We start from the raw sequence: 52,416 nt of genomic DNA on the forward strand, positions 1-52,416 counted from the left end.
GGGAAGGTGTGGGGAGGGCGTGATCGTAACTTGCCATCCCACATCGTGGGCCATCTGTTCATGTACTGGACACATGCGGCCGTCGCGACCCGCCGTCGACTAGCGTCGGGGCATGACCAGCGAGACCAGTGAGACCAACGAGAGCCGCGAGACCAGCCCGAGCGGCGGTGTCTCCCCGTCCTCCCGTTCGGCCTTCTCCGCCGCCCTGTCCTCGGGCGTGCCGCTCGTCCTCGACGGCGGGATGTCCAACCAGTTGGCGTCCGCCGGGCACGATCTGAGCGACGAGCTGTGGTCGGCGCGGCTGCTCGTCGAGCAGCCCGAGGCGATCGTCGACGCGCACCTCGCCTACTACGAGGCGGGCGCGGACGTCGCGATCACCTCCAGCTACCAGGCGACTTTCGCCGGCTTCGCCAAGCGGGGCATCGGCCGGGAGCGGGCCGCCGAACTGCTCGCGCTGAGCGTGGAGTTGGCCCGCGAGGCGGCGCGCCGGGCGAAGACGGAGCGGCCGTTGTGGGTGGCGGCGTCCGTCGGCCCGTACGGGGCGATGCTCGCGGACGGCTCCGAGTACCGGGGCCGGTACGGGCTGAGCGTGGCGGAGCTGGAGCGTTTCCACCGGCCTCGGGTGGAGGTGCTGGCCGCCGCCGGGCCGGACGTCCTGGCCCTGGAGACGATCCCCGATGTCGACGAGGCCGACGCCCTGCTGCGCTCGGTGCGCGGGCTCGGCGTGCCGGTCTGGCTGTCGTACAGCGTGGCCGGGGAGCACACCCGGGCCGGGCAGCCGCTGGCGGAGGCGTTCGCACTGGCCGCCGAGGCGGACGAGGTCGTCGCGGTCGGCGTGAACTGCTGTGTGCCCGAGGACGTGGAAGGCGCCGTGGAGCTGGCCGCCCGGGTGACCGGCAAGCCGGTCGTGGTCTACCCGAACAGCGGCGAGGTCTGGGACGCCGACGCCCGTGCCTGGACCGGCAGTTCGACCTTCACCACCGGCCAGGTCACGGGCTGGCGGGACGCGGGGGCACGGCTGATCGGCGGCTGCTGCCGGGTGGGGCCGGAGGCGATCACATCGATCACCGACACGCTGCGGTGACGACGTGCGTGACGGCCGTGTACGTGACGTACGCGGCGCGCCTCCCGTGGGGACCGGTTGCCGGTCAGCGTCGCGGGGCGTCTCCTGGGTGACGGAGTCGGCGTACGACCGACAGCGGTTCCGCACCCCGTAGGGGCAGCCTGGGCCGGGTGGCCGGTCCGGGGGCGGGGGCCGGGGTCGCGGAGGCCGGGTCGTCCGCCGCCCACAGGGCCAGTTCCCGGTCCCGTGGGCCTTCCACCGTGTGCGGCTCGCCGTCGCTGAAGATCCGCACCGGGTGCGAGGGGTCCCAGGGCTGCCAGCCCGGGTCGCCGTCGACCGCGAAGCGCACCCATGCCGAGTGCATGGCCCCGGCGAGTTCCTCCGGGGCGCCCTCGCCCGCCAGCTTGGCCGACTCGGGGGCCCGGTGGGTGTCGAACACGAATCCCAGTTCGAGGGCGTGGCAGGCGCCCAGGTCCGGCTTGGCGGACGGCCAGGCGAACTCGTACACATACGCGCTGCCGCCATCGCCGTCACCCTCGGCCCGGGTGTCCGCGAGCCGGTGCAGCGGTACGCGGAGCAGGTGGTCGGTGACGAGCTGGCCGACGAGATCGGCCGTGCCCGCGTCGGGGTGCAGGGCGCGGTAGCCGCGCGGGACCTCGGGGCCGCAGCGGCAGCGGGCCATGGCGCCGGCCTGGGCGACCGGACCGAGCCGGTCGACGCGCTCCAGGAGTCCGCCCGGGACCAGCCACAGCCGGTACTCGTCCCGGGTCCAGCCCAGGAGCAGGTCGACATCGGCGGCGGCTCCCTCGACGAGGGCCTCCAGGGGGTCGCGGGGTACGAGGTCGCCGTCGACGACGATGCCGAAGGCGGGCCCGCCCAGCACCGGGCTGCTCAGCCGGCCGACCTCGCCCTGGACGCGCAGCAGCAGCTCCCGGTCGACGGCGGCGAAGGCCTCGGCGGTCGCCGGGATCTTGAGCCGGGTCGCCATCCGGCGCACCATCCGCCGTACCTTGTCGCGGTCGCTCGCCTCGGGCGGCCCGCTCTGAAGCACCGCCCGCCGGAAGAGCCCCTGAGCGCGGGGAGCGGCGAGCAGCGCGCCGATGCTGATCGCGCCGGCCGACTGGCCGAAGACGGTGACCCGGTCGGGGTCGCCGCCGAAGGCCGCGATCGACGCCCGCACCCACTCCAGCGCGGCCAGCTGGTCACGGAGGCCCGGGTTCGGGGGCGCGTCCGGGAAGAGACCGTAACCCTCCACGCCCAGACGGTAGTTGACCGAGACGAGGACCACGCCGTCGCGGGCGAAGGCGCCGCCGTCGTAGACGGGCACGGCCGAGGAGCCGCGGGTCAGGGCGCCGCCGTGGAACCACACCATGACGGGGAGCCGGGCCCCGCGTCCGGGCTCCGGTGTCCAGACGTTGAGGTTGAGGCAGTCGTCGCCGGGCACCACCGGGTCGGACAGCAGCCGGGCGAAGACCTCGGAGTACGGCGGTTTCGGCGCGGTGGGACCGAAGCGGTCCGCGTCGCGGACCCCGTCCCAGGGGGTGGGCGGCACGGGCGGACGGAAGCGGCGGGGGCCGAAGGGCGGAGCGGCATACGGAATGCCTCGGAACACGGCGATCCGGCCGCCCCCGCGCCCACCGACGTGCCCGTTGCCCTCGGGGCGCTCGTATCTGCCGCGGACGTCCCCGTAGGGCGTACGTACGACGGGTCGCGTCGACTCGTCCGTCATCTGCCCACCAGCTCTCTCGCCGCCGCTCGTGAACCGTTCAGATCAGAGCAACACATGACCTGCGGGTATTCCCGCCGACGGAGCCGTTCACAGAGCCATTCGGTGGGTGATCGGGCGGCTGCCCGGCGTACACGTGCGACGGCCGTCCTCGCGCGGACACGTCCGATTCCTTCAAGACCGGCCACCGGTGACCCGCCTAGCGTGGCCGCATGACGACTTCACCACCGACACCACGACCGACGACCCCACGTCCCACCCCGCGGTTCGACGCCATCGGGATCGTCACCGCCGATCTCGCCGCGTCCCTCGCGTTCTACCGGCGGCTCGGGCTCGACTTCCCCGAGGGGGCCGAGCAGCAGCCGCATGTCGAGGCGCAACTGCCGGGTGGGATGCGGCTGTTGTTCGACACCGAGGAGACCGTCCGGTCCTTTCACCCCGGGTGGCGTCCGCCCAGCGGCGGCGGCCGGATCGGGCTGGCCATGCTGTGCGGCTCCCCCGCCGAAGTCGACGCCCTGTACGAGCAGTTGGTGGGCGCCGGATATCGGAGCGAGCTGAAGCCGTGGGACGCCGTATGGGGCCAGCGGTACGCGTGCGTGCTCGACCCCGACGGCAACGGGGTCGACCTCTTCGCGGCGCTGGACCGGCCCCCGCCTCACCCGGCGAGTAGCCGGCCCAGCGGCATCCCCGCCAACTCCCGTACGTCACGGGAGAGGTGGGCCTGGTCGGCGTAGCCCGCGCGAGTCGCCGTATCGGCGAAGGGCACCCCCTGCCGGGCCAGGGCGAGGGCGCGCTGGAGGCGGAGGACACGGGCCAGCGTCTTGGGTCCGTAGCCGAAGGCGGCGAGGGAGCGGCGATGCAACTGGCGTGCGCTCAGGCCGAGTTCGTCGGCGGTACGGGCGACCGGGCGGCCTGCCCACAGGGCCACGACCAGGCCGGTGAGCAAGGGATCGGGCGGCGGCGCCAGAGCGGCCATACGCAGCGCCAGCTCCTCCAGCCCCGTCGCCGGGTCGGCCGCAGCGTGGACACGGGCCGCCAGGCGTCGCGCCTCGGCCGCTCCCCACAGCTCGGCCAACTCGACGCGCCGGTCCCGGAGTTCGTGCGCGGGCACGCCCAGCAGGGCCGGCGCCGTGCCCGGGTGGAAGCGGACGCCCGCCCAGTGCGCGGGGGCGCCCTCGGGGACGTACGGGCGGGTGTCGGGTCCCGCGACCAGGAGCCGGCCCTCGCTCCACAGCAGGTCCATACAGCCGTCGGGCAGGACGGGCCATGTGTCGCAGGGCCCGGCCGGGGTCTTCGTCCACACCGTCGCGCCCGGCAGCAGGGAGGGCCGTTCCTCATACACGTACGACACGCTACGCCGCCCGGCGCCCTCGTCCACCTGGGCCCGTCGTCCGGATCACGCCGCCTTCGGGCCGGGGCGGCGCATCGGGGCCGGCGAAGGGGGGTGCGGCGCGGAGGGCGGGAGACGACACCGGTCCGCCACCGGGGGCCTGCGTGCCACACCTCGCACACCTCGCACGGCCCAGGCGCGCGCTGGAGGACGGCCGTGGGCCCGGAAACGGGAGAGGATCCGGCCGACGGGCGCGGACCCGGACGACGGCAGGGTGACACCGATCCCGATCCGGGAGACTGCGTGGCGCCCCGCGCGGCCCAGGCGCGCCCTGGTGGACGTCGTCACGGCCGCGCCGGTGTCCGGGGAGCGGTATGCGGGGCGGACGTTGGAGCCGACCGGGCCTCGGCTGCCGAGCTTCCGGGAGGCGGTCGCGGAGATCGCCGCGGTGACCGGCAGCGAACTGACGTGGAGGTCTTCGAGGGGCTCCTCGACGGCCACGGCTCCCGCCTCACGGACGTCGTCCGGCAGATCCTCGGCCGTGAGCCGCGCGAGTCTCCGACTTCGTACGGGAGAACGCGGCGGCCGGCGTCTGGAAGGCGTGACACAGGACGGCGTGAGACCGGAAGGGGCGAGACCGGCAGGGGCGGGCGGACATCACCGCACCGGCCCGTTCTCCGTCACTTGTCGGAGGGCGGGCCCTCCGCTGCCTTGGGCGTGCTCTTCGCGTGGGTCCGCAGCCTGGACGTCACGTCCTCCGGGGGCAGGAAGCGCGACCAGCGTTCCGGGAACTCGGAGGGCATGTCGCAGTCGTCGGGGTCATCGTCGTCGTGCTCGTGGGCGTGGATGGCGGCCATCCTGGCGACGTACTCGGCGGCCTCCTCCTCGCGGATCCGTTCGTTGGCGGCCCGTGCGGCGGCGGTGGAGGCGGCCGGCCAGACACGGTCGATCGCCGCGTTGACGGCGGCCCCGACGAGCACCGCGAACGCGGACACCCCGACCCACAGCAGGACGGCGACAGCGGCGGCGAGCGAGCCGTAGATCGTGGCGCCCTCGATCGTCTTGGTCAGGTAGATGCGCAGCAGGAAGCTGCCGAGCACCCACATCGCGAGGGCCATCAGCGCGCCCGGCACGTCCTCGATCCACGGTGAGCGCACCGGGACCGACACATGGAACAGCGTCGTCAGGAAGGCGATGGACAGCAGGATGACGACAGGCCAGTACAGGATCTGTACGAGCGTCTCCGACCAGGGCAGGACGTTGAGTACGGCGTCCGGGCCCGCCACCATCAGCGGCAGCGCGACCGAGCCGATCAGCAGCGCCACCACGAACAGTACGAAGGCGACGAGCCGGGTCTTGACGATGCCCCGGACGCCGTCGAGGCCGTACATCACGGTGATCGTGTCGATGAAGACGTTCACCGCGCGCGAGCCGGACCAGAGGGCGAACAGGAACCCTATGGAGATGACGTCGGGCCTGCCGCCCTTCATCACGTCGTTCAGGATCGGCTGGGCGATCTCGGTGACGCCCTTGTCGGACAGGACCGTGCGGGACGCCTCCAGGAGGTTGGTCTCCAGGCTGGTGATGGTGTCGGTGCCGGTCCAGTCGTCGACGTAGCCGAGCAGCCCGATCAGGCTCAGCAGCAGGGGCGGCACGGACAGCAGCGTGAAGAAGGCCGCCTCGGCCGCCAGACCCAGGATCCGGTACTCGATGCACGAGTTGACGGTGTCCTTGAGCAACAGCCAGGCGGTCCTGCGCTTGGAGACGTTCCGGTAGAGAACGCGCGCGCGATGGAGTCGGCCGCTGGGGCTCTCGGGAAGTTCACTTGCTGCCTGCACGCCCTAACGGTATCGGGCGGGCGCCACCCCTCTCACCCTCCGGTGCCTCGCTCAGGGCGCAGCGCCCGTACGCCGCTCTCTTCCCTCTGTTCCCGTGACGGCAGAAAACGATTTTCACCACCGGCGGCGGTACGCCCCGGGCCGGCCGCGGCTCGCTCGCCGCGGTCACCGCCCGCCCGCCGGCCGTCGGCCTGACCGGACTGCTGCTGGGCTGTGCCGCCAACGCGGGCGGACTCGAAGCCGACGTCCTCCTGGCCTTCTCCGCCCTGCTGTTCCTGCTCGCCCTGCCCCCGCTGACCCTGCGGGCACGGACTCCGGCCTGCCTCGCTCTCGCCCTGGGCGTGGTCGCGCCGTTCCTCGTCCACCTGCTCCGGGGGGCGCTGCCCGAACCCGCCTTCGACGGTGCCCCGCTGTGCGGCGAGCACGACCTGGCGCCCCTGGCCTCCGGCGAAGGCGGCCCTCTCGCGGCCGGCCCGACCGCACCCGTCCGACCGGCCCGGCCTCGCCCGACCGGCGCCACGGCACGGGGTGCGGCGCGGCGGGAATCCGCCGACCGGCACCGTACCGGGGGATAGATTTCCCGTATGGCTGCCAGCACCCACACCGTGACCAACCAGGTGCCTCCCCTGGTCGGATATGACCTGTTCACCGCCGACAAGGCCCTGGTCGCGGCCGTCGAGAGGCACCTGGACCCCGGGCTTCTGGACGGAGCCCGGGACGACCTGTCCACGCTGGGCCGGTCCGCCGGATCCGCGCAGGTGCAGGAATGGGGAGCGCTCGCCAACGACAACCCCCCGAAGCTGCGGACGCACGACCGGTACGGCAACCGGATCGACGAGGTGGAGTTCCATCCGGCCTGGCACCGGCTGCTCGGCAAGGGCGTCTCGGCCGGGATGACGGCGGCCTGGACGCGGCCGGGCGGGCATGTGCGGCGGGCCGCGGCGTTCGTGGTCTGGTCCCAGGCCGAGGCGGGCCACGGCTGCCCGCTGTCGATGACCCACGCGGCGGTGCCCGCGCTGCGCACCGACCCGGCACTCGCCGCCGAGTGGGAGCCCCGGCTGACGTCCACCGTCTACGAGAAGGAGCTCTGGCCGGCGGACCGGAAGGCCGGCGCGCTCTTCGGGATGGGCATGACGGAGAAACAGGGCGGCAGCGACGTACGGACCAACACGACCGTCGCGAGGCCGCTCGCCGAGGACGGTACGTACAAGCTGACGGGCCACAAATGGTTCTGCTCGGCGCCCATGTCGGACGGCTTCCTGGTGCTGGCCCAGGCGCCCGGCGGGGTGACCTGCTTCCTGCTGCCCCGGGTCCTCGCGGACGGTACGCGCAACGAGTTCCGGATCCAGCGGCTCAAGGACAAGCTGGGCAACCGGTCCAACGCCTCCGCCGAGGTCGAGTTCGACGGGACGTGGGTGCGCCGGGTCGGGGACGAGGGGCGCGGGGTGCGCACCATCATCGAGATGGTGTCGGCGACGCGGCTCGACTGTGTGCTGGGGGCCGCCGCGCTGATGCGGCAGGCGGTCGCCCAGGCCGTGCACCACTGCACGTACCGGGAGGCGTTCGGCGGGAAGCTCGTCGACAAGCCGCTGATGCGCAACGTACTCGCCGATCTGGCCCTGGAGTCGGAGGCGGCGACGACGCTCGCGCTGCGGCTGGCCGCCGCCTACGACGACGGCGGCGAGCGGGAACGGGCGTTCCTGCGGCTCGCGTTGCCGGCCGCCAAGTACTGGGTGACCAAACGCTGCACCCCACTGGTGGTGGAGGCGTCCGAGTGCCTGGGCGGCAACGGCTACGTCGAGGAGTCGGGCATGCCCCGGCTGCTGCGCGAGTCGCCGCTCAACTCGATCTGGGAGGGCGCCGGGAACGTACAGGCGCTGGATGTGCTGCGGGCGATCCAGCGGGAGCCCGCCGCCCTCAACGCGTTCCTCCAGGAGGTCGGGCAGGCACGCGGAGCCGACCACCGGCTGGACGGCGCCATCAAGGACCTGCTGACCGAACTCGCCGACCTGGCGGGCATCGAGGGCCGGGCGCGGCGGCTGGCCGAGCGGATCGCGCTGGTGCTCCAGGGATCGCTGCTGGTCCGGTTCGCGCCCCCGGAGACCGCCGACGCGTTCTGCGCCTCCCGGCTGGGCGGCGACTGGGGCAGCGCCTTCGGCACCCTCCCGCACACCCTGGACCTGGCGTCGGTCGTGGAGCGGGCCCGGCCGGTCGCGTAGGGCCTGTTGTGTGGCGGGGGTGGTGCCGCGCCGACACGGCACCACCCCCGCCCAACTGCCCCGCATCGATCGGGAGCACGGACGCCGCGCGGCGGCGTCGCCCAAGTTTCAGCCACCGCACGGCGGTTCACCAGGGTTGCAAGGGGTTGCAACTTGCTGGCATATGTGTGCGGACTGTGGTTCTCCGCGCCTCGGGGGCGGCACCATGAGAAATCGAGTCAATACGGGTCGGGAGGACAGCGTGGCGAATCCGCCGATGGACGTCGGGCGGCTTGTCGCCCGTGACGGGGCGCAGGCGGCTCGGCTGCTCAGTGACGTGCGCGCGGCCCGCCTCACCGGACAGCGGCCGCTCCTGGCGCCCCGGCCCGTGATCGACCAGTCCTGGGACCGGATGCTGCGCGGCGGTGTCGACCCGGACCACGACTTCCGGACCGGGCTGCTGACCCGCGAGGAGCTGGAGCGCCGGCGTGCGGCCTCCCGGCTGCGGCATGTCCTGCCGGTGCTGCGGCAGGGGCTGTTGTCGGTCGCGGACATCACCCGGCACATCATGGTCGTCGCCGACGAGGACGGCCGGGTGCTGTGGCGCGAGGGCTGTTCTCCGGTGCTGCGCAAGGCCGACTCGATCGGGTTCGAGCCGGGCGCCGACTGGGCCGAGGGCGTCGTCGGGACCAACGGTGTGGGCACTCCGGTGGTCGCCCGGCGCCCCGTACAGGTCTTCGCCTCCGAGCACTTCGTACGGTCCCACGCCACCTGGACGTGCACGGGCGCCCCGATCACCGATCCGCGTGACGGCACGCTGATCGGCGTGGTGGATGTGAGCGGCCCGCTGGAGACCATGCACCCGGCCACGCTCGCCTGGGTCGACTCGGTCGCCAAGCTCGCCGAGGCCCGGCTGCGGGAGTTGCACCACCGGTCGCTGGAGCGGCTGCGTACGGCGGCGGCGCCGGTGCTGGCGCGGCTCGGCGGGCGGGCCCTTGCGGTGGACCGGGACGGCTGGACGGCAGCGGTCACCGGTCTGCCGTACACGAGCCGGGTCGCGCTGCCCAAGTCGCTGTCGCCGGGCCGGTGTTGGCTGCCTTCGCTGGGGCTGTGCGCGGTGGAGCCGCTGGCGGGCGGCTGGCTGGTCCGCGTCGCCGCCGAGCCCGAGGGACGCGGCGACTCTCGGGTCGTGCTGGATCTGCGCGGGCCGCGCCGCTGGTCGGTGGCCGTGTCGGGCCCGGCGGGCTCCTGGGCGCACGAACTGAGTCCCCGGCACGCCGAGTTGCTGTATCTCCTGACCCTGCACCCGGCCGGCCGCAGTGCGGCGGGCCTGGCCGACGACCTGTTCTCGGACCCGGCCCGCACGGTGACCGTGCGCGCGGAGATGTCGCGGATACGCCGGTATCTCGGGTCGTTCCTGGAGCACCGTCCGTACCGCTTCGGCGAGGACACGGAAGTCACCGTCCTCCTGCCGGACGATCCCCGCGATCTGCTGCCCCACTCGACGGCCCCGTCCGTGGCCCGGGAACGGGTCCCGGGGTCCGGCGGGCGGGCGGCGGACGACGCACAGTGACCCGCACGTGACACCGGGGTGAGAAAACGTGTCCGAACGGCCCCCGGGTTCAACACAGGGGCAAGGATTCCGACGTATTCGACCAGGCCCGGCGCCCCCTGACGTACCATCCTTCCCACGGCCCCCCACACTGCGACCCGGGTTCAACGTACGGAACGCGAGCCGCAGTTGGCCTGCCTCGGGAGGATGAATGACGTATCGCGGCAGACACCGCAGGCAGAAGAGGGGCAGAGCGCTGCGCGGCGTGCTCGCCGGAACCGCCCTCGCCCTGACCGCCGCCGCCACCATCGTGAGCGCCTCCCAGGCTGTGAGCAGCGACAACCCGGGGCCCCTACGGTCCGTGACGTCCGCCGCCGAGCTGAAGGACTTCCAGCTCAAGGAGCATCTGGCTTCGAGGAGTTCACTCGACCGGCTGGCAACCTCCATGGGCGGCACGGTGGGTGTGAGCACCGTCCTGGAGCACACCAACCGCACGATGCGCGGCGCGACCCAGTGCGCCGCCACCGAGACCGGTGCGTTGCCCGTCGCCCCGACGGCCACCCGCGCGTACTGCTGGGACGAGGCCGACTCTGCCAGTCAGCGCTGGCTGCCGCAGTCCGTGACCACCTCGGGCGACGCGGACGAGGACGGCCGCTGGGGCGCCAACCGGGTGATCCTGTCCGGCTGGACGCACAACGACGCCAAACCGGACGAACCCGAGGTGTCCCGTGGTCTCGCGCGGGTCGCCGTCATCGACGCGAACGACCTGGCCGACATGACGTACCGCTGGGTGCTCCTGGTCGTCCCGACCGAGGACGGCTCCGACTACCGCAAGCTGTCCTCGTCTATCTCCGGCATGGTCTGGTACCAGGACAAGCTGCTGGTCACCGCCTCGACCACGGACACCGACCGCAGATCCCTGTACGTCTACGACCTGAACCGCATCCAGCGCGCCTCGGTCGACAGTCCGGCGGTCGGCCGGGTGGCCGGCGGCTGGTCGGCGCACGGGTACGGCTATGTCATGCCCGCCGTCGCCTCGTACAGCCTGACCGGCGGCAGGTGCGATCCGTCCGCCGACGACCGCGTCCCCTGTTTCGGCTCCCTCTCGCTCGACCGCAGCTCCACGCCGGACAGTCTGGTGGCGAGCGAGTCGTTCGCGGCCGGGGCCGACCGGCGCAGCCGCCTGTGGCGCTACTCGTTCAGCACGGCGGGCGACCGCTCCGGCCTCCTCGCCGCCGACGCCCTGGGCCGGGTGAACGCGGTCGAGGCGTACTCGACGAAGGCCACCGGCATCCAGGGCGTGCTGTCCTACCGGTCGACGGGCGACGAGAAGGCGGACTGGTACGTCGGTCTCGCCAAGGGCGCCAAGGACCGCCACGGCACCCTGTGGCGCCTGGACTCCGACGGCGCGAAGGCGGCCCGCTGCGGCCCGGACGACGAGTCCCGCCGCTGCTGGGGCGAACACGCCGAGTCCCTCTCCTACTGGGAAGGCACGGGCGAACTCTGGTCCCTGACGGAGTGGGCGGCGGACGCGCGGTCGGGCTGGCACGGAACACCGGTCCCGGAACGGATCCTGTACGCGGTACCGCTGTCGTCGATCACCGGTTCGCTGAAGTAGCGAGGGATTCGGGCAGGGTGCACTGAGGTAGGTCGGAGGTGCGCGCAGCGCCTCCGACAGGGGCGCGGGACTGTATCCGATCCGCGGCTCGACAGCGCCCCGCTTTAGGGGCGCGGGGCTGTATGCGATTTGCGGCTCCGCCGCGTGGGCGCGACCAGCCCCCACCGGGCCGCACACGATGAACTACGTAGCGCTGCGCTCACTCACTTCCCGCAACTCCTGTTCCCCCGGCTCACTGGGCCGCCCCTCACGCAACAGCTCGCGCCAATGTTCCCGACTCCAGTCGGCCGGCGCACTCCCCCCGGTGAACTCCTCCACCAACGCCACGAACCGCGCCGGATCACTGTGGAACGGAAAATGCCCCGCCCCCTCAAAAATCTCCAGCCGACTCCCGGGCATCGCCTCATGCGCCCCATAGGCGTGCCGCACCGGCACCACACTGTCCCGGTCACCCCACAACAACATCGTGGGCATGCCCTCAGTGAGATAGCACCGGTCGAGCATGGTCACCACCTGCCCGCGCCAGTCGACCACCGCGCGCAGCGTACGGATGAAGGCGTTGCGCGAGGTCTCGTCGGGCAACGCGTCCACCAGAGTCAGCAACTCGGGCGCGTCCCGCCCCAGATCGGTGTCGAGAAGTTTCATCAGCCCTACGACGAGCCCCACTTGAAGCCGCATCCCTGGCAACCGCAGGGCGGACAGCACGAGATGGGCGCCCGGCAGCGACACCGCCCGCAGGACGGGGTTGACCTCACGGCCGACACCGCCCGCGCTGACGAGGATGAGCCGCTCGGTGCGCTCGGGGAACTGGTAGGCGAACTGCATGGCCACCCCGCCGCCGAGGGAGTGTCCGACGAGCGTCGCGGACTCGATGCCGAGGGTGGTGAGCAGATCGCGCACACCGTTGGCGTAGGCGGCCACCGAGTAGTCGGCGCGCGGCTTGTCGGAGGCGCCGTGGCCGAGCAGGTCGGGGGCGATCACGGTGTGGCTGCGGGCGAGGTCGGGGATCAGTTCGGCCCAGGTCGCCGAGGAGTCCCCGATCCCGTGGATCAGGACGAGGGCGGGGCCCTGGCCGGCCATCCGGAAGGCCCGGCGGTACCCGTGCACGACGCGGTACCGCAGTTCGAGTTCGCCGTCGCCGACCGGTCGCAGCCGCACGGCCCGTGCCGGTCCGCGCCGCGGGACGTCCGTCACGCGCCCACCTCCCCGCTTCCTGTGCCCCGGTTCGTTGCCGAAAGCCCTTTCCCACCCAGCGTAGAAACCCCGTTCCCACAAGGCGTTTCGAGGAGGTTTCACGTCCGCTAACCGGGCGAACCGAGGTGTGCGGAAGCGGGATTGTCAGTGGCGGGCGGCAAGCTGGGGGACGCAGGGATGAGCAGATGAGCAGAACTGACGCCGACATGGGGAGAGCCGTCCGATGCCGACCGCCGTACTGACCGACCGTGAGCGCACCGCCGTACAGGCCTACTTGCGGCTGCTGCACACCGTCCGCGCGGCCTTCGACATGCCGCCGGGCAGCCACCGGCCGCCCGTCGTACCGCCGGCCGTCCTCGCGGAGGCCGAGGCGGCCCTGGAGCGGGCGGGTCTGACGGGCAACGAGGAGCGGTTCTTCCGGTTGCTCAGACAGGCTGGTGCGGCACGCTGACCGCCGTCGCCAGCAGCCCGTGCCGCACGGTCCAGCGCCCGTCGAAGTGCCCGACCTCCCGGCCGTCGACGACCGGTCCGGGCACCAGCAGACGGGCCCGGAAGGTGCCGTACGGGTGCGGGCCCGGGCCGGTCGCCGTGAACGCTATGTCGGCCTCACTGAAGTCCAGCCACTTGCCGGTGAGCGGGAACCACGCCTTGTAGACCGCTTCCTTGGCGCTGAACAGCAGCCTGTCCCAGTGCACGGCGGGTCCGCCCGCGCCGGGGCCGGCGGCCGTCAGCGCGCGCAGGTGCGCCAGTTCGGTGGGCAGGGCCACCGAGTCGAGGACGCCCTCGGGCAGCGGCTGGTGGGGTTCGGCGTCGATGCCGATGGAGGCGAGGTCGGTGGCGCGGACCAGGGTGGCGGCGCAGTAGCCCTCGCAGTGGGTCATGCTGCCGACCAGTCCGGCCGGCCACTGCGGGGCGCCCCGCTCACCGGGGAGCACGGGCTGCGGCGGCACGCCGAGCTTCTCCATGGCCCGGCGGGCACAGGCGCGGACGAGGGTGAACTCGCGCACGCGCTTGGCCACCGCCCGGCTCACGAGCGCCTCTTCCTCGGGGTACAGCGTCATGTCCCCGAGCCCGCCGGCGCCGTACGCCGCGTCGAGCGTCTCGTCACCGTACGCTTCCACGGCCACCGCCGTGGCCGGAAGCAGCTCCTCGATCACCGGGTCCCGACCTCCATCGGCAGTATGCGGCGCAGCCTTCCCGGGTCTCCGGGGCGCTTCTGCCATTCGCGGGGATAGCCCACGGACACTTCTTCGAAGCGGACGCCCTCGTGCCAGGTGGTGCGAGGGATGTGCAGATGGCCGTAGACCATGGTCTTGACCCGGAACCGGCGGTGCCAGTCGGCGGTCAGCGTGGTGCCGCACCACATGGCGAACTCGGGGTGCCACAGCACGTCCATGGGGTGCCGGTCGAGCGGATAGTGGTTGACGAGCACCGTCGGCAGGTCCTCGGGCAGCTCGGCGAGCCGCCGCTCCGTCTCGGCCACCCGGGCGCGGCACCAGGCCTCGCGCGTCGGGTAGGGGTCGGGGTGCAGAAGGTACTCGTCGGTGCAGACGATGCCCGTGCTCTCCGCGTACGCGAGACCCTCCGCCTTGGTGGCGCAGCCCTTCGGCAGGAAGGAGTAGTCGTACAGGAGGAAGAGCGGCGCGACGGCCACGGGGCCACCGGGGCCCTCCCACACGGGGTACGGGTCCTCGGGCGTCGTCACACCCAGCTCACGGCACAGGTCGACCAGGTGTTCGTAGCGGGCGACGCCGCGCAGGGTGACCGGGTCCGAGGGGTGGGTCCACAGCTCGTGGTTGCCGGGCGCCCAGATCACCTTGCGGAACCGTCCGGCGAGGGTTTCCAGGACCCAGCGGATGTCGGCCACGTTCTCCGACACGTCGCCGGCGACCAGGAGCCAGTCGTCGTCCGTCTCCGGGCGCATCTGTTCGACCAAAGCACGGTTCTCGGAGTAGCCGATGTGCAGATCACTGATCGCCAGGAGCTGTCCGGCACCGCCGGCCGTCGTCTCCACTCCAGCCCCTTTCGTATCCGAACTCGACTTCCGCGAGCGCAGGTTCGGATCAACAAGAACACATCCCCGACAGCCCGACAAGTGTGAGCTTCCGCTCGTCGGAGGCCCTCTCCTCGCAGCTCACCGGCCGGGCCGAAGATCATTACAGGTGGGCACCGGGAGCACACAAGGCAACACACGGGGTACTGCTGTCAATTCCGTAACACGCGCGTAGCAGGAACAGGGCCTTCGGAGCCTTATGATCGCCTCAACACTTCCGCCAAGAACCCGGTTCGCACCCGGCGGCTTGTCGTGTTCCCAACTCTCCCCTGGCCGGGCTCGGCCCTTGCTTCGCCGTGCCCGTGAACCTTGAAAGGTGGCCCTGCATGGTCTCTCGCGTACGCGTCTGGCTGAACCGCACGTACGCGGAGAACGTGTTCTTCATGGAACAGCTGAGGAGAAATCCCAGCGACCGCGCGGTCGAGATTCACGCCACCCACGGGGACGCCGACTCCCCCGTCCTGGCCGCCGCCGACACCGCCGCCATGGAGCCCGAGGGCCTGTCCCCCGCCGCGTACGTGGAGTACGCGCTCGACCAGTGCGACCGCCGCGAGATCGACGTGTTCGTGCCCCGGCTGCACCAGGACGCGATCGTCGAGCACCGCGCGGACTTCGAGGCGGTCGGCACCAAGCTGCTCGCGCCGACGCCGGAGGCGGTGGCCGTCTTCCAGGACAAGGCGACCGCGTACCAGGCCGTCGAGGCCGTCGGAGTGCCGGTGCCGCCGTGGTGGCGGGTCCGCAGCGCCGACGAACTCCTCGCCGCTGTCGAGGAGTTGGAGGCCGGCGGCCACAAGGCGTGCTTCAAGCCGGCCGCGGGCGCGGGCGGGGTGGGCTTCCGGGTGATCACCCGCGCCCCCTTCTCGATGTCGCACCTCAACGGGTTCCCCTCCCCCTACGTCCAGTTGGACATGGTGCTCGACGTCCTGCGGAACACGGACGAGGACGTGGACTGGCTGGTGATGCCCCGTCTGGAGCAGCCGGAGGTGTCCGTCGACTGCCTCACCGGCCCCGACTCGCGCATCCGGATGGCGATCGGCCGCACCAAGAACGGCCGGCGGCGCGGCTTCACGCTCGACGAGGCCTGGCTGGAGCCCGCGCGGCTCATCGCCGAGGGCTTCGGGCTGCACCACCTGAGCAACATCCAGTTCCGGATGTACGAGGACCGGCCGGTGCTGATGGACGTCAACACGCGTCCCGCCGGCGGTCTGCACCAGCTCTCGCTGTGCGGCATCAACGCCCCCTGGGCGGCAGTGCAGTTGGCGCTCGGCGAGGACCCGGGCGACCTGGTGCCGCCGTTCCTCGGCCAGGACTACGCGGTGATCTCCGCGCCGCGCCCGGTACGCACGGTGTCGGCGCCCGCGGACGAGGTCCCGGCGCCCACGGTGTCCGCAGTACCGGCGCGTGCTACCGAGCAGCTGGTGTCGGAGACCGTCGAGACGTCCTCCACCGAAGCGGCGGCCGGAGCGGCTGCGGGAGCGTCGGCCTAGTCTTCTTCTGAGGCCTGGGCCAGGACCGACCGACAGGTCCTGGCCCAGGCCTTCCACGTCGGCCTGCGTGTACGGCGGATCCGTCGCCGGTCCGCCGTCGCGCTCGGCCAAATGGGTCGCGTGGCGTTCTCCCCCATCCGAGGATGGCGGTCATGCAGCGCATCGAGTTCGTGCACTTTCCCGTCAGCGACGATCCGTCGGCCCCGCTCCGGTGGGGCATGCGTGTCGGCGGCACGGATCTGCGTGTGCTTGTCGCCAAGGCCACCCGCCACCTCTGGCGCAAGGAGCACCAGAAGTGGACCGAGGCCAAGCAGGAGCGCTTTCTGCTCACCCAGCACATCGGCCTCTACGTCGAGGAGGTCGGCGACCCCTTACGCCACTTCCTCGGTGACCCCTCGCCCAGGTTCACCGATTCCTGTGCCGGCGCCACCCCGCTCCTCGGCTGCGTCTGCGGCGACTGGGCCTGCTGGCCGCTGCTGGCGCTCGTCACCGCCACCTCCGAGACCGTCACCTGGTCGTCCTTCCGCCAGCCCCACCGCGAACAGTGGGGCGAGCTGGACATGGGCCCGTACGTCTTCGACCGCACCGCCTACGAAGCCGCACTCGCGCACCCGGTCCGGCTCGACGAGGACCCGATCGGACCGGACCCGGACGAGATGCCCTGACCCGCGACCGGCCGGGCACGCGAAGGGCGGGCCGCACCGAGCGACCCGCCCCTCATCCTGCTAACGCCCTGGTGACTCCTACTTGGCCACCGTCAGGCGGAGCGTCTGCACTTCGAACGGCCGCAGCGTCACCGGCACCGAGTCGCCGTCCGTCCGGGCCTCCGCCAGGGGGCGCTCCAGCAGGTCGGTGATCTTGGCGCCCGCCAGCGGGAACCCGGTGCACAGCGCACCCTCGGCCCGGCCGCCGCGCGACTCGTAGAGGCGGACGACGACGTCGCCGGACGCGTCGTCGGCGAGCTTGACCGCCTCGATGGTCACACCGTCGCCGTCCGCCCAGACGACCGGCTCGGGCGCGCCCGCCGCGTCCGCGACACGCAGCGGCAGGTTGAGTGAGTAGCCTTCCGCGACCGCGTCCTCGATGCTCGCGCCGGGCAGCAGCGAGTACGTGAAACGGTGCCTGCCCTGGTCCGCGCCGGGGTCGGGGATGCGCGGGGCGCGCACCAGCGAGAGGCGGACCGTGGTGGTCGTACCGCCGTCCTCGCGGACCGTGCGGGAGACGTCGTGGCCGTACGTCGAGTCGTTGAGGACCGCGACGCCGTAGCCGGGCTCGGCGAGGTGCACCCAGCGGTGGCCGGAGACCTCGAAGCGGGCCGACTCCCAGGTGGTGTTGGTGTGCGTGGGCCGCTGGACGTGGCCGAACTGGATCTCGGCCGAGGAGTGCGCGGCCCTGATGTCCACCGGGAAGGCGGCCTTGAGGATCTTCTCGGCCTCGTGCCAGTCGATGTCCGTCTCGAAGTCGATCCGGGGACTGCCGGACCGTACGGTGATCGTCTGGACGATCTTCGAGCCCTTGCCGAAGTGACGCTCCACGCGGAGGGAGCCGAGGAGCGGGTCCTCGTCGGACACCGTGACGGAGGACGTCTCCAGGAGGTCCGTGTAGCGGTTCTGGTAGTGCTTGTCGATGTCCCAGGCGTCCCAGTAGTTCGGGAGGTCGGTGTGCAGGCGCAGCAAGTTGCCCTTGTCCGCGAGGACTTCGCGGTCCGCCTTCAGGTCGCGGACCGACGCCAGGGTGCCGTCCTCGGCCAACTCGACGCGTACCAGGCCGTTGTCGAGGATCCGGCCGCCGGTGATCGTCACCGGCTGCGGGGGCTCCGCGACGGCCAGCGGGGCGCTGCCGCTCGCCGGGACCTCCACGTACATGGGGACGCCCGTGGAGGTGCGGACCACCTCGGCCCGGTCGTACGGGCTGGTGTTGAAGGCGCGGGACTCGCCGCCGCCGAGCGCGGCGATCGCCTCGGCGGTGATCGCCTCCAACTCCTCGGCCACGCGGGCGTATTCGGCCTCCGCCTCGCGGTGCACCCAGGCGATGGACGAGCCCGGCAGGATGTCGTGGAACTGGTGGAGGAGCACCGTCTTCCAGAGGCGGTCGAGGTGCTCGTACGGGTACGCGTAGCCCGGCGCGTGCAGTGCGGCCGTCGTGGCCCACAACTCGGCCTCGCGGAGCTTGTGTTCGCTGCGCCGGTTGCCCTGCTTGGTGCGGGCCTGGGAGGTGTAGGTGGCCCTGTGCAGTTCCAGGTACAGCTCGCCGACCCAGACCGGGGCGTCGGGGTACTCCTCGCGGGCCTTGGCGAAGAACTCGTCGGGGTGCTCGATCTCGACGGTCGCCGAGCCCTCCAAGTCCGCGAGCCTGCGGGCGCGTTCCATGATCTCGCGGGTGGGGCCGCCGCCGCCGTCGCCCCAGCCGAAGGGGGCCAGCGAGCGGTTCGCGACGCCCTTCTCCTGGTAGTTGCGCGTCGCGCGGGACATCTCCTCGCCGCTGAAGCGGGCGTTGTAGGTGTCGACCGGCGGGAAGTGCGTGAAGATGCGGGTGCCGTCGATGCCCTCCCACCAGAAGGTGTGGTGGGGGAACTTGTTGGTCTGGTTCCAGGAGATCTTCTGGGTGAGGAACCACTCGTTGCCGGCGAGCTTGGCGAGCTGCGGGTAGGCAGCGGTGTAGCCGAAGGAGTCCGGCAGCCACACGCCCTTGGTCTCGACGCCGAAGTGCTCGATGAAGAACCGCTTGCCGTGGATGAGCTGGCGGGCCATGGCCTCGCCGCCGGGCAGGTTGCCGTCGGCCTCGACCCACATACCGCCGACCGGCGCCCACTGGCCCCGCTTCACGGACTCCTGGATGCGCGCCCACACCTTGGGGTAGTTGTCGCGCACCCACTCGTACTGCTGGGCCTGCGAGCAGGCGAAGATGAAGTCCTCGTACTCGTCGGCCAGCGAGGTGACGTTGGAGAAGGTGCGGGACGTCTTGCGCTTGGTCTCGCGGATCGGCCACAGCCACGCCGAGTCGATGTGCGCGTGGCCGACACCGGAGATCTTGTGGGCGCTGGCGTTGGCCGGCTTGGCCAGGGTGGGTGCCAGGGCCGCCCGTACCGCCGCCGCCGAACCGGCCACGTCGTCCAGGTCGAGCAGGTCGAGGGCGCGGTCCAGGGCGTGCATGATCTCGTGGCGGCGCGGGTCGTGCTCGCCCAGCACCAGCATCAGCTCGCGCAGCACCTGGACGTCGAGGTCGAGGTGGAAGACCTCCTCGTCGAGGATGGCGAGGTCGGCGCGCTTGAAGGTGTAGATCGGCTTGTCGCCGGCGGTGAGGATGTCACCCATGGGGGTGATCTTGGAGAAGTTGTCGGCCAGGATGTCCGGGTTGGAGGCCGCCTCGACCAGGTAGTCGATCTCCTCGCCGCCGACGGCCGGGTTGGCGATCGCCACGTACTGGTTGAGCGGGTTGACCGCCTTCAGCGGGGTGCCGTCGGTGGTGTGGACCAGGGCCTCGGCCTGGTTGCCGGGCCAGTCGCCGGTGAAGCCGAGGTCGATGACCGCCTCGACGCGCCGGCCGGCCCACTCGGCGGGCACCCGGCCGCGCATCCGGAACCAGGTGGTGCCCCAGGGCGGGCCCCAGGGGGTGTCCATGGCGAACGGCGCGTAGGTCGCGGCCGACGCCTCCTCGAAGGAGACCGGCTCGCCCGGCGCCTGCCAGGCCTCGACCTCGAAGGGAGCGGTGGCCGCGTAGATCGCCGCCTTGATCCGCTGGTCGTGGAGTCGCTGGACGCGCTCCTCGATCCGCTGGCGTTCGTCGTGCATGAGAAGTCTCCAGACCAGATTCGGGCAAGACCGCTAACGAGTGGGGAAAGCGCTTACTTAAGGTACGCCAGACCAGGGTGGACCGCGGTGTATCCGTCGACCAGCCTGCGGGCGACGTTCACGGAGTCGACGAGCGGGTGCAGCGCGAACGCCTTGACCGCCGTCGCGCGGGAGCCGGACCCGGCGGCGGCGAGCACCTCGCGTTCGACCGCCTTGACCGAGCAGACCAGGCCGGAGGCGTGGTCGGGCAGCGGGTCGACGGCGACGGGGTGGGCGCCGTTGGCGTCGACCAGGCAGGGCACCTCGATGACGGCCTCGGCGTCCAGCACCGAGAGCGTGCCGCGGTTGCGGACGTTGAGGATCAGCGTGGTGCGCTCGTCGCGGGCGATGGCCCGCATCAGGGCGAGGGCGACCTTCTCGTAGCCCCCGGACAGGTCGTCGGCGTCGCGTTCGCCCGCGCCCGCCGTCTCACGGGCCTCGGCCATGTAGGTGGCCTCGCGCTCGGCGCGGGTGCGGTCCCAGGCGGTGAGGGCGGCGGCGTCCGGCCGCTTCATCTCCTCGTAGAAACCGGCCTGCTGGTCGCGCAGGAAGGCGCCGCGGGTCTTCTCGGCCTCGCTGTACGCCCGTACGGCCTCGCGGTTGAAGTAGTAGTAGTGCAGATACTCGTTCGGGATCGCGCCCAGCGACTGGAGCCAGTCGGTGCCGAAGAGCTTGCCCTCCTCGAAGGAGCCGAGGAGGTCGGGGTCGGCGAGCAGGCGCGGGAGTTCGTCGCGGCCGTTGATCCTGAGGCCGCGCACCCAGCCGAGGTGGTTGAGGCCGACGTAGTCGATCCACGCCTCGCCGGGATTGGCGCCGAGCACCCGGGCGATACGGCGGCCGAGGCCCACCGGGGAGTCGCAGATGCCGATGACGCGGTCACCGAGGTGGCGGGACATGGCCTCGGTGACCAGGCCGGCCGGGTTGGTGAAGTTGATGACCCAGGCGTCGGGGGCGACCCGGGCGACGCGCCGCGCGATGTCCTCGGCGACCGGGACCGTGCGCAGGCCGTAGGCGATGCCGCCGGCGCCGACCGTCTCCTGGCCGAGGACGCCCTGGTCCAGTGCCACCTTCTCGTCGTTGGCGCGGCCCTCCAGGCCGCCGACGCGGATCGCGGAGAAGACGAAGTCGGCGCCGGTGAGCGCCTCGTCGAGGTCGGTCGTGGCGCTCACCTCGGGGGCGTCGGGCACTCCCGCCGCCTGTTCGGCCAGGACCCGGGTGACCGCCGAGAGGCGGCCCGCGTCCAGGTCGTGCAGGACGACATGGGTCACCCGGCCCTCGGCGTGGTCGCCCAGGAGCGCCCCGTACACGAGCGGTACGCGGAATCCGCCGCCGCCCAGAATCGTCAGCTTCAAGGTTGCACCTTTCCTGCCGTGATGACCTGCACCCCGGCCTCCTGCAGAGAGGACTGCGTCGCCGGGTCGACCGGCGCGTTCGTCACCACCATGTCCAGGTCCTCGGGACCGCAGACCTTCGCCATTCCCGTGCCGGGGAACTTGGCCCGGTCGGCGAGCAGCGCGACCCGGTCGGCGGACTTGATCATGGCGCGCTTGACGGGCACCTCGACCACCGTGGTGTCCATCACCTGGCCGCCGGGACGGACGCCGCTGGTGCCCAGGAAGAGCCAGTCGGCGTGCAGCTGGCGCAGGTTGTCCTCGGTGAGGAAACCGACCAGGGAGCGGTACTCGCGCCGGACCATGCCGCCGAGGAGCACCAGTTCGATGCCCTCGTCGTCCAGCAGCTCCTCGAAGACCACCAGATTGCTGGTGATCACGGTGAGCCGGCGGCCGTGCAGCTGCCGGGCCAGCCGGTAGGCGGTGGTGCCGATGTCGAGCAGCACGGACTGGCCGTCCTCGACGAGCGAGGCGGCCCTCGCCGCTATCGCGTCCTTCTCGGCGACGCGCACCTCGGCGACCTCGGCGAAGGGCTGGTCGCCCTCCTCGACCACGGCGCCGCCGTGGACACGTGTGAGCAGGCCCTCCTCCTCCAGCCTGACCAGGTCACGCCGGACGGTGGCGGGGCTCACGCCCAGTTGCTCGGAGAGATCGGTCACGGCTGCGGGGCCCCCTGAACGCAGGGCCCGCAGGATGAGTTGATGTCGTCGTTCTGCCAGCACGCGCTGAACAGTACTCGTCATCTTCAATCATTTCCATGCTTGCTTCTGCTCGACTCTTGCCAAATCTTCCGAAGGCGCGCACGATTCCGGTCATCGATGACGAGTTTTGACGAGAGGAAGCCCGCGTGGACGACGAACGGCCCGATGTGCTGCTGACCGGGCTGCTCTTCTTCGACCTCGTCCTGACCGGCCTGGGCAAGCCCCCGACCCCCGGCGAGGAGATCTGGACCTCGGGGATGGGCACCAGCCCCGGCGGGATCGCGAACCTCGCGGTGGCCGCCGCGCGGTACGGACTCAAGACCTCCCTGGCCACGGTCTTCGGGGACGACGCCTACGGTACCCACTGCCGCGACGTCCTGGCCGGTCAGGAGGGCGTCGACCTCTCGCTCTCGCGCACCGCGGACGACTGGCACACCCCCGTCACCGTCTCGCTCGCCTACGCCGGCGACCGCGCCCTGATCACCCACGGGCAGCCGCCCCCGTACTCCCAGGACACCCTGCTGGGCGACCCGCCCGAGGCGCGCACCGCGCTCGTGCACATCGAGGCCGAGCCCCACCGGTGGCTGGCCAAGGCGGCGGCGAACGGCACGCTGATCTACGCGGACGTCGGCTGGGACCCCACCCAGCAGTGGTCGAAGGACCTGCTCGACCAGCTCGCCCTGTGCCACGCCTTCCTCCCCAACGAGACCGAGGCGACGGCGTACACCCGCACCGACACCGCGATCGCCGCGCTGGGCACGCTCAGCGAACTCGTCCCGGTGGCGGTCGTCACCCGTGGCGGTGACGGCGCGATCGCCGTGGACCAGGTAACGGGCGAGTTCGCTGAGGTCCCGGCCCTGCCTGTGGACGTGGTGGACTCGACCGGCGCCGGTGACGTGTTCGGCGCCAGTTTCGTCGCCGCGTCGCTCGGCGGCTGGCCGCTGGAGGAGCGGCTGCGGTTCGCCGTACTGGCCGCCTCCCTGTCCGTACGGCAGCACGGCGGGGCGCTCGCCGCGCCCGGCTGGTACCACGTGCACCGCTGGTGGCAGACGCTGCGGGATCCCGAACTGCGGCGCGCCTACGGCTTCCTGGCCGACCGGCTGCCGGCCGATCCGGGTCCGCCGGTGCGGTACGCGCCCGTCACACCCTGACCTCCCACTCCGACCTTCCACCCTGACCGTCCTCTTACATACGTATGTCCTTATGCGCTTATGTACTGAACAGATCCGAAAGGCGGTGGGAGCTGTGCGGCTCTCACGAAGGGGCCTCCTGCGCGCGGGCCTGGCCGGGTCGGCCGCCACGGCGCTCGGGGGCCTGGCGAGCGGCTGCGCCGTTCCGACCGGCTCCACCGGGCGCGACATGGTCCTGTGGTACTGGAGCGGCGGTCTGAGCGACACCGTCGTCAAGAACGCCAAGGCCCGCTACGGCGGCTCGGTGGACCTCCGGCCCATCCAGATCGGCGGCCAGTACCGCTCCAAGCTGATCACCACGATCACCGGCCAGGCCCATGTCCCCGACATCGCGGGGCTCAAGGGCGAGGACATGGCCGCCTATCTGCCGAACGCGGACCAGTTCATCGATCTGCGGACCCTGGGCGCGGAGAAGTACCGCAGCCAGTACCTGCCGTGGAAGTGGGACCAGGGCGTCGCCGACGACGGCACGATGGTCGGCTTCCCGATCGACTGCGGGCCGGTCGCGCACTTCTACCAGTACGACGTGTTCCGCAAGGCGGGCCTGCCCTACGAGCCCGACGACGTGTCGGAGGGGCTGGGCACCTGGGAGGCGTTCTTCGCCGCCGGGGAGCAGCTCGGCAGGCGCGTGCCGGGGGCCAAGCTGCTCACCGACGTCAACGGCGTCTTCGAGAACGTCGTGCAGCAGGGCGCCCAGCGGTACGTGGACAAGGACCGCCACTTCATCGGCGACCAGGAGCATGTGCGCCGGGCCTGGGCGCTCGCCGTGGAGGCGAAGAAGCGCGGGCTCGTCTCGGACCTGGTGAGCGGCACCCCGGACCAGTTGTCGGCGATCCAGGACGGCAAGCTGCCGAGCCAGCTGAACGCCTCCTGGGCCAGCTTCGACATCAAGAACGGTGTGCCGAAGACCAAGGGCAGGTGGCGGGTGGCGCAGATGCCCGTGCGGCCCGCGAACAACGGCGGCTCGTTCCTGTCGATCACGAAGGCGTGCCGGGAGCCGGAGAAGGCCTTCGAGATCATCACCTGGATCCTCGACGCGGCCAACCAGGCTCAGGGTTACGTCGACGCGGGCCTGTTCCCGTCCACGCCGGCCTCGTACGGCCTGAAGCAGATGCGGGAGCCCGACCCCTTCTTCGGCGGCCAGGTCACCACCGATGTCTTCGGGCCGGCCGCGCAGAAGATCGTGGTCGCCTACAACAGCCCGTTCGACGTCGCGCTCGGGACGCCCATCAAGGACGAGATCAAGAACGTCGGTGTCCTCGGCAAGGACCCGAAGAAGGCCTGGAGTGACGCCATGAGCAAGTGCCGCCGGATCGCGAAGCACCTGGGGGTGAGCTACTGATGGCCGTCGTCGAGCAGTCCCCGCCCGTCGTGGCGCACCGGCCCGCGCCGACCGGGCCGAGGAAGGGGTGGCGCAAGTACTGGCACCTCTACGCCGCGATCTCCCCCTTCTATCTGATCTTCCTGGCCTTCGGCCTGTTCCCGGTGGGCTTCTCGCTCTACCTGTCCTTCCACCGCTGGGACGGCCTCGGCTCGATGGAGTGGGCCGGGCTCTCGCAGTACCAGTACCTGCTGGGCGACAGCGATTTCTGGGCCTCGATCGGCAACACGGTCATCATCTGGGCGCTGGCCACCTTCCCGATGATCCTGCTGGCGATGGTCACGGCCGTGATGCTCAACTCGGCGGTCCGATTCAAGAGCGTCTACCGCATCGCGTACTTCCTGCCGAGCGTCACCTCGGTCGTCGCGGTCGCGATCGTCTTCGGTTCGATCTTCTCCACCAACAGCGGTGTGGTGAACGCCGTCCTGCACGGCCTGGGCATCGACCAGGTGGCGTGGCTGAACACGCCCTGGGGCATCAAGGTCACCATCGCGGCGTTGATGACCTGGCAGTGGACCGGCTACAACGCGATCATCTTCCTCGCCGGGCTCCAGACCGTCCCGGGCGAGCTGTACGAGGCGGCGCGCATGGACGGCGCGGGCCCCGTCCAGACCTTCTTCAAGATCACGCTGCCGCTGCTGCGGCCCACCCTGCTGTTCGTGCTCGTCGTCTCGACGGTCACAGGCTTGCAGAGCTTCTCCGAACCACAGGTACTGCTCCAGACCTCGTCCAACGACTCGACGTTCGCGGGCGGGCCCGGCCACTCGGGCCAGACGATGGTCCTCTACTTCTTCCAGCAGACCTTCGACAACAACGACTTCGGGTACGGAGCCGCGGTGGCGTGGGGCATCTTCCTCGTCGTCGTCCTCTTCTCGATCATCAACTGGCGCCTCGTGCAGCGCCGGGGCGACTAGGAAGGGCGCGCGCAAATGGCATCCATCAAGGGGTCCCGCCGCAGGGGGCTCGCGCTGCACGTCCCGCTGGTCGTCGGCACGCTGATCTCGGCCTTCCCGTTCTACTGGGCCGTGATCATGTCCACGCACAGCTCGTCGGAGATCTTCTCCTACCCGCCGAAGCTGCTGCCCGGCACACACTTCCTGGAGAACGTCCGCAACCTGTTCCACGCCATCGACTTCTTCGGGTCGATGTGGAACTCGCTGCTGGTGGCGGTGTCGGTGACCTTCCTGGTCCTGCTCTTCGACTCCCTCGCGGCGTTCGTCTTCGCCAAGTTCGAGTTCCCCGGCAAGGGCGTGCTGTTCGGGCTGCTCATGGTGATCTTCATGGTCCCGGCGCAGTTGTCGGTCATCCCGCAGTTCGTCGTCATGGCGAAGATCGGCTGGATCGGCTCGATGACGGCGCTGATCGTGCCGGCCGCCGCCAACGCCTTCGGCATCTTCTGGATGCGCCAGTACATGAAGACCGCCATCCATGACGAACTGCTCGACGCCTCCAGGCTCGACGGCGCGAACTTCCTGCGCCAGTACTGGCATGTGGCGCTGCCGGTGGTCCGCCCCGGGCTCGCCTTCCTCGGCATCTTCACCTTCATGGGCCAGTGGAACGACTTCGCCTGGCCCCTGATCTCCCTCACCAACCCCGACAACGTGACCCTCCAGGTCGCGCTGTCCCAGCTCAACGGCACCCACGGCACCACCGACTACGGCATCGTGATGACCGGCGCGCTGCTCGCCCTCGTCCCGCTGCTGATCGTGTTCGCCATCGGCGCCAAGCAGATCATCGGCGACCTCTCGAAGGGAGCTGTCCGCGGATGACGCGCGATCCTCTCCTCGATCCCCTGCTCGCCCTGCGCCCCTGGGAGTCACCCGAGGTGACCTCCTGGGGGCGCCTGCCCATGAACGCCGTCGACCGGCGTGACGGGGCGCTCTCCCTGGACGGCGACTGGCGCTTCCAGCTCCTCCCGGGGCCCACCGCCGACGTGGGCGACGACTGGTCCACGGCCCGGGTACCCGGCGCCTGGACCCTCCAGGACACCGGCGATCTGCCCTGGTACACCAACGTGACGATGCCGTGGGCCGACTTCCCGCCCGCGTCACCGGCCGCCAATCCGACGGGCGTGTACGAGCGTGAGTTCGACGTTCCGGCCGAGTGGGCGGGCCGGCGGATCGTGCTCCAGGTCGGCGCCGCCGAGAGCGTGCTGCTCGTCCACGTGGACGGGCGGCCGGTCGGCATCTCCAAGGACTCGCATCTGGCGGCCGAGTTCGACCTCTCCGGCGCCGTACGCCCCGGCGCGTCCTCGACCGTACGGCTGACGGTCGTCAAGTGGTCCGACGCCACCCATATCGAGGACCAGGACCAGTGGTGGCACGGCGGCATCACGCGCTCGGTGCTGCTGTACGCGACGGACCCGCTGTATCTGGCGGACATCACCGTGCGGGCGCCGGCCTCCGGTGAGCTGCGCGTCGACTGCCGGGTGCGGAACGCGGGCGGCGCGCTGCCCGACGGGTGGTACGTCACCGGCGAGATCGACGGTCAGCTCCTCCTCCAGGACGCCGAGTTCGACCGCACAAACACCGAGGACGACCGTGTCTCCGACTTCCTCGGCGAGCCCCGGCTGTGCGCGCACCTGTCCGACGTACGCACCTGGAACGCCGAGACGCCCGAGCTGTACGACCTGACGGTCCGGCTCCACCGCGCCGACGGAACGCTCGCCGACATCTCACGGCAGCGGATCGGTTTCCGTGACGTCGAGATCGTCGGCCGGGACCTGCTGGTCAACGGCGAGCGGATCTACATCCGGGGCGTCAACCGGCACGACTTCCACCCACTGACCGGGCGAACGGTGTCGTACGACGACATGCGCGCCGACCTCGTACTGCTGAAGCGGTTCGGGTTCAACGCGATCCGCACCGCGCACTACCCGAACGACCCGGCACTGTACGACCTCGCCGACGAGCTGGGTCTCTACGCGGTCGACGAGGCGGACATCGAGTCGCACGACCACGCCCATGAGATCGCGGACGACCCGCGCTATCTGAACGCCTTCGTGGACCGCGTCTCGCGGATGGTCCTGCGGGACAAGAACCACCCGTCGGTCATCATCTGGTCACTCGGGAACGAGTCCGACTACGGGGCCAACCACGACGCGGCGGCGGGCTGGCTGCGTCGGCACGATCCGACCCGGCCGCTCCAGTACGAGGGCGCCGCCAAGACCGGCTGGGCCGACCCCGCCGTGGCCTCCGACATCGCGTGCCCTATGTACGCGGCGCTGGAGGACTGTGTCGCGCACGCCCTGTCCGGTGAGCAGACCAAGCCGCTCATCCAGTGCGAGTACTCGCACGCCATGGGCAACAGCAACGGCACGCTGGCGGACCACTGGGCCGCCATCGAGTCAACTCCGGGACTTCAGGGCGGGTTCATCTGGGAGTTCTGGGACCACGGAATCCTTCAGTCCGTGAACAGCGGCAAACCACTCGGACGCTCGGGCACCGGGCTCTATGACAACGGTGTCGCCGCACCCGGTATGCGCTGGGCGTACGGCGGCGACTTCGGCGAGACGATCCACGACGGCGCCTTCATCGCCGACGGTGTCGTCTTCCCCGACCGCACCCCCAAGCCCGTCATGTACGAACACCGGGAGATCGCGGCCCCGGTGCGTCTGGAGGCGTTCCGGCACGAGGGGCTCGTCGTCGCCAACCACCAGAGCTTCCGGGGCCTGCACTGGCTCGCGGCCACCTGGGAACTGACGCTCGCGGACGGCCGCACGCTGACCGCGCCCGCCGAACTACCGAACCTCCGCCCCGGCGAGACGGCGGCCGTGCCGCTGCCCATAGAACTGCCGGCCGACGGCGGCGAGGCCTGGCTGACCCTGCGGGTGACGACGGCCGACGACGAGCCGTGGGCCCCGCGCGGTACGGAGATCTGCACACCCCAGCTGTTGCTGCGGGCCGCGCCCGACGTCACAGAGCCGGTGGTCGCCGGACCGCCTGTCCAGGTCGACGGCGACGGACTGCTGATCCACCCGCTGCTGACATCCGCGCCGGTGCTGTCCCTGTGGCGGGCCCCGACCGACAACGACGAGCTGGGCGGCATGGCGGCCCGCTGGCAGGACTGGGGGCTCGACACCCTCGTACGCAAGGCCGTGGACGTACGGCGCGACGGCGGACGGGTGACCGTGCTCGCCCAGTACGCGGCGAACGCGGGCGTGATCCGCCACGAGCAGGTGTTCACCCCGGTCCAGGGCGGTATCCGCGTCGAGGAGAGCGTCGAACTGCCGGACGCCTACGCCGATGTGGCCCGGGTCGGTTCCGTGTTCGAGACGGTGTCCGGGCTCGACCTGCTGGAGTGGTTCGGCCAGGGCCCCTGGGAGTCCTATCCGGACCGCGCCGCCGGAGCGCCCGTCGGGCATCACTCGGCCCCCGTGGACTCCCTGTTCACCCCCTATCTGCGACCGCAGGAGAGCGGCGGACGGCACGGTGTACGACAGTTCAGGCTGTCGGCGCCGGACGCCACCGGTCTCTCGGTCGTGCTGGACCGGCCGCGCCAGGTCTCCGTGACCCGGTTCCGCGCCGAGGATCTGGCCGCCGCCACGCACCACGACCAGCTCAGGCCACGGCCCGGCTGTGTGGTCCACATCGACGCGGCACACAGAGGGCTCGGCACGGCGTCGTGCGGGCCCGACACCTTCCCCTCCTATCTCCTCAAGCCGGGCACCCACCGCTGGGCCTGGACTCTTCGCACGCTGTAACTCCCCCCACACTCCCCCTCTCACCTCACAGAACCTCCTACGGAGTCAGTTGTGTGCACCTCGCACGAGTCCGGGCTCGACCCTGCCCTGGAAGCCCCCCAGGCGGGCGCCGGACGGCGTACGTTCCTGCGGGCGACCGCGCTGATTGGCGCGGCGGCGACCGCGTCCGCCGCCCTGCCGACGGCCGCCGCCGAGGCCCTGCCGGACAAGGCACGTTCGCATTGGCGGCCCGACACCGAGAGCCGCCGGTTCACGCTCGCCGTGATGCCCGACACCCAGTACCTCTTCGACGGGCCGAGCATCGACAAGGCGCCCGTCGAGGCCTCGCTGCGCTATCTGCTGGAGCACGGGCGGGACGAGAACATCGTGTTCCTGTCCCACCTGGGCGACCTCACGCAGAACGGCGCGGCGCCGGAGTTCGCCGCGATCGGTGACGCGTTCCGGCTGCTGGACCGGCGGGGCGTCGGCTACAGCGTCCTCGCGGGCAACCACGACGTGCGGTCCTCCACGACCGACCAGCGGGGCGACTCCGCGTACCTCGACGAGTTCGGCCCGGACCGGTTCCAGGGGAAGCGGACCTTCGGCGGAGCCTCGCCCGACGGGTACAACACCTTCCACGTCTTCAAGGCGGCCGGGCAGGAGTGGCTGGTCCTGGCGCTGGACTGGCGGCTGTCCGACAAGGGTTACGCGTGGGCGAAGAACGTCCTGGCGCAGCACCCGACGCTGCCGGTGATCCTCACGACGCACGAACTGGTCGTCGAGGACGACACCCTGTCCAGCTACGGGCAGCAGTTGTGGGACCAGTTGATCGCCGACCACGACCAGATCTTCCTCACCCTCAACGGGCACTACTGGCCGGCCGGGCGCGCGACGCGCAAGAACAAGGCCGGGCACGACGTCGAACTGCACCTCACGAACTACCAGAACCGGTACTTCGGCGGCGCGGCGATGATCCGCCTCTACCGTTTCGACCTCGACCGCGACACGATCGACGTGGAGACGGTCTCCCCGTGGATCCTCGGCCGCGCGGCGAAGGGGCTCAACGAGCTGGAGCGGCAGGAGATCGAACTCAGCGGCGAGGCCGACCGGTTCTCCGTCGACATCGACTTCGCGGAGCGCTTCGCCGGTTTCGCCCCGGTACCCGCGCGTCCCGCCCGCCCGGCGTCGAAGATGGTGATCCCGGGCACGGTTGCCTACTGGCGCTTCGACGGACAGCAGGACGGGGCCGAGCTCACCGGCACGGTCCGCGACCGGTCCGGCCGCGGCAACGACCTCACCGTGGTGTCGGTGGGCGGCGGCAAGCTGAACTGGTCCAGCGACCACCACCCCGACCAGCCCGGCCACGGCAGCCTCGACTTCCACGGCTTCAAGGCCCCGCTACAGGGCGCCTATCTGCGTACGGTCGACGGCGCGCCCCTCAACTCGGCGACCTTCAAGGCCGGTTACACCATCGAGGCGTTCTACCGGATGCCCGCCGACTGGGACCCCGCGCACCACGCCTGGGCCGGAGTGGTCAGCCGTACGGGTACGGGCGGGGCCGCGGGCAAGACGGGCGACGACCCGGACGAGCCGCTGGCCACGCTGTCCCTCTCCAACGACCGCGAGCCCCAGTGGGCCATGCGGCCCCTCAACCAGCAGGTCATCGCCACCAACTGGGGCCAGGAGACGCCCCTGGAGACCTGGTGGCACCTCGCCGTCGTCAACAACGGCAGGCACACCACGCTGTACGTGCAGGGCTGCCCGGTCGTCCGCAACCCCACCGCGCCCTCGATCGGCATCACCTCGGTCGGTCTGCCGTGGCTGCTCGGCGGCTACGAGTACGCGGGGAAGATCGACCAGATCCTGCACGCCCGACTCGGTGACGTACGGATCGTCGAACGGGCGCTGCCCGTCCACGCGTTCATGAACCACTGACCCCAAGACTCTTCAGACTCCGCGCATTTCAGACTCCACGCATTTCAGACTCCGAGGAACTCACAGACCATGACAGAGCAGCAACTGCCTGCCTGGGCCGATCCCGCCGTCTCCCCCGCCGGTCTTGACGCCCAGGGCGTCTCCCGGCGTCAACTCCTGCACCGGGCGGGCCTGTTCAGCGCCGCCTTCGCCGCCGGTTCACTGGCGACGCCCGCCTCCGCCGCGTCCGGTTCGCGACAGCACCTCGGCGGCCACGACCCGCGCCTCGCCTATCTCGTCGGCGACCATCACATCCACACCGTGTACAGCCACGACGCCAAGTACACCTTCTCCCAACTGGCCGCCGCCGGTGAGAAGTTCGGCCTCGACTGGATGGTGTTCACCGAGCACTCCAACTTCGGGCACGCCCAGTTCGGCGCCCCGCTGGAGCACGCCGAGATCCTCAAGGCGCGCAAGGAGAACCCCCGTCAGCTCATCTTCCAGGGCCTGGAGTGGTACATCCCGGGCGCCGAGCACTGCACGGTGTTCTCGCCTCCCGGCCCCAACGAGGTCGACCTGCTCACCAAGTTCGAGAGCGCCTACGACGGCAAGCTCCTCGGCTACACCGACGGTTCGGCCGGCGGCGCGAACACCGCCCGCAACGAGGCCCACGCCGTCAAGGGCATCCAGTGGCTGGCCGAGCAGCGCCGCACCGGTTACGTGGACGACGTACTGGTCCTCGCCAACCACCCGATGCGCCTGGGCATCGACTCCCCGCACGAGATGCGCAACTGGCGGGACGCGGCCCCCGAGATCATGATCGGCATGGAGGGCGCTCCCGGCGCCCAGGGCGCGGCCATCCCCGGCTGGCGCGGGCCCAACTCGATCCGCGGCGAGTACGAGAACAAGCCGTCGGCGCAGTCCTGGCAGGGCTACCCGGCGGACTCGTACCAGACGTACGGCGGTTTCGACTGGGCGACCGCGACGGTCGGCGGTCTGTGGGACTCGATGCTGGCCGAAGGCAGGCTGTTCTCGATCACCACGAACTCCGACGCGCACCGGATCGTCTTCGACACCTGGAAGAACGGCGACTGGCCGGCCGGGCGGAACTTCGACAACACCGGCAAGCTGCCCGACCCGGTCAACACCACCACCCCGCAGCCCGGCAGCGACTTCTGGCCCGGCCAGTTCAGCCGCACCCACGTGGGCGTCACGCGCTTCGGCTACGGCGCGGTGATGGCGGGCATGCGCGCGGGCCGGGTCTGGGTGGACCACGGGCACCTGCTGGACGGGCTCGAAGTACGGCTGACGCGTGACTCCGCGCCCGGCCGGGGTGTCACGCTGGGCGGCCGGATCCGGGTCCGCAAGGGCGAGAAGCTCACACTGAACATCACCGTGACCAGCGCCTCGCGTCTCAACCCGCAGGGAATCCTGCCCGAGTTGGCGCACGTCGACGTGATCCAGGGCGCGGTGCGCGGTCCGGTCGCCGACCGGGACACCTGGAAGGCGCCGGACACGAAGGTCGTCAAGTCGCAGGACGTGACGGGCCGCACGGGTACGTACACCCTGCGCGTGCCGCTGACGGCCGGCGACGAGTCGTTCTACGTCCGGCTGCGCGGCAGCGACGGCAACCGGAACGGCGCCGGTTACCTCGGTGCCGCGATCGACCCGCACGGCCCGATCACGCACCAGCCCGGAAACGGCGACCCGTGGGCCGACACGTGGTTCTACTCGAACCCGGTCTTCGTCGATGTCGTGGGCCACGACCACGGTCACGGTCACTGACAGATGGATGTCACTGACTGATGGAGCCCTGATGGAGCGTCAGTTCCTGTCCATCAGCGGGTTATCAGTCCCGCCCAGGGCACTGTGCGTCGACGGCGGCGGAATCGCGTCCGCCGTCGGCGCGCAGTGCGGGGCGAAGGCGATCAGGCGTAGAAGCGGGACAGGCTCTGAAGTACCGCCGCCGGCTTCGGGGCGCCCTCGATCTCGATCGTGCCGTCGACGGCGATCTGCACCCCGCCCGGCACGTCCTCCACGTCGGCCAGCCTGCCGACGAGACGGATCTTCGAGCCGACCTTCACCGGCGAGGGGAAACGCACCTTGTTGAGGCCGTAGTTGACCTTCGTGGTCACGCCCTGGACGTCCAGCAGCTCGGTGAAGAGCGGGATGAAAAGGGAGAGGGTGAGGTATCCGTGGGCGATCGGGGCGCCGAAGGGACCCGCGGCGGCCTTCTCCGGGTCCACGTGGATCCACTGGTGGTCGCCTGTCGCGTCGGCGAAGGTGTTGATGCGCTCCTGCGTGACCTCGATCCACTCACTGGTGCCGAGGTCGCTGCCGGCGAGCTTCTTGAGTTCGTCGATACCGTTGACGGTGATGCTCATAATCGCGTTCCTTCAATGGGAGTTGGGCTGAAAGGTGATTGCCGGACGGACTACGTGCTCCGGTGGAAGCAACGTGTTGAACCCGCGGGCCGGTGGGGGCTGGTCGCGCAGTTCCCCGCGCCCCTACAGGGCGCGATACCGCACCGGAGTTCGCAAAGACCGCCTACGAACCCGCGCCGTATGCCTTGCGCACCCGCGCCTTGAGGAGCTTCCCCGAGGCCGTGCGCGGGAGTTCGTCCGCGACGACGACCGACTTCGGGATCTTGTACTTGGCGAGCCGCCCGGACAGTGAGGCCAGTACCTCGTCCGCGTCCAGGGCCGCGCCCTCGCGGGGCACGACGACCGCGCGCGGCACCTCGCCCCACTTCTCGTCGGCGACGCCGATCACCGCGCACTCGACGATGTCAGGGTGGGCCAGGAGCAGATCCTCGATCTCGGCGGGGTAGATGTTCTCCCCACCCGAGATAATCATGTCCTTGATGCGGTCGACGATGAAGACGTAGCCGTCCTCGTCGGTCCGGGCGGCGTCCCCGCTGCGGAACCAGCCGTCCGTGAGGGAGGCGGCCGTCTCCTCGGGCAGCCCCCAGTAGCCGGGCATGACGTGCGGGCCCCGGACCACGATCTCGCCGGTCTCGCCGACCTCGGCCGGAGTCAGGTCGGGCCGTACCACCCGTACATCGCTGAAGAAGTGCGGTACGCCCGCCGAGCCGGCCTTGCTGATCGCGTGCTCGGCGTCCAGGAACAGGGTCCCCGGCGAGGCCTCGGTCATGCCGTAGCCCTGGAGGAAGGTGAGCCCGCGTTCCTGGAAGGCGGCGATGAGCGGGGTCGGCACCGGTGAGCCGCCGCAGGAGAGCATCCGCAGCGACGACAGGTCGGCGTCGGCCCAGCGCGGGTGTCTGGCCACCAGGTCGAACATGGTCGGCACGCCGAACATGAAGGTGATCCGGTGTCGTTCGATCAGGTCGAAGGTGTCCTCGGGGACGAAGGACTCGACCAGGACACAGGTCCCGCCCTTGAGCAGCACGGGCAGGGTGAGCATGTTCAGCCCGGCCGTGTGGAACAACGGGGCGGAGACCAGGGCGCGTTCGTCGGTGATGACGTCCTGGTCGACGAGCACGTTGACGGCGTTCCAGGTCAGGTTGCCGTGCGTGAGCATGGCTCCTTTGGGGCGGCCGGTCGTGCCCGAGGTGTACATGATGATGCAGGTGTCGTCGGCGGTGACGGGCGCGTCGATCGGCTCGCCGGAGGCACCGGCGAGCGCCTGTTCGTACTCGGCGCCGACCTCGACGTACGCCCGCACGTCCGTGTTGCCGGGCAGCCCGGCGACAAGACCGGCGTGCGAGGGGCCGTACACGAGGGCCCTGGCACCGGAGTCGGCGAGCTGGTAGGCGATCTCCGGGCCGGCGAGCCGGGTGTTGAGCGGTACGAAGACCGCGCCGAGCGTGCCCGCCGCGAACAGTGTCTCCAGGTAGGAGGGGTGGTTCGGGCCCAGATAGGCGACCCGGTCACCTCGGCGCACACCCCTCTCGCGCAGGGCGTGCGCGAGACGGGTGGTGCGCTCGTACAGCTCGGCGTAGGTGATCGTGGTGTCGCCGTGGATCAGCGCGGTGCGTTGGGGGGTCTTGCGAGCCCGGCGGGCGGGCCAGGACCCCAGTCCCTCGTTGCGCATCGTTGCGCCCCTCTACGAGTTCGGGTTGCGAGACATGGGACAGGACAGGCGGGACGGCTTACGGCTTCGTGAGGCCGAGCAGCCGGGCCGCGTTCTCCTTGAGGATCTTCGGCCTGACCTCGTCCTTGATCGGCAGCTTCTCGAAGTCGGCGAGCCAGCGGTCCGGGGTGAGCACCGGGTAGTCGGAGCCGAAGAGGACCTTGTCCTTGAGCAGCGTGTTGGCGTACTGCACGAGCTGCGGCGGGAAGTACTTCGGCGACCAGCCGGAGAGGTCGATGTGCACCCCCGGCTTGTGCGTGGCGACGGCGAGCGCCTCGTCCTGCCAGGGGAAGGAGGGGTGCGCCAGGATGATCTTCATCTCGGGGAAGTCCGCGGACACGTCGTCCACGTGCAGCGGGTTGCTGTACTTGAGCCTGATCCCGCCGCCACCGGGCACCCCTGCGCCGATGCCGGTCTGGCCGGTGTGGAAGAGCGCGATCGTGCCGGTCTCCTCGATCACCTCGTACAGCTCGTACGCCACCGAGCGGTCGTTGGGGAAGAAGCCCTGGATGCTGGGGTGGAACTTGAAGCCCCTGACCCCGTACTCCTCGACCAGTCGCCGCGCCTGCTTGACGCCCGCCCGGCCCCGGAAGGGGTCGATGGAGGCGAAGGGGATCAGCACGTCCGCGTTGGCCGCGGCGGCCTCGGCGACCTCCTCGTTGGGGACGGGCGCGGTGCCGGTCGCGGACTCGGCGTCCACCGTGAAGATGACGGCGGCCATCTTCCGCTCGCGGTAGTACGCGGCGGTCTCCTCCAGGGTCGGCTTCCGCTTGCCCTCGACCTTGAAGTAGGCCGACGAGGCGTCGTGGAGGTCGTCGTCCAGGGACGAGTTGCCCTTGGAGGAGATCTCGGCGTGGGTGTGGACGTCGATCGCGACGAGTTCCTCGACGTTGAGGTTCGCCATGGTCACACCTCCGGGAACTTGGGAGCGGGGATGCCCACCGACTGGAGCTCGGCGCCGACCGAGGTCGACCAGACGTCGGCCAGGGTCTCGGGGGTCCAGCCGCCGTCCGCGTACGCCGCCTTGATCTCCTGCGGGTGCGACCAGAGTGCCACCTTGTCGCCGCCGATGCCGATGGCCTGGCCGGTGATTCCCCGGGCGGCCTCGGAGGCGAGGAAGGGGACGAGGGCCGCGCAGTCCTCGGGGGTGCCGAAGCCCTCGCCCTTGCGGAGGAAGGCCGGGAACGGCACGCCGTTCTTCAGCGCCTCGACGTACGGCGCGAAGGCGGGGATGGTCTCGGTCATGGCGGTGGCGGCCACCGGCACGATCGCGTTGACGGTGATGTTCGCCCGGCCGAGCTCCATCGACCAGGTACGGGCGAAGGCCGCGATGCCCGCCTTCGCGGCGGCGTAGTTCGTCTGGCCGAAGTTGCCGCGCTGGCCGGCCGGGGAGCCGACCAGGATCAGCGTGCCGCCCTCGCCCTGCTCGCGCATGCGTACGGCGGCGGCGCGGGCGCAGGTGAAGGTGCCCTTGAGGTGGGTGGTGATCACCGCGTCGAAGTCGTCGTCGGTCATCTTCCACAGCACCTTGTCGCGCAGGATGCCCGCGTTGGTGACCAGGATGTCGAGCCGCCCGAACTCCTCCACCGCGCGGTTCACGAGCCGCTCGGCGGCCTCGGTCGTACCGACCGGGACGACCTCGGCCACGGCGTTGCCGCCCGCCGCGGTGATGGACTTCACGGCCTGCTCGGCCACCGTCTCGTCGACGTCGTTGACGACCACGGAGGCGCCGGCGGCGGCGAGGGCGTGCGCGTAGGCGAGGCCGAGGCCACGGCCACTGCCGGTGACGACGGCGACCTTGCCGGTCAGATCGATGCTGGGCACGAGGGGGGTCCCTTCACAGGAAGACGACAGACAGCGGGACGGCGAGACGGCGAAACGGCCACGGACGCTGACTCCGGACGACCGCTTGAGATCGAAGCTAAGAGCAATGATTGTTGACGTCAATAGTTGTTGCCACCATATTCGTGGGTCATGCTGGAATCAGCACATGGAACCGCCCCTGCCCGGGGCCTCGACGAGGGAGCCCGCCATCGCCCGCCAGCAGGACGTCCAGAACCCAGCCCACATAGACGCCCACGAACCCTGGATGCGCGGCCTGCACGCGGACACCGGCTACCTGCTGTACCGACTGGGCCTGCGCTCCGGCCAGCTCTTCAACACGTTCCTCCAGGAGTCGGGGCTACGGCTGCGCCACTACGCGGTGCTCCGTTTCCTCGCCACCTCCACGGGCGCGCTCCAGCGCGAGCTGAGCACCTCGCTCGGCTACGACCCGAGCGCGATCGTCGGCCTGGTGGACGACCTGGAGAAGCTGGGCTTCGTCGAGCGCCGCCCCTCCCCCGACGACCGGCGCAGCCGGATCGTCGCCCTGACCGCGGACGGCCGCGTCTTCCTCCGCGACACCGACGAGGCCGGCCAGCGCGTCACCAACGAACTGCTGGGCCCGCTCGACGCGACCGAGCGGGAGTCCCTGCACGCCCTGCTCCAGCGGCTCGCGGAGGACGGACGCAAATGACGTCGCGCACCTCGCCGCCTCCGGGAGCCGGTCGCCCATGACCGCCCGCTCGGCGCCCGACCGGCTGCTGTCCGTACTCGGCGCCTTCGACCACGACCACCCGGCGCTGTCCCTCACGGACATCAGCCGGCGGGCCGGGCTGACCCTCACCACCACGCACCGACTCGTGGGGGCCCTCACCGACTGGGGCGCCCTGGAACGGGACGACGACGGCGTCTACCACGTGGGCCTGCGGCTGTGGGAGGTCGCGGCGCTCGCCCCGCGCGGGCTGGCCCTGCGGCAGGTCGCGCTGCCGTATCTGGAGGACCTGTACGAAGCGACGCACGAGAACGTGCAGTTGGCGGTACGGGACGGCGGCGAGGTCGTCTACATCGAGTGGCTGTCGGGCCGTTCGGCGGTCGGCGTGCACATCAGGGTCGGCGCCCGCTGGCCGCTGCACGCCACGGGCGTCGGCCTCGCCCTCCTCGCCCACGGCGACCCGGCACTCCAGCAGCAGTACTGCGAGGGCCCGTTGGCCGCCTTCACCCCGCACACGATCACCGACCCGGGACAGTTGCGCCGTGTCCTGGCCGAAGTCCGGCGCACGGGCGTGGCGGTGAGCAGCCGTCAGGTGACCGAGGACGCGCTGTCGGTGGCGGCCCCTGTGCACGGTCCGGGCGGCACGGTGACCGCCGCGGTGTCGGTCGTGGTGCCCCGGGCGGACGCCCAGGTACCGGCACTGGTGCCCGCGGTACGGCTGGCGGCGCGGGGGATCTCACGGGCGCTGGGGTGGCGGCCGGACGGTCGGTGAGCGGGCCGGGTGTGCGCGGTCCGCCTTTCTCCGAGCTGACAACAACTCACTTATCAGTGTGAAACGGCCCCCGCCGGGCCGAAGTCGCGCTAGCGTCCCCGCGTGACGATCAGACGATCCGCTCTCCTCATCGGTGTGGGCGACACCCCACGTGCCGCGTCGCGGTTCGGTCCACTGACGGAGGCGGTGGCGTGCGACCTCGAAGCGATGAGTACGCAGCTTGCCGCGTCAGGATATTCCGTCCGCACCCTTGAGCAAGGCGACGACGGACTGGTCAAGAAGAACGACATCACCACGGCGTTGGAGCAGGCGGCCCAGGAGGATTGCGACCTGCTGCTCGTGTACTTCACAGGGCACGGGGTGCATGTGATGGGCGCCGACTATCTGGTTCCCGGCGATGCCGTTGCCCCGGGGCCAGGGCTTGCGTGGTCGCCGGGGCAGATCGAGTCGCTGCTCTCCCTCGACATGACGCGCTACCTGAGGGGATGCCGGGCCCCATCGGTCATCTACGTGGTGGACGCCTGCCGTGACAGCGGCCCGGACGACGACTCTGCGGGCTTTGGCGCCGCCACCGTCCACGCCCCGTCGACGCGTCTCGCGCTACTGGTCGGCTGCGACCGCGGGCAACGGTGCCATTTCGACGACACGGGAAGTCACTTCACCCGTGCGCTCTCCGAAGCCCTGGGCCCCTACGCCCCGCAGCGCACCCTCGACGCGGTGTTCCGCCAGGCCAAGCAGCGCACCGCCGACTACGCGGTGCGCTCCGGTGAGCAGCACCCCCAGGTGAGCTGCGCGCCCGGCGACGAGGCGCTCTCCGCCTTCCCCGAGCTGTGCGTGGGCACCGAGATCCCGCTGCGCTGGCGCGAGGACGTGGAGAAAGCCCCCTTGTGGAGCGCCGGACCGGGCGAGGACGGCCCCGACTCGGCCATGCGCGAGCGCATCGCCGAGTTCGCGCGTGCGTGCGCCATCTCCGTCCTCAAGGACCGGCGTCGCTTCGACGACCCCTGGAACGACCCCGGGCTGCCCACCCGCACCGTGCGCCGTGTGATGCCGGAGCTGCTGCGGGGCGGCTCCGACCGCTCTCCGGTGGAGACCGGCCTGCTGGCGGCGCTGCCGTTCCTGCGGGAGGCCATGTGGGCTCGCAAGCTCAGCCGCCTGGCCGACGCGGACCCCTTCGACCTCGATCCGGTAGGCCCGGACAGCAACCGTTCCAAAATGCGCACCGAGCTGCAATACGTACACGAGAGCCATCCCCAGCTGCTGCGCAAGGCTCGCGGCCACGGCCGTCGGGGCGAGACCGAGTCGCACCGGGCGCTGGCGGCCTGGCTGGCCCATCGCTGGGTGGCCGAGCAACTCGTCGACCTGCCCGACTCCGGCGGCCAGGAACTGATCGGACTGCTGGCCAGGGCACTGCTCGGTCCGGGGCAGGATCATGAGGAGCAACTGAACGAAGTCTACTGGCTGTTGGCGAACAGTATCCGGTTCCTCGCGGACGACCCCGTCGATCTGCCCTCGTACAACCGGCATCTGGCAGGAGCACCCACAGCCCTCACCACCGCGGAGGAACGGTGCCAGGTACGGCTGTGGAGCGTGTTGGGTCTGGTCCGCCTCGGCGGTCTCCTCGCCGCCGACGTACGGCAGTTCCCCGACGTACTGCCCGATCACGTGGGTGTGGCGGACCCGGTCCGGCCGCCCGATGTCGTACGCATCCTGCACGACCAACTGGAGTGGGCCAACGAGGGCGACGACCTGCATCTGAATATGCTGTGCCCGCATCCAGCCCTCCACGAGGGGCTGACGGATCTAGCGCTGCGCGCGGACCGCGCGCTGCGCGCCCTGCACGATGCCCGGGAGCAGCGGCGCAGCGACTTCCCGGACCGGCTGCCGGGCCGGGTCACCACCCGCGATCTGCTCCCCGCGCGCCGGCCGCAGTCGGGCCAGTCGGAGGAACGAGCCTATTCGACGCCGCTGTTGCGCTTCGCACTGGCTCAGGACGAGATTCGTGAACTACTGATGGGGCATCAGCTGTACGGGGACCGGTCTCTGGCCGTGAGGGAGTTGTACCAGAACGCCGCTGACGCCTGCCGCTACCGCGAGCTGAGGTGGAAGTACCTCAGCCGCACGGGCGGTGCCCCCTCCAACTGGACCGCCGAGATCCGCATCACCCAGGGCCGCGAACCGTCGAAGGACGGCCGCCCGGGCCGGGCGTACATCGAGTGCCGCGACAATGGAGTCGGCATGGGCCGGGCCCAGTTGGAGCAGACGTTCAGCCGGGCGGGCCGCCGCTTCTCCCAGACCCGCGCGTTCCGCCAGGAGCAGGCCCGCTGGCTGGAGGAGGACCCGGCCCTGCGCCTCTATCCCTACAGCCGGTTCGGCATCGGCGTACTCAGCTATTTCATGATCGCCGACGAGGTCATCCTGGTGACCCGGGAAGTGACCGCGAAGGGTTCGATCGCCGAAGCGCTGACCGTCGACATCTCGAGCAGCAGCGGTCTGTTCCGGATCCGGGGGTACGAGGACAAGGACGGCGGCGATCCGATGCGGGACGGGGGTACTCGGGTCCGGCTCATGCTGAGCGAGCCCGAGTGGGACAACGAGTTGGTTTCCGCGCTGGAGGTGCTGAAGCATCAGGTCCGGCTGAGCGAGTACGAACTGGTCCTCACGGAGGAGGACAACACCCCTCTCGTGTGGCCTGCGGGGGAACTGCGGCATCCCGCGCCGAAGGACGACCCCGATCCCGTTCCACCGCGCACCACCACCCGGGGCTCTGTCTGGTGGGTGACCAACCAAGGCATGGTGCTCGCCGACGGCATCGTCACCTCGCAGGAACCCTTCGGGTATGTCGTCAATCTGACCGGCCCGCAGGCGCCCCAACTCAGCGTCAATCGCAACAGCCTGCTGAGCTGGGACCGCCCATGGGCCAGGGAGCAGGTGGAGCGGGCCACAGCCGACCTGCCCGAGTGGGCGGGGCTGGACCTCGAATGGCTGTGGCGGTTGGAGAGTTCAGACATCGGGCTCGCCCGGGTGGCGGGCACGGAGCTGGCCGGACGAGGGCTCGTGCTGCCCATCTACCGGAACTCGTCGTACCGTCTGCCGGACGTCTCCCTGGACCACGTCGGCTGGTTCGCCGACGACAGGGATTTCCTGCCGCAGAATCTCAACTCAGGGCCGCCCGGCGGAAATGACGTCACTCGCCCGTGGCGTCTGGCGGTTCTGCGCGGCCAGGGCATCCAGGTCGACGACACTTTCAGCTCGCAGGCGGTGCTGCCCAAGGACCTGTCCGGGCATCCTGTTCCGCGCCCGGGTGACAGTAGCCTCATCGCGCAGGCCTCGGGCGATGCCCGCTCCCTGGTCGGGTACGCCTTCGACCACCAGCGGACCATCACCGATTCCCTTCGCGACCTGCGACGTTACGCCATACTCGGGCCAAGACTCCGGGTGCCACCTGTCGCGGTGGACAGGATGCCCGATCTGGAGTTCGTGCCCGAACGCGTCGACCGGGACCTGCTGGAGTGGATGTACACCTGGAACCAGCCGGGCCGGGCGGAGCGGCAGCCAGCAGCGGGAGCGCTGCTGTCCATCTCGGCCTACAGCGGCCTGGACATCGGCCACCTGCTGAAGCGCTGCCACCGGTACGCACCGCTGGGCCTGAAGGTGCCCGCCGTGCCCGCTGCCCGCATCTTCACCCGGGTCGCGACGACCAGGGACGCCGAGCTCCTGTCCGGATGGTCGGAGAACGACCGTACGTACTGCGAGGAGGGCCTGCCCAGAGATGTCCTGCCCTTCCACATCGCCCGGCTGGCAGAGCAACTCGGTCTCACCAGCGCCGAAACACTGGCAAAGCTGCGGGCCTGGGAGTTCCTCGGCTACCGGCTTCCCTCGGAGGACCAGTTGCTCGCGTCTGCCCCCAGCGCCGCCCAGTGGAATCTCTTCCGCCGCTTCTGGAACCCGCGGGAGGACAGGTCGGCTCCGAGCCTCCCCTCCTTGCTGATCGAGGCCACACGTCGCCAGATGACGATCACCGCTCTCCTCCAGTCCGTCGGCGACCTCGCCGGACAGGCGGGCATGCGTCTGCCCGACCTGGACGGAGAGGCGGCCGGACTTCCCGCGATGGAGGACAACGACCTGAAACTCCTCACTGTCAACGAGGACCTCAACACTCCGCTGCCCGATCGTTCGATCTCCATCGATTTCTTGGCCCTCTGTCACGCGCCTGGCGGTCAGCTGCCAGGCCTTGGAGGCGACCTGGACGAGGAATCCTGGGAGGTCTTCGTCTCGCGAGTGCGCCGGGTGGCGGCACTCGGCATGGCTGTTCCCGACGACCTCGAACCCCTTCGGCACTGGGTGGAACTCTCGCCCCGCAACCGCATCGCTCTCCTCGCCAGCAGCATCGATCCAGCGGTTCCGTGGACGGCGGCCACCCTCGTCTCGGTGGCGGGCGAGCTGAAGGAGTCACTGGGTGACAGCCTGAGCCGGCTGGCCGCTCACGGGCCCAAGCTCGGGAAGCACGTACCGAGCCTTCCCGACGGGGCCACCCTGCTCAGCCCGAGCACGGCCGAATCCGACCTGATGACGGAACTCAGGGGACTAGAAACCGGTGAGCCTCTCCAAACCGTCTGGATCGACATCACACCGTTCGATCTGGCGAGGTACGCCTGCAACGCTGCCCTCACCGTCGACGAGGCCCTCGACCGGCTGGCCCCCTACCGCGCCCTCGGCGCTCAGCTCCCCGAACTCACCGACGAGCAGCGCGTCCTGGTGACCGGGCTCAAGCCCGGCCGGCGCGACCTCCTCGCCCTGTCCGATGCCATGGCCGGCGAGAAGCCACGCGACCCTTCCCCCGTCAAGCCCCTGGAACTCGTAGCCCTGGCCGCCCGTCTTGGCCGATCCGCCCAGCAGGTGCACGAGCGACTGAGCCGCTACGAGCCTCTCGGCGTCGTCATGGAGGTCCCGGACGCCCCCGATGTCCTCCCTCTCTGGCAGGACCTCATCCTCCTGACCGAGGGCCTCAACGGACAGGAACCCGCCCTGCAAGGCACCGTCTCCGCGGCACGGATCGAGGCGCTGGCCCGCGAACTGGACTCCACCAGTGACTGGGTGACAGGGCGCCTGCTCGTCTACGCGGAAATGTTCCAGCTGCACATCGCCCCGGCCGAGAGTCCCGCCAACCCGAATGAACCCCAGGAGCAGCCGTCTTGAGTACCCCTCCCCACAATCAGGACCTGCCTTACGCCCAGGTCGACGCCGGCCTCGTCAACGACACCTTCCAGGTCACCGCGGACCCTGCCGGGGTCACCGTCACCGGCATCTGCCCTCGCTGTGACGGTCGTACCTCGACCACACTCCCGCTGGGAATCGCGGGCACGAAAGGCCTGTTCAGCTCGAAGGACAGGGTGCCGACCCCGGCCGAGCAGGCCGATGCCAAAGCCGCCGAGACGTTCTTCTGCGAATGCGGTTTCGCGCACACAGGGCAGCCGGAGAACACTCACTTCGAGGGCTGCGGCGCCCAGTGGAAGGTCAAGCCATGAGCGCCGGCGTCGACCGCCGCTGGGCCGAACTCGCCCGGGAACTCGAGTTCAGCCAGCTCGACCAGCTCCGCAAGCAGGCGGAGGGCTGGCGCAACGGACTGGTCGGGCTCACCGCTCTGGTCACCGTCCTCGCCGTCCTCAAGGGGCGCGACGACCTGACCAACCTGCCCTCACCCTGGCAGACCGTCGCGACCATACTGCTGGGCGCGGCCTATCTCTTCCTCGTGGCAGGTTCGCTGGTCACCGTACGCGCCTCCTACGGAAAGCCCGGTGACCTGCTTCATCTCGGCGGGCAGTCGCTGCGCAAATGGACCCTCACCGAGATCCGGCGGGTACGTCGGGCGCTGTACCTCAGCATGGCCGCCTTCGCCCTTGGCATGACTCTCGTAGCGGCCGCCGTCGGTGTCTCCTGGACCCACACCGAAGAGTCCACCGCCGATCTCGTCAAGGTCACCACCGCCACAGCTGACTTCTGCGGGCAGCTCGTGTCGTACACCCCTTCAAACGTCACCCTCCTCCCCACCACCGGAGACACCGCCAAGCCCCTTGTCCTCCGCACCGCACAGGTCCGGAAGATCACCCCGGCGACCGGCTGCTGATCCCTCCCGGACGCCGATGCCCACCCCGGACGGCCGGCCCGCGGAGCCCGGCATCCGCGACCTTCGTCGGGTACGTCAGGCCGGAGACCGACTCCCCCTCCCGCGTCGCCACGCCGGTGTCGATCAACTTCACGGAAGCTGTCACCGATCCGGCCGCGGTCCAGCAGGCGATCACCGTGACTGCCGCTGAATTCCCGGTCCCGCCTCTTGACGACCGGTGCCACCGGGAGCACATTGGGCCCACTTTGAGAGCGCTCTCAAGCAATCTCGAAGGCGCCCCCACACCCCCCACCCCGTACCCGAAGAGGCACCCATGAGGGACACTTCAGGCACCTCCCCCACGTCAGGTCCGCCCGTCGGACGCCGTCCCCTGCGTCGCGGCCCCCTGCGCCGCGCCCCCCTGCGTCGCGCGCTCGTCGCCATAGGTGCCGTGATCAGCCTCGCGGCAGCCGCCGTGTCGGTGGCCAGGGCGGACGCGCCCGCGCCTCCGTCCGGCTGGACGCAGGTCTTCCTCGACGACTTCAACGGCGCCGCCGGGACCGGCGTCTCCACCGCCAACTGGCAGTACTCCACCGGGACTTCGTATCCGGGCGGCCCCGCCAACTGGGGCACCGGCGAGATCGAGAGGATGACGAACAGCACCACCAACGTCTCGCTCGACGGCAACGGCAACCTCCGGATCACCCCGGTGCGCGACTCCGCCGGGAACTGGACCTCGGGCCGCATAGAGACCAACCGCACCGACTTCCAGCCCCCGGCCGGTGGCAAGCTGCGCGTCGAGGCCCGTCTCCAGGTACCGAACGTCACCGGCGCCGCCGCCCTCGGCTACTGGCCCGCGTTCTGGATGCTCGGGGCGCCCTACCGGGGCAACTTCCAGAACTGGCCGGGCGTCGGCGAGCTGGACATCATGGAGAACACGCAGGGCCGCAACACCATCTGGGGCACCATGCACTGCGGCACCAGCCCGGGCGGCCCCTGCAACGAGACGACCGGCATCGGTGGTACGACCACCTGCGCCGGCACGACCTGCCAGGCCGGTTTCCACACGTACCGTATGGAGTGGGACCGCTCGGTGAGCCCGGAGGCCATCCGCTTCTACGTCGACGGCACCAACTACCACACGGTGACCGCGAACCAGGTCGACGCCACGACCTGGGCCAACGCCACGAACCACGGCTTCTTCGTCATCCTCAACGTGGCGATGGGCGGCGCCTTCCCGGCGGCGTTCGGCGGTGGCCCGGACGCCAATACCGTCTCCGGGCGACCGATGGTCGTCGACTACGTGCAGGTGCTCCGGTCGACCACCGGCGGCGGCGATCCGACCACGCCCCCGCCGGCCGGGACCCGGGACGCGTACAGCGCGATCCAGGCGGAGTCGTACGACAGCCAGTCGGGCACCAGTACGGAGAGCACCACCGATACCGGCGGCGGCCAGAACATCGGCTCGCTGGCCAACGGCGACTGGGCGCTCTACCGGGGCGTCGATTTCGGCTCCACGGCTGCCACCCAGTTCGTCGGCAGGGTCGCGAGCGGGGCGAACGCGGGCGTGAGCGGGCTGGTCGAGGTGCGCCTCGACAGCCGTACGAGCACACCGATCGGCAGTTTCTCGATCGGCAGCACGGGCGGCTGGCAGCGCTGGCGGACGGTCCCGGCGAACATCAGCGCCGTCACCGGCACCCATGACGTCTATCTGACCTTCACCAGCGGCCAGGCGCAGGACTTCGTGAACGTGAACTGGTTCACCTTCGGTCACTGAGACCGTCGTACGAGCAGCCGCCGAGGGGCGGGACCACCAGGGTCCGCCCCTCGGTCCGTGTGCGTCGGGAGCGTCGGGAGCGCCCTTCCGCCGTCAGTGAAGGCGTGCGTGGCGGTCGCGGCGGGTGGCGGTCCGGCCTGGTACCGCTACGTCGGTGACACAGGACACCAGGACCCCCTTCGCCGGGAACGCGGCCGGGGCCGCGCGGGAATTCCTCTCCGCCGGGCGCGGTTGATCCGAACGCCAGAAAGAAGATGATCACAGTGACCACCGAAACGATCACCCTGCCGGCCGCCGACGCAGGGCCGGCCGACGACTGGGACAACCCGCTGCGCGACCCCGGCGACCGCCGACTCCCCCTGATCGCGGGCCCGTCCGGACTCGTCATCTTCGGGGTGACCGGCGACCTGTCCCGCAAGAAGCTGATGCCGGCCGTCTACGACCTCGCCAACCGGGGTCTGCTCCCGCCGGGCTTCTCGCTCGTCGGGTTCGCCCGCCGGGACTGGGAGGACGAGGACTTCGCGCAGATCGTCCACGACTCGGTGCGCGACCACGCCCGTACGGAGTTCCGTGAGGAGGTCTGGCAGCAGCTCGCCGAGGGCATGCGGTTCATCCCCGGCGACTTCGACGACGACACCGCGTTCGAGAAACTGCGCGCGACAGTCGACGAGCTGGACGCGTCCAGGGGTACGAGCGGCAACTACGCCTTCTACCTCTCCGTACCGCCGAAGTCCTTCGAGAAGGTCGTCCAGCAACTGAAGAAGCACGGACTGGCCGACGCGCCGGAGGGTTCCTGGCGACGCGGGGTGATCGAGAAGCCGTTCGGGCACAACCTGGCCAGCGCGCGTGAGCTGAACCGGGTCCTGCACGACGTGTTCGACCCGGAGCAGGTCTTCCGGATCGACCACTACCTCGGCAAGGAGACCGTCCAGAACATCCTGGCGCTCCGCTTCGCCAACCAGATGTACGAGCCCGTCTGGAACCGGTCGTACGTCGACCACGTACAGATCACGATGGCCGAGGACATCGGCATCGGCGGCCGGGCCGGTTACTACGACGGCATCGGGTCGGCGCGTGACGTCATCCAGAACCATCTGCTCCAGTTGATGGCCCTGACGGCCATGGAGGAGCCGATCGCCTTCGACGGCGAGTCGCTGCTGACCGAGAAGCTCAAGGTCCTCAAGTCGGTGAAGCTGCCCGAACACCTGGGCGAACACACCGTGCGTGGGCAGTACGCGAGAGGCTGGCAGGGCGGCGAGGAGGTGCCCGGCTACCTCGAAGAGGACGGCATCGACGCGCAGTCCAGCACCGACACGTACGCGGCCGTCAAACTGGAGGTCGACAACCGCCGTTGGGCGGGCGTCCCCTTCTATCTGCGGACCGGCAAGCGGCTCGGGCGGCGCGTCACGGAGATCGCGGTCGTCTTCCAGCGCGCCCCGCACTCCCCGTTCGACTCGACGGCCACCGAGGAACTCGGCGCGAACGCGATCGTCATCCGCGTCCAGCCCGACGAGGGCATGACCGTGCGGTTCGGTTCCAAGGTCCCGGGTACGTCGATGGAGATCAGGGACGTCACGATGGACTTCGCCTACGGCGAGTCCTTCACGGAGTCCAGCCCGGAGGCGTACGAACGGCTCATCCTGGACGTCCTGCTCGGCGACGCCAATTTGTTCCCCCGTCACCAGGAAGTGGAAGAGTCCTGGAAGATCCTCGACCCGATCGAGGAGTACTGGGGCACGCACGGCAGGCCCGCGCAGTACTCCTCGGGCAGTTGGGGCCCCGAGGAAGCCGACGAGATGCTCGCACGAGACGGACGGAGCTGGCGCAGGCCATGAAAATCGACCTCACCGACACCACGGCAAGCAAGATCAACAAAGCACTGGTGCAGGGGCGGCGCGCCATCGGCACCCCTGCCGTGGGCATGGTCCTGACGATGGTGATCGTCACGGACGAGGAGAACGCCTACGACTCGATCAAGGCCGCGGAGGACGCCTCGCACGAGCACCCCGCGCGCACCCTGGTCGTCATCAAGCGGCACGCCCGCAGCCCGCGCGACCGCACCAACTCCCGCCTCGACGCCGAGGTAAGGGTGGGCGCCGACGCCGGCACCGGCGAGACGGTGATCCTGCGGACGTACGGCGAGGTGTCGGACCACGCCGACTCCGTCGTCCTGCCGCTGCTGCTGCCGGACGCCCCGGTCGTCGTCTGGTGGCCGGTGAACGCCCCCGAGGTGCCCGCCAAGGATCCGCTGGGCGCGCTGGCCCAGCGCCGGATCACCGACATGTACGCGGTCGAGCGGCCGCTCGTCGCCCTGGAGGCCCGGGTGCGTTCGTACGCGCCCGGCGACACCGACCTGGCGTGGACACGGCTCACCCCGTGGCGCTCGATGCTCGCCGCTGCCCTCGACCAGGCCCATACGAAGATCATCTCGGCGGCCGTCGAGAGCGAGGCGGAGAACCCGAGCGCCGAACTGCTGGCCCGCTGGCTCGGTGCCCGTCTGTCCGTGAAGGTGGACCGCGTGGTCACCGCGGGCCCGGTCGTCACGGCCGTGCGCCTCGGCACCGACAAGGGCGAGATCGTCATCGACCGCCCCGAGGGCCCGCTCGCCACGCTCACCCTGCCGGGCCAGCCCCCGCGCACGCTCGCGCTGAAGGTGCGGCCCACGTCCGAACTCATCGCCGAGGAGCTGCGGCGCCTCGACGCCGACGAGATGTACGCGATCGCCCTGCGGGGCGACGCCGCCACGGAGACCCCCAGTGCCGTCTGACTCCCCCGTCGCCCCCGTGGCCACGCCTCGCACTCTTCGTCACGCTCAGGAAGTGAACTGACATGCAGATTGGTCTGATCGGTCTCGGCAAGATGGGCGGCAACATGCGCGAGCGCATCCGCCGCGCCGGCCACACCGTCATCGGCTACGACCGCAACCCCGAGGTCTCCGACGTGGGCAGCCTCGCCGAACTGGTCGAGGGGCTCGAAGCGCCGCGCGTGGTCTGGGTGATGGTCCCGGCGGGCGCCGCCACCCAGTCCGTCGTCGACGAGCTCGGCGGGCTCCTGGAGTCCGGCGACACGGTCGTGGACGGTGGCAACTCCCGCTGGACGGACGACGAGAAGCACGCCGAGGAGCTGGGCGCCAAGGGCATCGGCTTTGTCGACGCCGGTGTCTCGGGCGGTGTGTGGGGGCTCCAGAACGGCTACGCCCTGATGGTCGGCGGCGACAAGGAGCACGTCGAGCGGCTCCACCCGATCTTCGAGGCGCTCAAGCCCGAGGGCCCGTACGGCTATGTCCACGCGGGCAAGGTGGGTTCCGGGCACTTCTCGAAGATGGTCCACAACGGCATCGAGTACGCCATGATGCAGGCCTACGCCGAGGGCTGGGAGCTGCTGGAGAAGGTCGACTCCGTCACCGACGTGCGCGAGGTCTTCCGCTCCTGGCAGGAGGGCACCGTCATCCGCTCCTGGCTCCTCGACCTCGCCGTCAACGCCCTCGACGAGGACGAACACCTGGAGCGGCTGCGCGGGTTCGCGCAGGACTCCGGCGAGGGCCGGTGGACGGTCGAGGCGGCCGTCGACAACTCCGTGCCGCTGCCCGCGATCACGGCGTCCCTCTTCGCCCGGTTCGCGTCCCGGCAGGACGACTCCCCGCAGATGAAGATGATCGCGGCACTGCGCAACCAGTTCGGCGGCCACGCCGTCGAGTCCAAGGAGTAGACAGCCGTGGGTGACCTTCTCCTGGTCCGCCACGGCGAGACGGAGTGGAGCGCGTCGGGACAGCACACGAGCTGGACCGACCTGCCCCTCACCGCGCACGGTGAGGAGCAGGCCAAGTCCCTCGTCCCGCTCCTCGCGAAGCGGACCTTCGCACGGGTGGTGACCAGCCCCCTCCACCGCGCCGTCCGCACCGCCGAACTCGCCGGCCTGTCCGGGATGTCGACCGATCCGGACCTGCACGAGTGGGACTACGGCGGGTACGAGGGTGTGACGACCGCCGAGATCCAGCGCACCCGGCCCGGCTGGTTCCTGTTCACGGACGGGGTGGCGCCCGGACCCGACGGGCATCCGGGCGAGTCGCCCGAGGACGTGGGCCGGCGCGCGGACCGCGTCCTGGCCCGTGTCGCGTCCGCGCTCGGGGAGGGTGACGTGATCCTGGTGGCCCACGGGCACTTCCTGCGTGTCCTGACGGCCCGTTACCTGGGGCTGCCGCCCGCCGACGGACGGCTGTTCCAGCTCGCCACGGGCACCGTCAGCAGACTCTCGACGGAGCACGACCGCCCGGTGATCGCTGACTGGAACTCCCGCTGGAACACGGAGAGTTGAGCAGCCGCTCGGCCTGGAGCGGGCTGAAGTGCCGATCGGGTCCGGGGCGTTGCCCCCGGACCCGATTGACATGTGCGTGCACGGCGCGTCAGAGTCGCCCCGATGGAGATCACCGATCTGACAGCGGCCGAAGCGCGGGTGTGGCGGGCCTTCCACAAGGGCGAGACCGTGGACTTCCGCGAGGGCGACGCGGAGGCCGACGACCCGGCGGGCGGCTACGGCTGGGGACCGGAGCGCACGGTCCGCGCCTCCGTGCTGCGGGCCCTGCTGGTCGGCACCGCGCGGGAGGACGGCGAGATCCCCATGCTCCGGCTGTCGGGCGCCCGTGTCACGGAGCAACTGCGGCTCGAGTACGCGGTGGTGGACCACCCGCTCCATCTGCGGTACTGCCACTTCGACGAGTCCCCCGACCTCTACGGCACCCGGTTGCGCCAACTGAATCTGCGCGGCTCGGTGCTCCCCGCGATCAACCTCGCGAGCACCCGGATCGACGGCCCGCTGCGCATGTCCTACTGCCGGGCGCGGGGGACGGTGCGGCTGGCGGGCGCGGAGATAGCGGGGGCGCTCTTCCTGGACGGGGCCGAGATCACCGCGTGGGACCCGACCGAGCCGGTGCTCCAGCTCCATCAGGCCGTGCTCGGCGACGGTTTCGCGGCGCCCGGGCTGCGGGTGCGGGGCGAGGTGCGGCTCGACGGTGCCACGGTGGGCGGTTCGATCGGCCTGGACGACGCCGAACTGGTCAACCCCGGCGGGCACGCCCTGTGCGCACGGTCCCTAGAAGTGCGGGCCGACGTGCGGGCACGGGGTCTGCGCACCCAGGGCGGCCTCGACCTGCGCGGTTCGCGTATCGCGGGCTCGCTCGACTTCACTCGGGCGCGGTTGTCCAACCCCGGCGGTACGGCTCTGCGGGCCAGCAGTTGCGCCATCGGTGAGTTGTGGCTGTACCGGTGCGCGCCGATCGAGGGACGGCTGCATCTGCGCCGCTCCCGGATCGACGTACTGGGCTTCGAGTCGGAGGTCGCCCCGGGCGAGGTGCTCTTCAACAACCTCAGCTACACGGCGCTCAATCCGACCGAGCCCGCCCACCTCCGTCTGCCCTTGCTCGAACGCGACGGCGACGGCTATGTCCCGTACGCCTACGAGCAGTTGGCCGCCGCCTACCGGCATGCCGGCGACGACGGGGCGGCCCGTCTGGTGCAGCTCGCCAAGCTGCGCCGGCACCGGGCCACCCTGTCCTGGCCCGGCCGGGTGTGGGGCCACCTCCAGGACATCGCCGTCGGCTACGGCTTCCGCCCGCTGCGTGCGGCCGTCTGGCTGCTGTCGCTGCTGGCGGCCGGTTCCGTCACGTACGCCCTGCACCACCCGCACCCTCTCAAGGCCGACGAGGCCCCGGAGTTCAACCCGGTCTTCTACACCCTCGACCTGCTTCTCCCGGTGATCTCCTTCGGTCAGGAGGAGGCGTTCGCGCCCACGGGCGGCTACCAGTTCCTGTCGTACGTCCTCGTCCTGACCGGCTGGCTCCTGGCCACGACCGTCATCGCCGGCGTGAGCAGGAGCGTCGCCCGGCAGTAGGACGTTCGGGGTGGGTGAGGCCGGGGGTGTTTTCGCCCCCGCCGCCCTTTCCCGTCCCGTCCCTCAGGGGCTGCGCCCCCGAACCCCCGCTTCGGCCCTGAAC

The 52,416-nt window shown here is 70.6% G+C and carries 42 protein-coding genes; 27 read left to right on the top strand and 15 right to left on the bottom strand.

The window, feature by feature from the left end:
• Window positions 1–112 precede the first annotated feature (112 nt).
• Window positions 113–1,084, top strand: coding sequence for a homocysteine S-methyltransferase (gene mmuM / locus AOK08_RS11780; RefSeq protein ID WP_079053980.1), 972 nt, complete (start codon window positions 113–115; stop codon window positions 1,082–1,084).
• Between the two features lie 64 nt (window positions 1,085–1,148).
• Here the strand turns inward: mmuM and AOK08_RS11785 are convergent, their stop codons facing one another.
• The gene (locus tag AOK08_RS11785; RefSeq protein WP_055525450.1) at window positions 1,149–2,792 is read right to left on the bottom strand and encodes a carboxylesterase/lipase family protein; all 1,644 of its coding nucleotides are present in this window, start codon (window positions 2,790–2,792) and stop codon (window positions 1,149–1,151) included.
• Window positions 2,793–3,001: 209 nt separating this feature from the next.
• On the opposite strand from AOK08_RS11785, the gene AOK08_RS11790 reads away from it, so the two are divergent.
• Window positions 3,002–3,523, top strand: coding sequence for a VOC family protein (locus AOK08_RS11790; protein WP_055525451.1), 522 nt, complete (start codon window positions 3,002–3,004; stop codon window positions 3,521–3,523).
• Here the strand turns inward: AOK08_RS11790 and AOK08_RS11795 are convergent.
• The 4 genes from AOK08_RS11795 to AOK08_RS45665 form a co-directional block, all read right to left on the bottom strand.
• Complete coding sequence (locus tag AOK08_RS11795; RefSeq protein WP_055525489.1) at window positions 3,445–4,131, bottom strand: helix-turn-helix transcriptional regulator; 687 nt, start codon at window positions 4,129–4,131, stop codon at window positions 3,445–3,447. The two genes, AOK08_RS11790 and AOK08_RS11795, sit on opposite strands and share 79 nt — an antisense overlap.
• A 54-nt stretch (window positions 4,132–4,185) precedes the next feature.
• Window positions 4,186–4,620 carry a hypothetical protein gene (locus AOK08_RS48690; RefSeq protein ID WP_055525452.1) on the bottom strand — a complete coding sequence of 145 codons (435 nt, stop codon included), beginning with the start codon at window positions 4,618–4,620 and terminating at the stop codon, window positions 4,186–4,188.
• Window positions 4,621–4,799: 179 nt separating this feature from the next.
• Window positions 4,800–5,957 carry a YihY/virulence factor BrkB family protein gene (locus AOK08_RS11805; protein WP_079053981.1) on the bottom strand — a complete coding sequence of 386 codons (1,158 nt, stop codon included), beginning with the start codon at window positions 5,955–5,957 and terminating at the stop codon, window positions 4,800–4,802.
• A gap of 32 nt (window positions 5,958–5,989) precedes the next feature.
• Window positions 5,990–6,382: a hypothetical protein gene (locus AOK08_RS45665; RefSeq protein WP_157876654.1), complete on the bottom strand. Its 393-nt coding sequence runs from the start codon at window positions 6,380–6,382 to the stop codon at window positions 5,990–5,992.
• A gap of 159 nt (window positions 6,383–6,541) precedes the next feature.
• Between AOK08_RS45665 and AOK08_RS11815 the strand changes: the two genes are divergently transcribed.
• From AOK08_RS11815 to AOK08_RS11825, 3 genes are all read left to right on the top strand, one after another.
• Entirely contained in the window at window positions 6,542–8,176 is a 1,635-nt protein-coding gene (locus AOK08_RS11815; RefSeq protein ID WP_055525455.1) for an acyl-CoA dehydrogenase family protein, read from the top strand.
• Window positions 8,177–8,432: 256 nt separating this feature from the next.
• Entirely contained in the window at window positions 8,433–9,728 is a 1,296-nt protein-coding gene (locus tag AOK08_RS11820) for a GAF domain-containing protein (RefSeq protein ID WP_055525456.1), read from the top strand.
• A gap of 190 nt (window positions 9,729–9,918) precedes the next feature.
• On the top strand, window positions 9,919–11,325 hold the full coding sequence (locus tag AOK08_RS11825) for a hypothetical protein (RefSeq protein ID WP_055525457.1): 1,407 nt from the start codon (window positions 9,919–9,921) through the stop codon (window positions 11,323–11,325).
• Between the two features lie 183 nt (window positions 11,326–11,508).
• On the opposite strand, the gene AOK08_RS11830 is transcribed toward AOK08_RS11825, so the two are convergent.
• On the bottom strand, window positions 11,509–12,519 hold the full coding sequence (locus AOK08_RS11830) for an alpha/beta fold hydrolase (protein ID WP_055525458.1): 1,011 nt from the start codon (window positions 12,517–12,519) through the stop codon (window positions 11,509–11,511).
• Window positions 12,520–12,742: 223 nt separating this feature from the next.
• On the opposite strand from AOK08_RS11830, the gene AOK08_RS11835 reads away from it, so the two are divergent.
• Window positions 12,743–12,970, top strand: coding sequence for a hypothetical protein (locus AOK08_RS11835; RefSeq protein ID WP_055525459.1), 228 nt, complete (start codon window positions 12,743–12,745; stop codon window positions 12,968–12,970).
• Here the strand turns inward: AOK08_RS11835 and AOK08_RS11840 are convergent.
• Window positions 12,945–13,676 (bottom strand): 4'-phosphopantetheinyl transferase family protein, encoded by a 732-nt coding sequence (locus AOK08_RS11840; RefSeq protein ID WP_055525460.1) that lies wholly within the window; start codon window positions 13,674–13,676, stop codon window positions 12,945–12,947. The genes AOK08_RS11835 and AOK08_RS11840 overlap by 26 nt on opposite strands.
• The gene (locus AOK08_RS11845; RefSeq protein WP_055525461.1) at window positions 13,673–14,533 is read right to left on the bottom strand and encodes a metallophosphoesterase family protein; all 861 of its coding nucleotides are present in this window, start codon (window positions 14,531–14,533) and stop codon (window positions 13,673–13,675) included. Before AOK08_RS11845 ends, AOK08_RS11840 begins: the two co-directional genes overlap by 4 nt.
• Before the next feature lie 365 nt (window positions 14,534–14,898).
• Here AOK08_RS11845 and AOK08_RS11850 point away from each other — a divergent pair, with 365 nt between their 5' ends.
• Entirely contained in the window at window positions 14,899–16,059 is a 1,161-nt protein-coding gene (locus tag AOK08_RS11850) for an ATP-grasp domain-containing protein (RefSeq protein ID WP_055525462.1), read from the top strand.
• A 152-nt stretch (window positions 16,060–16,211) separates the two neighbouring features.
• A complete protein-coding gene (locus AOK08_RS11855; RefSeq protein WP_241826922.1) occupies window positions 16,212–16,724 on the top strand; it encodes a hypothetical protein in 513 nt (170 codons plus the stop codon).
• A gap of 78 nt (window positions 16,725–16,802) precedes the next feature.
• Here the strand turns inward: AOK08_RS11855 and AOK08_RS11860 are convergent, their stop codons facing one another.
• Genes AOK08_RS11860 through AOK08_RS11870 form a run of 3 tightly spaced genes read right to left on the bottom strand, consistent with a single transcriptional unit; the run spans window position 16,803 to window position 22,002 of the window.
• Window positions 16,803–19,850 (bottom strand): alpha-mannosidase, encoded by a 3,048-nt coding sequence (locus AOK08_RS11860; protein WP_055525464.1) that lies wholly within the window; start codon window positions 19,848–19,850, stop codon window positions 16,803–16,805.
• 53 nt (window positions 19,851–19,903) lie between these two features.
• On the bottom strand, window positions 19,904–21,241 hold the full coding sequence (locus AOK08_RS11865; protein ID WP_055525465.1) for a 6-phospho-beta-glucosidase: 1,338 nt from the start codon (window positions 21,239–21,241) through the stop codon (window positions 19,904–19,906).
• On the bottom strand, window positions 21,238–22,002 hold the full coding sequence (locus tag AOK08_RS11870; RefSeq protein WP_055525466.1) for a DeoR/GlpR family DNA-binding transcription regulator: 765 nt from the start codon (window positions 22,000–22,002) through the stop codon (window positions 21,238–21,240). Before AOK08_RS11870 ends, AOK08_RS11865 begins: the two co-directional genes overlap by 4 nt.
• A gap of 125 nt (window positions 22,003–22,127) precedes the next feature.
• Between AOK08_RS11870 and AOK08_RS11875 the strand changes: the two genes are divergently transcribed.
• From AOK08_RS11875 to AOK08_RS11905, 7 genes are all read left to right on the top strand, one after another.
• On the top strand, window positions 22,128–23,132 hold the full coding sequence (locus tag AOK08_RS11875; protein WP_055525467.1) for a carbohydrate kinase family protein: 1,005 nt from the start codon (window positions 22,128–22,130) through the stop codon (window positions 23,130–23,132).
• Between the two features lie 94 nt (window positions 23,133–23,226).
• Window positions 23,227–24,513, top strand: coding sequence for an ABC transporter substrate-binding protein (locus AOK08_RS11880; protein WP_055525468.1), 1,287 nt, complete (start codon window positions 23,227–23,229; stop codon window positions 24,511–24,513).
• Entirely contained in the window at window positions 24,513–25,466 is a 954-nt protein-coding gene (locus AOK08_RS11885) for a carbohydrate ABC transporter permease (RefSeq protein ID WP_055525469.1), read from the top strand. The genes AOK08_RS11880 and AOK08_RS11885 overlap by 1 nt, the downstream gene beginning before the upstream one ends.
• Window positions 25,467–25,481: 15 nt before the next feature.
• Window positions 25,482–26,321 (top strand): carbohydrate ABC transporter permease, encoded by an 840-nt coding sequence (locus AOK08_RS11890; RefSeq protein WP_055525470.1) that lies wholly within the window; start codon window positions 25,482–25,484, stop codon window positions 26,319–26,321.
• Window positions 26,318–29,254, top strand: coding sequence for a glycoside hydrolase family 2 TIM barrel-domain containing protein (locus tag AOK08_RS11895; RefSeq protein WP_055525471.1), 2,937 nt, complete (start codon window positions 26,318–26,320; stop codon window positions 29,252–29,254). The genes AOK08_RS11890 and AOK08_RS11895 overlap by 4 nt, the downstream gene beginning before the upstream one ends.
• A 51-nt stretch (window positions 29,255–29,305) precedes the next feature.
• Window positions 29,306–31,168: a LamG-like jellyroll fold domain-containing protein gene (locus AOK08_RS11900; protein ID WP_055525472.1), complete on the top strand. Its 1,863-nt coding sequence runs from the start codon at window positions 29,306–29,308 to the stop codon at window positions 31,166–31,168.
• Window positions 31,169–31,237: 69 nt separating this feature from the next.
• Window positions 31,238–32,932 carry a PHP domain-containing protein gene (locus AOK08_RS11905; protein WP_055525473.1) on the top strand — a complete coding sequence of 565 codons (1,695 nt, stop codon included), beginning with the start codon at window positions 31,238–31,240 and terminating at the stop codon, window positions 32,930–32,932.
• 143 nt (window positions 32,933–33,075) lie between these two features.
• Here the strand turns inward: AOK08_RS11905 and AOK08_RS11910 are convergent, their stop codons facing one another.
• The 4 genes from AOK08_RS11910 to AOK08_RS11925 form a co-directional block, all read right to left on the bottom strand.
• Complete coding sequence (locus AOK08_RS11910; RefSeq protein WP_055525474.1) at window positions 33,076–33,531, bottom strand: MaoC family dehydratase; 456 nt, start codon at window positions 33,529–33,531, stop codon at window positions 33,076–33,078.
• 163 nt (window positions 33,532–33,694) lie between these two features.
• On the bottom strand, window positions 33,695–35,200 hold the full coding sequence (menE, locus tag AOK08_RS11915; protein ID WP_055525475.1) for an o-succinylbenzoate--CoA ligase: 1,506 nt from the start codon (window positions 35,198–35,200) through the stop codon (window positions 33,695–33,697).
• Window positions 35,201–35,258: 58 nt separating this feature from the next.
• Complete coding sequence (locus AOK08_RS11920; protein ID WP_055525476.1) at window positions 35,259–36,143, bottom strand: amidohydrolase family protein; 885 nt, start codon at window positions 36,141–36,143, stop codon at window positions 35,259–35,261.
• Between the two features lie 2 nt (window positions 36,144–36,145).
• Entirely contained in the window at window positions 36,146–37,063 is a 918-nt protein-coding gene (locus tag AOK08_RS11925) for an SDR family NAD(P)-dependent oxidoreductase (RefSeq protein ID WP_055525477.1), read from the bottom strand.
• 265 nt (window positions 37,064–37,328) lie between these two features.
• On the opposite strand from AOK08_RS11925, the gene AOK08_RS11930 reads away from it, so the two are divergent.
• From AOK08_RS11930 to AOK08_RS11985, 12 genes are all read left to right on the top strand, one after another.
• Window positions 37,329–37,754: a MarR family winged helix-turn-helix transcriptional regulator gene (locus AOK08_RS11930; protein WP_055525490.1), complete on the top strand. Its 426-nt coding sequence runs from the start codon at window positions 37,329–37,331 to the stop codon at window positions 37,752–37,754.
• Window positions 37,755–37,791: 37 nt separating this feature from the next.
• Entirely contained in the window at window positions 37,792–38,544 is a 753-nt protein-coding gene (locus tag AOK08_RS11935) for an IclR family transcriptional regulator (protein WP_055525478.1), read from the top strand.
• Between the two features lie 102 nt (window positions 38,545–38,646).
• The gene (locus AOK08_RS11940; protein WP_055525479.1) at window positions 38,647–43,743 is read left to right on the top strand and encodes a wHTH domain-containing protein; all 5,097 of its coding nucleotides are present in this window, start codon (window positions 38,647–38,649) and stop codon (window positions 43,741–43,743) included.
• Entirely contained in the window at window positions 43,740–44,072 is a 333-nt protein-coding gene (locus AOK08_RS11945) for a hypothetical protein (RefSeq protein WP_055525480.1), read from the top strand. Before AOK08_RS11940 ends, AOK08_RS11945 begins: the two co-directional genes overlap by 4 nt.
• Window positions 44,069–44,671 (top strand): hypothetical protein, encoded by a 603-nt coding sequence (locus AOK08_RS47200; protein WP_055525481.1) that lies wholly within the window; start codon window positions 44,069–44,071, stop codon window positions 44,669–44,671. Before AOK08_RS11945 ends, AOK08_RS47200 begins: the two co-directional genes overlap by 4 nt.
• The gene (locus AOK08_RS48870) at window positions 44,671–44,988 is read left to right on the top strand and encodes an Ig-like domain-containing protein (protein ID WP_422125733.1); all 318 of its coding nucleotides are present in this window, start codon (window positions 44,671–44,673) and stop codon (window positions 44,986–44,988) included. Before AOK08_RS47200 ends, AOK08_RS48870 begins: the two co-directional genes overlap by 1 nt.
• Window positions 44,985–46,427, top strand: coding sequence for a glycoside hydrolase family 16 protein (locus tag AOK08_RS11960; RefSeq protein ID WP_241826923.1), 1,443 nt, complete (start codon window positions 44,985–44,987; stop codon window positions 46,425–46,427). Before AOK08_RS48870 ends, AOK08_RS11960 begins: the two co-directional genes overlap by 4 nt.
• 263 nt (window positions 46,428–46,690) lie before the next feature.
• A complete protein-coding gene (gene zwf / locus AOK08_RS11965; RefSeq protein WP_422125732.1) occupies window positions 46,691–48,262 on the top strand; it encodes a glucose-6-phosphate dehydrogenase in 1,572 nt (523 codons plus the stop codon).
• A complete protein-coding gene (gene opcA, locus AOK08_RS11970) occupies window positions 48,259–49,194 on the top strand; it encodes a glucose-6-phosphate dehydrogenase assembly protein OpcA (RefSeq protein WP_055525484.1) in 936 nt (311 codons plus the stop codon). The genes zwf and opcA overlap by 4 nt, the downstream gene beginning before the upstream one ends.
• A gap of 62 nt (window positions 49,195–49,256) precedes the next feature.
• Entirely contained in the window at window positions 49,257–50,135 is an 879-nt protein-coding gene (gene gnd, locus AOK08_RS11975) for a phosphogluconate dehydrogenase (NAD(+)-dependent, decarboxylating) (protein ID WP_055525485.1), read from the top strand.
• 6 nt (window positions 50,136–50,141) lie between these two features.
• Window positions 50,142–50,741, top strand: a complete 600-nt coding sequence (locus AOK08_RS11980) for a histidine phosphatase family protein (RefSeq protein WP_055525486.1) — start codon at window positions 50,142–50,144, stop codon at window positions 50,739–50,741.
• Window positions 50,742–50,843: 102 nt separating this feature from the next.
• Entirely contained in the window at window positions 50,844–52,313 is a 1,470-nt protein-coding gene (locus AOK08_RS11985) for a hypothetical protein (protein WP_055525487.1), read from the top strand.
• Window positions 52,314–52,416 lie beyond the last annotated feature (103 nt).

Source organism: Streptomyces graminilatus, assembly GCF_001418565.1.
In the GTDB taxonomy this organism is placed as follows: Bacteria; Actinomycetota; Actinomycetes; order Streptomycetales; family Streptomycetaceae; genus Streptomyces; species Streptomyces graminilatus.

Coding starts and splice junctions, on each gene's coding strand:
- AOK08_RS11820 (WP_055525456.1), top strand. CDS start 8,433: ATGGACGTCGGGCGGCTTGTCGCCCGTGACGGGGCGCAGGCGGCTCGG.
- AOK08_RS11835 (WP_055525459.1), top strand. CDS start 12,743: ATGCCGACCGCCGTACTGACCGACCGTGAGCGCACCGCCGTACAGGCC.
- AOK08_RS11825 (WP_055525457.1), top strand. CDS start 9,919: ATGACGTATCGCGGCAGACACCGCAGGCAGAAGAGGGGCAGAGCGCTG.
- AOK08_RS47200 (WP_055525481.1), top strand. CDS start 44,069: ATGAGCGCCGGCGTCGACCGCCGCTGGGCCGAACTCGCCCGGGAACTC.
- mmuM (WP_079053980.1), top strand. CDS start 113: ATGACCAGCGAGACCAGTGAGACCAACGAGAGCCGCGAGACCAGCCCG.
- AOK08_RS11920 (WP_055525476.1), bottom strand. CDS start 36,143: ATGGCGAACCTCAACGTCGAGGAACTCGTCGCGATCGACGTCCACACC.
- AOK08_RS11785 (WP_055525450.1), bottom strand. CDS start 2,792: ATGACGGACGAGTCGACGCGACCCGTCGTACGTACGCCCTACGGGGAC.
- AOK08_RS11960 (WP_241826923.1), top strand. CDS start 44,985: ATGAGGGACACTTCAGGCACCTCCCCCACGTCAGGTCCGCCCGTCGGA.
- AOK08_RS11850 (WP_055525462.1), top strand. CDS start 14,899: ATGGTCTCTCGCGTACGCGTCTGGCTGAACCGCACGTACGCGGAGAAC.
- menE (WP_055525475.1), bottom strand. CDS start 35,200: ATGCGCAACGAGGGACTGGGGTCCTGGCCCGCCCGCCGGGCTCGCAAG.
- opcA (WP_055525484.1), top strand. CDS start 48,259: ATGAAAATCGACCTCACCGACACCACGGCAAGCAAGATCAACAAAGCA.
- AOK08_RS11930 (WP_055525490.1), top strand. CDS start 37,329: ATGCGCGGCCTGCACGCGGACACCGGCTACCTGCTGTACCGACTGGGC.
- AOK08_RS11910 (WP_055525474.1), bottom strand. CDS start 33,531: ATGAGCATCACCGTCAACGGTATCGACGAACTCAAGAAGCTCGCCGGC.
- AOK08_RS11790 (WP_055525451.1), top strand. CDS start 3,002: ATGACGACTTCACCACCGACACCACGACCGACGACCCCACGTCCCACC.
- AOK08_RS11890 (WP_055525470.1), top strand. CDS start 25,482: ATGGCATCCATCAAGGGGTCCCGCCGCAGGGGGCTCGCGCTGCACGTC.
- gnd (WP_055525485.1), top strand. CDS start 49,257: ATGCAGATTGGTCTGATCGGTCTCGGCAAGATGGGCGGCAACATGCGC.
- AOK08_RS11985 (WP_055525487.1), top strand. CDS start 50,844: ATGGAGATCACCGATCTGACAGCGGCCGAAGCGCGGGTGTGGCGGGCC.
- AOK08_RS11855 (WP_241826922.1), top strand. CDS start 16,212: ATGCAGCGCATCGAGTTCGTGCACTTTCCCGTCAGCGACGATCCGTCG.
- AOK08_RS11935 (WP_055525478.1), top strand. CDS start 37,792: ATGACCGCCCGCTCGGCGCCCGACCGGCTGCTGTCCGTACTCGGCGCC.
- AOK08_RS11815 (WP_055525455.1), top strand. CDS start 6,542: ATGGCTGCCAGCACCCACACCGTGACCAACCAGGTGCCTCCCCTGGTC.
- AOK08_RS11905 (WP_055525473.1), top strand. CDS start 31,238: ATGACAGAGCAGCAACTGCCTGCCTGGGCCGATCCCGCCGTCTCCCCC.
- AOK08_RS11860 (WP_055525464.1), bottom strand. CDS start 19,850: ATGCACGACGAACGCCAGCGGATCGAGGAGCGCGTCCAGCGACTCCAC.
- AOK08_RS11885 (WP_055525469.1), top strand. CDS start 24,513: ATGGCCGTCGTCGAGCAGTCCCCGCCCGTCGTGGCGCACCGGCCCGCG.
- AOK08_RS11895 (WP_055525471.1), top strand. CDS start 26,318: ATGACGCGCGATCCTCTCCTCGATCCCCTGCTCGCCCTGCGCCCCTGG.